The organism is Microbacterium enclense (assembly GCF_004022425.1).
GTDB classification, from domain to species: domain Bacteria; phylum Actinomycetota; class Actinomycetes; order Actinomycetales; family Microbacteriaceae; genus Microbacterium; species Microbacterium enclense_A.
The window spans coordinates 1-43,168 of sequence record NZ_RBZY01000033.1; the positions used below are offsets into that span (position 1 = coordinate 1).

A 43,168-nucleotide genomic window follows, 5' to 3' on the forward strand; every position below is an offset into this window, starting at 1 on the left:
GTGGTCGCCCCCGCCTCGGAGGACGCGTCAGCCCAGGTCGGCCTGCACCAGGTTCATGAAGTCCTGGGGCGAGGTCGCGCCGGTGAGAAGCTGTGCCGCATTCTTCTGGCTCGTCTCGGTGGCCTTCGCGCTGAACAGCGCCTCGAACCACAGCACAGACTCCTGGGTGGAGGAGATCTGGTCCTGCACGAGAGCGGTGAGATCGTCGACCTCGACGTCGCCGTCCACCGTGAATCCCGAGATGGTGTCGGCCTGCGACAGCGACGCGGCACCGTAGTTGTTCGCGATGCACGTCAGCCATGCGCCGGTGTTGTCGTTGTACGCCTTGGCCGACAACGCCATGGGCAGGCCCACGTTGGCGGGCGTCTGGCTGGCGTCGCCCGCGCCGCCGGTCACGTTCGGGAACGGCAGGAACCCGATGTTCTCGGATCCGATCTGGTTCGCCGCCTCATCGGCGAAGTTCGCCAGCGCCCAGCTGCCCATGTAGAAGAAGGCCGCCTTCCCGGTGAGGAAGGTGTTGAACGCGGTGTCGTAGTCGATCGAGCCCACACCCTGACCGAAGTAGCCGGCCGTGCCGAGATCGGCGATGGCCTGAGCCGCGGCGACGTATTCAGGGTCGGTCAGTTCCGCTTCGCCGTCGGCGACCTTCTGCATCGCGTCCGGACCGAGGTCGCGGAAGAGGTAACCGCTGATCAGTCGGGTGATCGGCCAGCCCTGCTCGCCCGAGGCGGAGAACGGCTGGACGCCGGCTCCCTGGAGTGCGGCGGCGGCCGCGGTGAGTTCGTCCCAGGTTTCGGGGACCTGGATGCCGTTGTCGCTGAGGAGCGTCTTGTTGTACCAGATTCCCTCGATGTTGTACTGGTACGGCAGCACGTTGAACCCGCCGTACAGCTGCTCGATGGTGGAGATCGCGGCGGGCTGGATCTTGTCGATGACACCGAGGTCGGTGAGCGTCTGCTCCAGGTCGAGCACTTGACCGCCGTCTGCCAGCTCCTTCGTGAGGGCGGGCGCATTGCCGGCGGCGTACTGGACGGGCAGGGCGTTCTGGCCGGCGAGCAACTGCAGCTTCTGGTCGAGCTGCGTCTGCGGGACCGTCTCGACCTCGAGAGGCTGCGCGTCGTTCTCGGCCTTGCACTGGTCGGTGCTGAGGCTGGTCAGGAGCTCGGGGATCGTGGTGTTCTCCTGGTTGACCAAGAACGAGAACGTCGATGCGCCGGCCGCGTTGCCTCCGCCGCCCGCGCAGGCGGTGAGGGCCAGGAGCGCGGCGGCACCTGTCGCGACGATGGCGACCGTCCGCCGTGACCGCGTGAATGCTGTGGACACTTTTCCTCCTTGAAAACGCGCCTCCGTCATTGAAGCGCTTCAAGAGGATTATGCAAGGGGCTCCACTTGGAGTCAAGAACTTTTTGAAACGCTTCAGTTTTCCGCGAGCGCGGCCCGAAGGCGCCCGACCGTGCTCTCGCGCACCACGAGCTCCGGCCGCAGCACCGTCGTGACATGCGCGTGCTCGGCGCCCTCGTCGATCTCCGCCAGGAGCAGACGGACCGCCTCGCGTCCCATGTCGAGCCCCTGCATCTGCACGGACGTCAGCGGGATCATCCCGCCCCACGCCGCGGAGTTGTGGTCGCAGCCCATCACGGCCACATCGCCGGGCACGTCGATGCTGTGCGCGTTGAACACCTGGATGATCGCCATTCCCAGGAGGTCGGTGACGGCGATGACACCGTCGAGGCGACCGGCGCGCACCTCCCCCGCCAGTTCCTCACCTGCTCGAAGGCCGCCGGGGGGGTCGAGGTTCTCGGTGGGCACTTCCTGCAACGTGACGCGTCCGCCCTCTTCCTCGACGGCGCGACGTACGCCACGACGGCGCAGGGCGACGGGCTGGAGGTAGTCGCGACCGCCGACGAAGGCCAGGCGGGTTCGTCCCAGGTCGATGAGGTGCCGCGCCGCGAGGTATCCGACCTCCTCGTTGTCGATCAGCACCTGGCAGCAGTCGCCCTTGCCCGAGTCGTAGTTGAGCACGACCGTCGGCCGGCCATGGTTGCGGATGCGTGCGACGTCGTCCCCGGCGTCCTGCATCGGAGCCAACAGGATGCCACTGACCCGGGCCTCGTCGAAGAAGTCCAGGTCGGCGCGCTGCTGATCGATCCGGTTGTCGCTGTTGGCCACGAGCACGTTCATTCCCAGCTCGGCGGCGAACCTCTGGGCACCCCGGGCGATGTCCACGAACAGCGAGTTGCTGATGTCGATGACGACGAGGCCGATGCTGCGAGAGCGGCCCGCTGCCAACTGCTGAGCGTTCGAGTTCCGCACGAAGCCCAACTCGGCGATCGCCCCCTGCACCTTTGCGAGCGTGGCCGGCGAGACCTTCGCGGGGTGATTGAGGACGTTCGAGACCGTGCCGAGGGCCACCCCCGCGACGCGCGCGACATCGGCCATGCTCGGCGTTCGCATACCGTTCGACACCTGCGCCCCTCCGTGTCCGCTTCGACCGTCCTCTCGGATGCTAGCCGATCCCAGCCGGGCGTTGATGCGTTTCAATACCGCGCTCCGAGACCCGACTCCCCTGCCCGGACGGATAGCCTGAGAGCGATGTCACGGGACGAGAAGGCGCGCGGAAGACTGTCCCGAAGCACCCCGAACGGCGCGGTGGTCGCGGTGCTGGCACTCGCGGGGTTGTGCTCGTCGTTCATGTTCACCCTCGTGGTGCCCATCCAGTCACAGCTTCCCGAACTGCTGAACGCGTCACGCGACGACACCGCGTGGGTCGTCACGTCCACCCTGCTGGCTGCTGCAGTCATCACTCCGATCGCGGGGCGGTTGGGTGACATGTACGGCAAGCGACGCATCGTGCTCGTGCTCCTGGCGATCATGGTCCTCGGGTCGGTCGTCGCCGCACTGTCGGGCGGGATCATCGGGATGATCGTCGGCCGCGCACTGCAGGGCGCGGTGGTGGGCGTCGTGCCGCTCGGCATCTCGATCCTGCGGGACGTGCTGCACGAGAACCGGGTCGACAGCGCGATCGCCCTCATGAGCGCCACGCTCGGCGTCGGCGGCGCGCTCGGCCTGCCCATCAGCGCACTCGTGTCCGAGAACGCGGACTGGCATTGGCTGTTCTGGATCGCGGCCGGGCTCGGGACGGTCGTGTTCGCGCTGGTGATCTGGATCGTACCGGTGAGCGTTCTCCGCACCGCCGGACGCTTCGACTACGTGGGCGCGATCGGACTCGCCGCCGGACTCATCGGCGTGCTGCTCGCGGTCTCGCGCGGCAACGCGTGGGGATGGACGTCGCCGCTGACCCTCGGCTTGGCGATCGGCGGCATCCTGGTCCTGATCGCGTGGGGCTGGTACGAGCTCCGCATCGACGAACCGCTCCTCGACCTGCGGGTCGCTGCCCGCCGCCCCGTGCTGCTGACGAATCTGGCATCCGTCGCGATGGGCTTCGCACTGTTCACCTCGAACGTGTCGCACCCGCAGATGCTCGAGCTCCCCACCTCCACCGGAGTCGGTCTCGGGCTGTCGCTGCTCGCCGCGAGTCTGGTCGTGATGCCGTCAGGTCTGGTCATGATGGTGCTCTCCCCGCTGTCGGGTGCGCTGGCTCGCACCATCGGGCCGCGTGTGCTGCTGGTGGCGGGGGCCGTGTCGCTCATCGTCGCCTACGGGTTCAGCCTGATCTTCTCGACCGAGGTCTGGCACTTCGTCGTCGCGAACATCCTCATCGGCTTCGGGATCGGCTTCGGCTATGCCGCCATGCCGATGCTCATCATGCGCTCGGTGCCGCAGAGCGAGACCGGCGCGTCGAACGGGTTGAACGCTCTTGCCCGCTCCCTCGGAACGAGCACGTCGGCCGCGGTCGTCGGTGTCATCCTGGCTACCCTGTCGACCGGCGACGGCGAGACGCGCGTCCCCACGACACAGGCGTTCCAGGTCTCGTTCGCCCTCGGCCTCGGTGCGGCGATCGTCGCGCTGGTGCTGGCGCTGCTCATCCCGACGCGGCGCGTGCCGATCGACAAGCACCCGTCGCTGCCGGAGTGAGTCCCCCGACAAGGGTCACGGTCAGTCGAGCAGCAGCGCCGGCTCCTCCAGAACGGATGCCACGTCGGCGATGAAGCGCGAGATGCCGTCGCCGTCGACCACACGGTGATCGAACGAGCCCGAGACCGTGGTCACCCACCGGGGGCGCACCTCGCCGTCGACGACCCACGGCTTCTGGCGGATCGCCCCCAGCGCGATGATGCCCGCCTCGCCGGGGTTGATGATCGGGGTGCCGGCATCCACTCCGAACACGCCGATGTTCGTGATCGTGAACGTGCCGCCCGCCTGATCGGCGGGGCTCGTCTTGCCCTCGCGTGCGGTGAGCGTGAGGTTCTCCAGCGCCTTGGCGAGTTCGCGCGTGTTCATCGCCTGCGCGTCCTTGATGTTCGGCACGAGCAGGCCCCGCGGGGTGGCGGCGGCGATACCGAGGTTGACGTAGTGGCGCACCCGGATCTGCGCACCGTCCTCGGTGTCGACCCACGCGGCGTTGATCATCGGGGTGCGGCGGAGCGCCCACATCACGGCGCGCGCCATGATCAGCAGCGGCGAGATCTTCACGTCGGCGAAGTCGGGCGAGGCCTTCAGGCGCTTGACGAGCTCCATCGTGCGCGACGCGTCGACGTCGACCCACACAGAGACGTGCGGGGCCGAGTAGGCGCTCGAGGTCATCGCGGTGGCCGTGGCCTTGCGGACGCCGCGGACGGGGATCGACTCCTCGCGCGCATCATCGATCGAGGCGGGCGCGGCGGGGGCGGCGACCGGGATGGTCTCCTCGCGCACCGCGCCCCACTCGGGCGTCTCGATGTTGCGGAAGACGCTGGCCTGCTCGGCGTGCTTCACGACGTCCTGTCGCGTGACCTCGCCGGCGGGTCCGCTGGGCGTCACGGCCGCCAGATCGACGCCGAGGTCGCGCGCGAGCTTGCGGATCGGGGGCTTCGCGACGACCCCGACGGATGCCTTGACCGGACGCTCCGCGGGCTTCCGCCGCCGCGACGACACGGCGCCCCCGGTGCCGTAGCCGACCAGCACGGCCCCGCCGGCGTCGTCGGGCTCGGGAACGGTGGTCGGCTGCGCGGGCGCGGGGGGCGCGGCATCCGCCGATCCGATCGTGATGATCGGGGCGCCGACCTCGACCGTGGAGCCCTCGGATGCCAACAGCTCGCCGACCGTGCCCGAGAACGGCGACGGCAACTCGACGAGCGACTTCGCGGTCTCGATCTCGACGATCACGTCGTTGACGGCGACGGTGTCGCCCGGCGCGACGCGCCACTGGACGATCTCGGCCTCGGTGAGTCCTTCACCGACGTCGGGGAGGACGAAGGTCTGCTCGGTCACGGTGATGTCCTTTGCTCGCGAGACAGCATCTCACTGACGAGGCAGCGGCGGAATGCCGCGGTCTCGTCGGTGGAGTGCAGTCTCGCGGTCCACGGGGGCGGGGGGGTCAGTAGGCCAGCGAACGGTCGACGGCCTCGAGGATGCGATCGGCGTCGGGGAGGTACGTCCCCTCGAGCTTTGCGGGCGGGAACGGCACGTCGAAGCCCGACACCCGCAGCACCGGCGCCTCGAGCGCGAAGAACGCCTTCTCCGTGACGGTCGCCGCGATCTCGGAGCCGAGCGAGGTGAAGCCCGGCGCCTCCTGCGCGTAGACCATGCGCCCGGTGCGGCGCACCGAGTCCAGGATGGGGCCGTAGTCGACCGGTGACAGCGAGCGCAGGTCGATGACCTCGCAGCTCGTGCCCTCGCTCTCCGCGAGGGACGCGGCCTGCAGCAGAGTCGTCACCATCGCACCGTGGCCGACGAGCGTGACGTCGGTGCCGCGGCGGACGACCCGGCTCGCGTGGAGCGGCAGCGCGGGGGCGTCGGTGTCGACCTCGCCCTTCTGCCAGTACTTCGCCTTCGGTTCGAGGAAGACGACGGGGTCGGGCGAGTCGATCGCCTGCTGGATCATCCAGTACGCGTCGTTCGCGGTCGAGGGGCTCACGACCCGCAGGCCCGGAGTGTGCGTGAAGTACGCCTCGGGGCTCTCCTGGTGGTGTTCGATCGCGCCGATGTGCCCGCCGTAGGGAATGCGGATGACGACGGGCATCTGCAGCGCACCCTCGTGGCGGTTCGTGATCTTCGCCAGCTGCGAGGTGATCTGGTCGAACGCGGGGAAGACGAACCCGTCGAACTGGATCTCGAGGACGGGACGGAAGCCGCCCATCGCGAGTCCGATCGCGGTGCCGACGATGCCCGACTCCGCGAGCGGGGAGTCGATCACGCGGCGGGGGCCGAAGTCGCTCTGCAGCCCCTCGGTGACGCGGAAGACACCGCCGAGCGGACCGATGTCCTCGCCCATGAGGAGGACGCGGTCGTTCGTCTCGAGCGAGCGACGGAGGCCGGCGTTGAGCGCGCGGCTGATCGGCATGTTCTCGGTCATTGCGCTCCCCCTTCCATCGACGCCTCGTAGTCGTCGAGCCAGCGCTGCTCCTCGGTGATGAGCGCGTGGGCCTCGGAGTAGACGCTGTCGAACATGTGCGACCGCGGCAGCCCGCCCAGCTCGTTGGTGCGTACACGGACGTCATCGGCGAGCGCGCGGCCCTCGGCATCCGCGTCCTCGAAGAACTGCTCCGATGCACCGCGGGCCTCGAGGAAGGTGCGCAGGCGGGCGATGGGGTCGCGCCCCGCCCACGCCTCTTCTTCGGCGGAGGTGCGGTACTTCGTCGGGTCGTCGCTCGTGGTGTGGGCGCCGCGGCGGTAGGTCATCGCCTCGATCGCGCGGGGACCACCACCGGCGCGAGCCTCGTCGAGCGCGGCCTTCGACACGGCGTAGCTGGCGAGCACGTCGTTCCCGTCGACCTGGATGCTCGGCATGCCGTACCCCGCGGCGCGCTTGTACAGCGGCGTGCGCGACTGGGTGGCGACGGGCACCGAGATGGCCCACTGGTTGTTCTGCAGGAAGAACACCTCGGGGGTCTGGAAGCTCGCGGCGAACACCATCGCCTCGTGCACGTCGCCCTGGCTGGAGGCGCCGTCGCCGTAGTAGACGATGACGGCTTCGTCGCGCTCGGGGTCTCCGGTGCCGCACTTGCCGTCGAACACGAGCCCCATACCGAGGCCGGTGGCGTGCAGCGTCTGGGCCCCGAGGACGAGCGTGTAGATGTGGGTGTTGCCGTTCTTCGGGTCGGACGGATCCCACCCGCCGTGCGTGAGTCCGCGCATGAGGCGGATGATGTCGAGCGGGTCGACGCCGCGGATGCGCGTCACGACGTGCTCGCGGTACGACGGGAAGATGTGGTCCTGCGGCCGGGCGGCGCGAGCCGAGCCGACCTGCGCGGCCTCCTGGCCGAAGGACGGCGGCCACAGCGCGAGCTGCCCTTGACGCTGCAGGTTCGTCGCCTGCACGTCGAAGGCGCGGATCGAGACCATGTCGCGGTAGAACGTCTCGAGTTCGGCGTCGGTGAGGGCGTCGATCAGCGGCAGATAGCGCTCGGCCTCAGGAGTGGGCGCGAGCGTGCCGTTGGCCGCCAGAACGCGCACGAGAGCCGGGTCGTCGAGCGGGGTCATGTCCCTACGCTAACGGTCGCGCCATGCCCCGCACCGCATGAGGTGCACAACGGATGCCGCGATCCGGCGTCGGATTCCGACAACGGCCCCGTCTCCGAGGCGCGCACGCGTGCGGGGTGGCGCGCGGGTTCAGGGGAGGTGAACGTACGGTCACGGAGTGCCGGGTGGCGCGGGCCCGGGTCGGAACGACGGCAGACTGGTGTTCACGGCATCCACCCGGGGGGCACGATGATCGACCGATCCACCGTCCGGATCGCGCGCCGAGCGGCCGGCTCCGTCACCGCGCTCGCGGCCGCGCTGGTCCTGACCGCGTGTGCGAGTGCGGCGCCGGGCATGCCCGGCGGGGCGGCTCCGACGAACGGACCCGGTTTCCCCGTCGCGCTGGATCGCGCCCCCTCGGGCGAGATCTGGGGCCTGGGCGGGTCGACGGCGGTCGAGATCGACCCCTCCGGACGCGTCGAAAGACAGATCGAGCTCGGTTTCCTCCCCTCGCCGTGGACGATCACGGCTCTCGCCGCGGGCGGCGACGACCGCCTCTTCCTCAGCGCGGTGTGGAGCGACGGCGAGGCGTTCGGAGACATCGTCGCGTTCGACGCCGCGACCGGTGAGCACACGGTCGTCGCGCATCAGGAGTCCCCGGTGGGAGATCTGGCCGTCGTGGGCGACGACGTCGTCTTCGTCTCGTTCGCGGCGGACGACGAGCGGTCCTTCAACGTGAGACGGGCGAGCCCGACCGGCGAGATCGCCGATCTGGTAGAGCTCGCCGGGGACGGCCGTCGCGCCGCGATCGCCGCGGACGCGACGGGAACGATCGCCGTGACGACCGCGGACGGCGTGGCCCGGCTCTTCCCGAACGACGGCACCTTGACCGAGTGGGCGCTTCCCTCCGAGAGCACGGGTCTCGCGATCAGTCGCGCGGGCCGCGTGGTGGCCACCGCCGACGGCGACCGGGACTGTGAGAGGTGGCTCACGATCGGCGACACCGGATCGTCCCGCATCGACGGACCATGCGTCCCCCGCGGTTTCGTCTGGCTCGACGAGGACACGGTCCTCGTCTCCACCGGCGACGAGAACGGCGCCGATCTCGTGCGCGTGCCGGTTCAGTCCTCGCCGAGCGACAGATAGCGCGCCCTTCTCGTCGCCGGTCCGCTCCACCCCGAGCCGGATCCGCCTGCTTTCAGCAACACCGGTATGCGGTGCCCTCCGTGAACCCGAGGACGCTCCCCTCCCCCGGCTGCTCGGCCAGCCGCTCGATGAGCGCGTCGAGGTCCTCGATGGGCAGATGGTGGCCGTCGCGGACGACGGCGGTGATGGATCCCAGAGCGGCCACGTCCACCGTCGGGTCCGTGGCAAGCAGAAGCAGGTCGGCATCCGCCCCCGGTGCGATGACGCCCATCGTCGCCGTCCGGCCGAGGTATCGAGCAGGCGCGGTGGTGGCCATCCGAAGGACGTCCAGGGGCGGGATGCCGGCTTTGGCCAGCTCCTGGAACTCGAGCTGCAGGCGCTGGCCCGGGGCCTTGCCCTGCCCATCGGTGGCGGCCATCATCGGCACCCCCTCGTCGTGCAGGATCTTCGTCACCCGCAGCACCGCGTCGTAGACCTCGCGGTAACTCTCGCGCACCACGTCCGGGAGGTCGCGAAAGGTCGTCAGGACATCGTCGTAGTCACGGCGGACGTCTTGCGTCATCAAGGTCAGCCACGGGTCGTCCTCGTACTCGGCGTCGTCCATGAGGTACTGGGTGCGCAGGCGCACCAAGGTGGGCGCGTGCCAGGTGTCGTTCTGCACGAAGGTCGCGGCGAGCGCACGAGCTGCGCCCTCATCGAATGCCTGCACCGCTTCCCGTTTGAAAGCGACGGCCTCCGGCGAATCGAAGGCTGCGGGGTTGATCAGGTTCTTCGCCGTGGTGGCCGTGTAGACCTCGCCGACTCCGGGAAGGCCGGCGATCCACGCCGGCACGGGCAGCCCGGTCTCGTCGGCTGCCCACAGGTCTTCACGGCGGGACGAGGTCTCGATCCAGATCCCGTCGGAGGCACCGAAGTGTTCGATGGAATCGAATCCTGCCGCCGAGGCTTCCGACGGGAGAACGGATTCCGGCAGGTGCCCGGCGATACGCAGACCCCTCGCGTGGGCGCGCTCGATCGCCGCGAAGAACACGTCACGATCGGTGAGAACCATCTTGATGAAGTCAGCACCGCCGTCGTACTGGGCATCGATCACCTTCTGCACGGCATCCACGGATCCCGCGTTGAAAGGCGTGAGGATGTCACCCGGCATCGCGAGCAGACGCGGTGCATGCACCGACAGTGGCAGCCGGCTGGCGGCACGGTGGGCGAGCATCTCGGACGTCCCCAGCATCTGCCGCATGCCCGTGACCCCCTCCGCGAGCATGGTGGCCATCATCAGAGCGGGATTCTGCGCTTGAAGAGCGTGCGTGTGCATGTTGTTGTACCCGGGCACGGCGAAGCGCCCAGCGCCATCGACCACCGGGGGGTTCGGATCCGATGCGAGGGATGCCACGTCCCCGACCGCGATGATCCGCCCGTCGCGGATCAGGATGGAAGCGTCGTCCCGCCGGCTCCCGTCGCGCGGGTCGACCACCGTGACGTGGTCGATTCGTAGGGAGCCGGGCGCCGGCGCAACAGTGCGGGGCGGGGGTGGGGTGGACGCCAGGCCGTGGATGACCGGCATTCCCACGCCGACCGCCGCCCCCGCGGTGAGCGCACCGAGGCCGGCGCCCCAGAGGAACTGGCGGCGCGTGCGTCGCGGTCGACCGCCCGCGTGGTCGGCCGTCGCGTCCGACGCGGACTCGTCGGAAGAAGGCGTATTCATCGGGACTCCTGGGGTGACGTCGGGTCGCACGAGAGGTCGGCGAGCGGGCGGGTGGAGGACGAGCCGCCCGCGTCGAGGGGTGCGGTGACCATCAGGTGCGCTTCTCCCGCTGCGAGGCGGACGCCTGTCACGGTGAGCCCACCCATCGAGGGCAGGGGGAATCCGGCGGAGAGCCACTCGGGCGCCCGATCGCCGAGGAGCCTTCCGACCGCTGACGGCGGGAGGGGGAACCCCCCGACGTCGACACTCTCGGCGGTCAGCACCCACTCGCCATCGCGGCTGTCGGCGACGAACGTGGCGCGCGCCGGAACGGACCTGCCGCGGAGGTCGAGGGCGGTCTGCACAGCGATGCCGTCGGCGCTCGTGGCGACCTCGACGTCTTTGCCCGTGCGGCATTCGAGGACGTTCGCCACCGCGGCGTCGTCCAGAGCGACATCCATTTCCACGTTCCCGGTCGCGAGCGACCACAGCGCGAACCCTCCGGCGGATGTGGCGTGCACGCCCGGGACGTGCTCGGAGAGAGCCCCGAGGCGGTCATCGATACGCCCACGGACCGTGATCTCCCCGACGATGGCGACGGTGACGACCACGACGAGGACCGAGCCGAGCGAAATGAGAACAGCGCGACAGGAGCGGGTGAGGGCCATGCCGCGAGTCGAGCACGGCGGGCTTGCGGAAGACGGGCACGGACGCTGGCGAAGTCCTGACGGGTCGCTGACAACAGTCGCCAGCCTGGATGCCGTCAGGAGATCGTCAGGTCGGCACCGCGGCGACCGTCAGGCCCGACCACTCGAATGGGAGGCGATTCCACGTTCGCTCCGGAGGACCCATGTCACTCGCTCTTCATCGCCTCGGCCGCTTCATCGGCCGCCACCGTCTTGCCGTCATCGGCGTCTGGACGGCAGTGCTGCTGCTGATCGGCGGGGTGGGCTTCGGGACGGGAGCGGCGTTCGAAGACGACAACTCCATCCCGGGCACCGAGTCCCAGGAAGGGCAGGACGTCCTGGCGACGCGCTTCGGATCGTCGGCGTCGGGAGCCAGCGCTCAGCTGCTGTTCCGCGCGGACGACGGTGACATCACCGGCGCGGACGACCGCGCGGTCATGCAGGCGCGCCTCGACCGTATCGCCGCCGTGGACGGTGTCGCCGGGGTCAGCTCCGTCGACGGCCTGACGATCGACGACGGGGGCGACGCGGCGCTCGCGAACGTCCAGTTCGATGACCGGAAACCCTCCGAGTCGGTGCTCGACGCCGTCCAGGACGCGGCCGCCGCAGACACCGACGGTGTCACCTCCACCATCGGCGGAAGCGCCTACAACATTCAAGAAGAACAGAGCCACCTCGGCGAGGTGATCGGCCTCGCCATCGCCCTTCTGGTTCTGATCATCGTCTTCGGATCCCTGTTGGCCGCCGGTATGCCGCTCGTGGGTGCGCTTACGAGCGTGGGCACGACGCTCGGCGCACTGTTCCTCGCCTCGCATCTCACCGCGATCTCCCCGTCGACCTCGGCGTTCTCGAGCATGCTCGGGCTCGCCGTGGCCATCGACTACTCCCTCTTCGTCCTCTCCCGCCACCGCCACGAACTCGCGCGGGGGCAGTCGCCCCAGGAGGCGATGGCACGGGCCCTGGGCACCGCCGGAAGCGCCGTGGTCTTCGCGGGTATCACCGTCGTCATCGCGCTCGGTGGACTGTTGGTCGTCGGCATCCCGACGCTGACGACGATGGCGGTGGGCGGGGCGCTCGCGGTGACGATGGGGGTTCTGGTCGCGCTCACCCTGCTGCCCGCCGTCGCGCTGCTCGCGGGCGCACGCCTGCGACCACGGGATCGCGCCAGGTCCACGAAACGAGCATCGAGACCGCCGCTCGCGCAGCGGTGGGTGAGGTTGGTGACCCGTGCGCCGGCCATCACCATCGTGCTGGTCGTGCTCGGGTTGGGAGTCGTCGCGGTACCGACGATGTCGATGCAACTGGGCCTGCGGGATGCGAGCACCCAGCCGGTCGGTACGATCCCCCGCGATCACTACGACGCCATCGCGGCATCCTTCGGCCCCGGATGGAACGCTCCGCTCCTCATCACGGCGGACGTGCTCTCGCCGAGCAACCCGGTGGAGGTGGTGGATCAGCTGCAGGACGACCTCGAGGAGCTCGACGGGGTCGTCGCCGTCCCTCTGGCGACGCCCAACACGGCGGGCGACACCGCGCTGTTCCGGGTCATTCCCGAAGGCGGCCAGAACGACCCTCGCACGGCCGACCTCGTCGCCGAGCTTCGCGCTGAGGCAGCGGCGTGGGAGGAGCAGTACGGCATTTCCGACATCCGCGTCACCGGGACCACCGCCGTGAACATCGATATCTCCGCGCGCATGCAAGCGGCCCTCGTGCCGTTCACCCTCACGGTCGTCGGCCTGTCGCTCGTACTGCTCCTTCTGGTGTTCCGCTCCATCTGGGTGCCGATCAAGGCGACGCTCGGCTTCCTGCTCTCCGTGGGGGCGTCGTTCGGAGCCATCGTCGCGATCTTCCAATGGGGATGGTTCCCCGCACTGCTCGGAGGCGACTCCCCTGGTCCCCTCGTGAGCTTCCTGCCGATCCTCGTCATGGGCGTGCTGTTCGGGCTCGCCATGGACTACGAGATGTTTTTGGTCAGCCGGATGCGCGAGGAGTACAGCCACATCCGCGACCCGCGCGCGGCCGTCACGAGTGGATTCGAACACTCGGCTCCGGTCGTCACGGCAGCCGCGGTGATCATGATCTCGGTGTTCGTCGCGTTCATCCCCGGAGGGACGGACACGATCAAGCCGATCGCGGTCGGTCTCGCCGTGGGGGTCTTCGTCGACGCCTTCCTCGTCAGGATGACGCTGGTCCCGGCGATCATGCTCGCGCTCCATCGTCACGCCTGGTGGTTGCCGCGGTGGCTGGACCGGATCCTGCCCACCGTGGACATCGAGGGAGAGGCGGTGATGCGGCAGGCGGCGGTCGACGACGGCCCAGTGGCGGCACTCGCTCTGAGCGCCGGCGACCTCCGGGTCGATCGGGACGATGTCCCCCTCACGCTCGACGTCCGATTCGGTGAGGCCGTCACCATCGACGACACGCTCGGACACCGCCTCGCCCCCGCGCTCAGCGGCCGCGCGGCCTTCGTCTCGGGCACGTTGGTCGTCGCCGGCAGGGTTCTGCCGGACAGCGGCGCCGCGGTACGTGGTCTCACCGCGGTGGTCTCGCCGGACGACGTCTCGGGGTCCGACACTGCGCGCAGGTTCGCGAGGACGATGATCGCCCTGGCCGGTGGCGGTCGTCGACGCCGGCGTCGACGTCTGGAGACCGTCGAGCACCTCGTGCCCGATCTCGACGTCCGGATCGCTGACCTCGACCTCGCGGGCCGTCAGATGCTGTCGGCGGCGGTGGCCTACGCCTGCGGCGCGCGGGTCATCTTCTTCCCCGTCGGCTCGCGCCCCGATGACATCCACGCGCTCACATCGGCTGGCGCGAGCGTCGTCATCGTCCGTGAAGCAGTCGCTGAAGAATCCTCATCCCCCCTCGAGATCGGAGCCTCCGCGTGACCTTGAAAAGTCGACGCATGATCGCGCTCGCCGGCGCCGTCGCGATAGTCATCCCCCTCCTCGGCGCCGCAGTGGCCTCCGCCAGCCTCGCTGATCGAATGAATCGGTCCGACGACATCCCCATCGCCATCGTCAACAACGACAAGATCGTGACCGGCGATCGCCCCATGGCCGCGGGTCGCGCCCTCACCGACGCGCTCGTCCACCCCGACGACGCCGGTGTCGCGCTCGGCTGGGTCGTGACGGACGAGGCGGATGCCGCCGAAGGGCTCCAGGATGGGGACTACTACGCCGTCCTGACCATCCCGGAGGAGTTCTCCGCCTCGGTGCTCTCGGCCGGGGGCGACGATCCTGTCGCCACCCAAGTGATGCTGGAGACCGACCCCGGCGCCTCCGCCGCGGCATCCGTGGCGTCGCAGGTGGTTGCTCGCACCGCCACCGAGACTCTCGGGCGCGAGGTCACCACGGCGTTCGTCTCGAGCACGATCACGGGCGTCGACCAGCTCTCGACCGCGCTCGCCGATGCCGCCACCGGCGCCGGTCAACTGGCCGACGGCACCGGGCAGGTCCGGGACGGCGCGGCGCAGGTCGCCTCCGGGACCGCCGAGGTGGCGGACGGGCTTCAGCAGCTGAGCACAGGGGCAGACGACCTCGCGGCCGGAAGCCGTCGGGTGGCGGACGGGGCGACGAGTCTTTCGGGTGGAGCGGCGGATCTGCGCGACGGAACCGCGGGAGTCGCGGCGGGGACGGCGCAGGTCGGAGAAGCCACGTCCGCGACCGCCGCCGGGTCCCGGCAGCTGGCGGATGGCCTCGCCACGCTCGCTTCCTCCTGCCCGCCCACGGCGGGCGCGCAGTACTGCGCCGCTGTCGCGGCCACAGCGACCTCTGCCGGCTCTCTCGCATCGTCAGCGGGACAGGTGGCGGCGGGAGCGGCGACGACCGCGAGCGGAGCCCAGACGCTTTCGGCCTCGTCCGGCGCCTTCGTGCAGGGCGCAGCGGATCTTGCGGCCGGTGCTCGAGACGCTGCCTCGGGCGCAGAGCGCCTCGCCGCTGCCGCGGCGTCCGCCGCCACCGGTGCGGACACTCTTTCGACGGGTGCGACCGACCTGGTCGCCGGCGCGACGGACGTGGCATCCGGGGCAGAGGAGTTGGCCACCAAGCTCAGCGACGGCGCCGCCGCGGCGCCGTCCTACACCGACGATCAGATCGCCCAGGTCGCCGACGTGGTCGCGCAGCCCGTGACCGTTGCGACGACCAGCTCCGGCTCGGCAGCCGGGTGGCTCCCCGCGGTGATCACTGCCGCGGTGCTGTGGATCGGCGCCATCGCCACCCTCGCGATCCGCTCGCGAGCGCTCTCGGCGGCGGCGCTCGTCTCGCCGATGTCGAGCGGGCGCCTCACACTGGCCCTGTTCCGCCGCAATCTCGCGATCGGTGCGGCCCAGGGACTCGCCGTCACTGCGATGCTCGCGATTTTCCGGGTCGACCTCGCGTCGGTCCTCGGGTTCGGCGCGCTGGCCGCGCTGGCGGCGGTGACCTTTATCACCCTGGTCTCGGGGCTCCATGTCCTGCTCGGGAGGTGGGCCGTCGTGGCCATCGCGCTTCTCACCCTTCTCGAGGTGTCGACGCTCTCCGGCGTGCTCCCCCTTCAGACCGCGCCGTCGTGGCTGGCGGCCGTCGCGCCCTTCCTCCCCGTCTCCGCCTTCCTGCAGGTCGGTGCGCAGGTCGCCGAGGGGACCATCTCGTCCGACCTGGTCGCCCCCCTGGTCTGTCTCGCCATCTGGTCGTTCATCGGTGCCGGACTGGTGCTCCTCGGCATCCGTCGCTCCCGATCGCTTCCCGCCGCGTCTCCCTCGTTCGGGAGGCGCGCTGAAAGGATGGCGGCATGAACCCGCGCGTGCTGCTGGTCGACGACGACGAAGAGATCCGAGCCATGCTCGAGTCGACGCTGACCTTCAGCGGGTTCGACACGGTCCTCGCGGACGGAGCGCTCGCGGCGATGGAGGCGATCTCCTCCAGTTCTCCGGATGTCGTCGTGCTCGACGTGATGATGCCGGTCATGGACGGGTTCGAGCTCGCTCGTCTCATCCGCGCGCGCGATGCCCGCATCCCGATCATCTTCCTGTCAGCTCGCGACGGCGTCGACGATCGCGTGCGCGGCCTCCGCCTCGGCGGCGACGACTACCTCGTGAAGCCGTTCACCGCGATCGAACTGATCGCGAGGATCGAAGCGATCCTGCGTCGCAGGGACACCGGCGACATGTCGGCCGCTCCCCACGACACCCTGCAGATCGCCGACCTGCGCGTCGACGTCGACCGGCACGTCGTCTCGCGAGGCGGCACGACCATCGAGCTGTCTCCGACGGAGTTCCGCCTGCTGGAACTGCTCATGCGCAACGCCGGGAGGGTGCTCTCCAAGACCGTGATCCTGCAGGAGATCTGGATGTACGACTTCGGGGGCGACGCCAATGTCGTCGAACGCTTCATCTCGAGTCTGCGACGGAAGATCGACGGCGATCAGCCCTCGATGATCGTCACGGTGCGGGGGTTCGGCTACCGCATCGATGCCCCGGGGGCGGCGTAGCTCATGCGTTCGATCCGCGGCCGCCTGACCCTCAGTCTCTCGCTGGTCGTCGTCGTCATCGTGTTGGGCTTCGCCGCGATCGGGGCGGTCGCGGTGCCATCTATTCTGCTGAACCGCGACACCGACCGCCTGACCGCGGCCGGTGATCGCGTGCTTACGAGTCTGCGCCTCAGCGGCGGCGTCACGATCGACCTCGACGTGCTGCAGAACTTCGTCGCGAACGACATCGGCGTCGTCCTCCTCGCCGGAGACGAAGCCGTCGCGACATCGGGGCTTCCCGCGGAGGACGTCGCCGAGATCGTCGCCGAGGCGGGACCCGAAATCAGCCGCGCGTCCAGCCCTTACCTCACGGAACGAATCGACGTCGAGGGCCTGGGCCTCGCCTACGCCGACAACGGCAGGTCCTCGGAGGTCACGGCGGTCGTCCTGGGCATGCGGAGCGCGCCGAGGGACATCACGACCACGCTCGTCGTCACCGCCCTGGTGGTCGTCGCGCTCGCCACGACCTCGGCCCTCATCGCGGTCGCCGCCATCGTCGTCGGCCGCGGACTGCGGCCGCTGGCGGATATGGCCAACCGGGCCGAGCGGATCGCGGGGGGCGACCGCACGCTGCGCTTACCCGTCGACGAGTCGGGCGACCCCGCGATCGCCCGCATGGCGAACACGGTGAACACGGCCTTCGACGCGCAGGAAGACGCGGAGAATCGGGTCCGGGCATTCGTCGCCGACGCCTCGCACGAATTGCGGACCCCGCTGACGGCCGCGCACGGGTGGATCGAGCTCTACCTGCGCGGTGGTCTCCGCGACGAGAAGCAGCGGGATGCCGCCATGCTGAGGGTTGCGCGCCAGCTCCAGCGTCTCGGCGAACTCACCGACGAACTCGCCTTGCTCGCTCGCACCGACGCTGGGCGGCCTCTGTTGAGCGAGCAAGTCGACCTCGGAACAGTCGCCCGCGATGTTGTCGCAGACGCGCGCATCGTTCATCCCGCTCGTTCGATCGACATCGTCGTGACAGGGGAGCCGAAGGTGCTCGGCGACGGGGCACGTCTCGCGCAGGTCGTGCGGAACCTCGTGGGCAACGCCCTGCAGCACACCGACGGTGATGTCGAGGTGGATGTCGTCGCCGGCGATGCGCGCCACACCATCCGGGTCCGTGACTCGGGATCGGGCATCCCCAGCGAGGCGTTGCCTCACATCTTCGAACGATTCTGGCGAGGTGACTCCGCGCGCAGCGCGTCCGGCGGTTCCGGTCTCGGCCTCGCGATCGTTCAGGCCTTGGTCGAGGCCCATGACGGCACGATCCGGGTAACGAGCGTTACCGGCGAGGGAACCACCTTCGAGGTCTCGCTGGCCGCGCACACTCCTCAGCGAGAAGCCTCCGGCGCCTAGCTGCCTGCCGGGCGGTCAGTCCTCGCCGAGCGGCAGATAGCGCGCGCTCACGACCCGCGCCGGGGCCGATCCCCGCGCACTGAGGCCCAGCACGCGGCCGGTGAAGCCGCCCGCGACCTCGGTCGAGAGGTACCGGCCGTCGAGCGCCGCGATCCACCGCTCGCCGTCCGCGTCGATCAGGCCGAACCGGAGGTCGTCGGGGCCGTCGTGGGTGGCATCCACCGCTTCGACGACGAGCGTCACGACGTCGCCGGCCGCAGGACCGGAACCCACGGATGCCTCGAGCGGACCGATGCGCGCCCGCACCTCGGCCGCGCCGGACCCGAGGGAGATCTCGCACCAGTGCCGCTCGTCGAGCCGGACCCGGAGGGACACGGCTGCCGAGGCGTCGACGCGCGCCTCGAAACGCCAGCGCAGGTCGCGGACGCGCACCGCGACCTCGTGCGAACCCAGCGCCAGACCGCCGTCGGGATGCGGGCCGGGGAGCGCCCCCTGGGGCGACACCCACCGCGGGTGCAGCCGCGCGGAGGAGAAGTCGTCGATGAACGCCGTGTCGGCGCGGTCCGGCAGCACGTCGTCGGTGTGCACCACGGGCCAGTCGTCGACCCACGCGATGCGGCCGAGGAACGTCTCGCGGCCCACGACGTGGAACCCGGGCGTGAAGCCGCGCGGCCGGACGCCGAGGTACACCATCGCCCACGAGCCGTCGGAGCGTTCGACGAGGTCGGCGTGCCCGGTGTTCTGCACGGGGAAACCGGTGCTGCGGCGGCTGAAGACCGGGTTCGCGGGTGCGGCTTCGAACGGACCGTCGATCGCGCGCGACCGGGCGACGCACACGGCGTGTCCGCGTTCGGTGCCGCCCTCCGCGGTGAGCAGGTACCACCACGGGCCGCGGCGATACAGGTGCGGCCCCTCGGGATGCGCGAGGCCCGAGCCCCGCCAGACCACGCGCGGGTCCTCCAGACGGATGCCGCGATCGAGGTCCACGCGCGCCTGCGCGATCACGGGCAGCGAACCGCCCTCGGGCCGCAGCGCCTCATCGAGCGCGCAGTACGTCAGGAAGCAGGTGCCGTCGTCGTCCCACGCGAGATCCGGGTCGATACCGCCGAGGCCGGGGAACACGATCGGATCCGACCACGGCCCCGCCGGGTCGGTCGCCGTCACGATGAACTGCTCGCCCCCGCGCTCGACGTTCGTGCCGACGACGAAGAACGTGCCGTCGCGGTGGCGGATCGTGGGCGCGTAGATCCCGCGGCTCGCCGCCGACACCCCGGCCGGGAACTGCGTCTCGCGCGTCAGGACATTGCCGAGCTGCGTCCACGTCAGCAGGTCGCGGCTGTGCCAGATCGGGATGCCGGGGGCGTACTCGAACGACGAGTTGACGAGGTAGTAGTCCTCGCCCACGCGGCACACCGAGGGGTCGGGGAAGAACCCCGGGAGCACGGGGGTCGTGGCGGCATCCCGAACCATGGCTCAGCGCGGAGCGACGGAGGCGGCGACCTCGACGATGCGGTCGAGGGACTCCTCCTCCCCCACCGAGATCCGGATGCCATCGCCCGCGAAGGGGCGCACGATGAGGCCGGCCTCCTCGAACGCCGCCGCGACCTCGAGGGCACGATCCCCCGCGGGGAGCCACACGAAGTTGCCCTGCGCGTCGGGGACGTCCCAGCCGGTCTCGCGCAGGCGGGCCACCAGGGCGTCGCGCCGCGCGGCGAGGACGGCGACGCGGTGCAGCAGCTCGCTCTCGGCATCCAGGCTCGCCAGCGCCGCCTCTTCCGCCGCCGCCGTGACCGCGAGCGGGATCGCGGTGCTGCGGGCGGCGTCGAGCACGCGCGTGTGACCGATGGCGTAGCCGACGCGGAGGCCCGCGAGGCCGTAGGCCTTCGAGAACGTGCGGAGCATCACCACGTTCGGCCGCGCGAGCAGGGCGCGGACACGGTGACCCTCGACGGCGTTCGGATCGGTCACGAACTCGGCGTACGCCTCGTCGAGGACGATGAGGACGTCGGCGGGGACGGCCTCGACGAAGGCCGTGAAGTCGTCGAAGCCGACGGTCGGACCCGTCGGGTTGTTCGGGCTGCACACGATGACGACGCGGGTGCGGTCGGTGACGGCGGCCGCCATCGCGGGGAGGTCGTGGCGGGCATCGGCCGTCAACGGCACCTGCACGCTGGTCGCCCCCGTCACGGCCACGAGAGACGGGTACGCCTCGAACGAGCGCCACGCGTACACGACCTCGTCCCCCGGCCCGGCCGCGGCCAGCAGCAGCTGCGCGAGCAGCGAGACGCTCCCGGCGCCGATATGGATGTCGTCCGCCGACACCCCGTAGCGCGCGCCGAGTCTCTCGCGCAACCGCGCGGCCGTGGCATCCGGGTATCGGTTGACGCCCGTCGACGCGCGAATCGCATCGAGCACACCGGGGAGCGGGTCGAACGGGTTCTCGTTGCTCGACAGCTTGAACGCGTCCGGGCTCGCCTGTCGCCCCTGGCGGTAGGCCGGCAGGGCGGCGATCTCGGGACGGATACGGGGGAGGACCGGCTCTTCGCTCACGGGTCGAGCCTAACGAGCGCGCCCGTGCACGTGTCGGACCCTCGTGCCACGATGGGGGCATGCGCTTCGTCGTCCGCGTGGCCGTCAACGCCTTCGCCATCTGGATCGTCACCCTGCTCCCGGCCCTGCAGGTGACGCTCATCCCCTTCGCGCCCGGCGAAGGACTGCAGGTGGCGCTCACGCTGCTGCTGGTCGGGCTCATCTTCGCCCTGGTCAACACCATCGTCGGCACGATCGTCAAGATCGTCGCCATCCCGCTCTACATCCTGACCCTCGGGCTCATCTCGCTCGTCATCAACGGCTTCCTGCTGTGGCTGACCGCCGTGATCACCGCGAACTGGGACTGGGGGCTGCGCACCGGCGAGTTCTGGCTCACCGTGGTCGCGGCGCTCGTGATCGGCGTCATCAACGCGATCCTCGGCGGCATCCTGCGCCCGCGGAAGGACGAACGCTCACGCCGCTGATGCGCTCAGGGCGCGTCCCCGCCATGATGGAGGGATGACCGCGAGTGCCGACGCGCCCTTCCGCGTCGTCTTCGTCTGCAGCGGCAACATCTGCCGGTCGCCGATGGCCGACGTGGTGTTCCGGCGCATGGCCGACCAGGCGGGCCTCGGCTCGCGCGTCGTGTCGACCTCGGCGGGCACGGGCGACTGGCACGTCGGCGAACGCGCCGACCACCGCACGCTCGCAGCCCTCGAGCGGCTCGGGTACGACGGCGCCGCACATCGCGCGCGACAGTTCACGTTCGCGGACTTCGCGCACAACGACCTCGTCGTCGCCCTCGACCGCAGCCATGAGCGCGTGCTGCGCGGCTGGGCCCGGCACGAAGACGACGCCGACAAGATCGCCCTGTTGCTGTCGTTCGTTCCGGATGCCGAGACCCTCGACGTCCCCGACCCCTACTACGCCGGCCCCCCGATGTTCGACGAGGTGCTCGGTATGATCGAACGCGCCAGCCGCGCCCTGTTCCGGCAGCTCGAGCCCGCCATCCGTTCCGCGGGCTGACCCTTTCGCGCGACCCCCGGGAGACCCGTGTCCGCTCTGCCCCCGCAGCCCCTCAGCCCGCTCGACGGACGCTACTTCGCCACCGTCGCGGAGCTCGGCGACTACCTGTCGGAGGCGGGTCTGAACCGCGCCCGCGTCGAGGTCGAGGTCGAGTGGCTCCTCGCCCTGACCGACCGCTCGCTGTTCGGCACCTCCCCCGTCTCGGACGCCGACCGCGCGCGCCTGCGCGCGCTGTACGAGGAGTTCGGCGCCGACGAGATCGCCTGGCTCAAGGAGAAGGAGGCGGTCACCCGCCACGACGTGAAGGCCGTCGAGTACCTCGTGCGCGACCGTCTCGACAGCCTCGGTCTCACGGCCCTCGCCGAGCTCACGCACTTCGCCTGCACGAGCGAGGACATCAACTCCACGGCCTACGCCCTCACAGTGCAGCGCGCGGTCGAGCGCGTGTGGCTGCCGAAGCTCCGCGCGGTCACCGCCGCGCTCGCCGAGCTGGCGGTCGAGCATCGGGATGCCGCGATGCTCTCCCGCACCCACGGCCAGCCCGCCACTCCCACCACGATGGGCAAGGAGATCGGCGTCTTCGCGTGGCGCCTCGAGCGCGTCATCCGGCAGCTGGATGCCGGTGAGTACCTCGCGAAGTTCTCCGGTGCGACCGGAACCTGGTCGGCGCACGTCGCCGCCGAGCCCGACGTCGACTGGCCCGAGCTCACCCGCGCGTTCATCGAGTCGCTGGGCCTCGGCTTCAACCCGGTCACGACGCAGATCGAGTCGCACGACTGGCAGGTCGAGCTTTACGACCGCGCGCGTCACGCGGGCGGCATCCTCCACAACCTCGCCACGGACATCTGGACGTACATCTCGCTCGGCTACTTCACGCAGATCCCGATCGCGGGTGCCACGGGATCCTCGACGATGCCGCACAAGATCAACCCGATCCGGTTCGAGAACGCCGAGGCGAACCTCGAGATCGCCGGGGGGCTCTTCGCGACCCTGGTATCCACCCTCGTCACGAGCCGCATGCAGCGCGACCTCACCGACTCGACGACGCAGCGCAACATCGGTGTCGCCTTCGGCCACTCGCTGCTCGCGCTCGACAACCTCCAGCGCGGCCTCACCGAGATCTCGCTCGCGGAGGACGTGCTACTGGCGGATCTCGACAGCAACTGGGAGGTGCTCGCGGAGGCGATTCAGACCGTCGTCCGCGCCGAGATCGCCGCGGGCCGTTCGCAGATCACCGACCCGTACGCGCTGCTGAAGGACCTCACGCGCGGACGCCGTGTCGGAGGCCCCGAACTCGCCGAGTTCGTCCGCGGGCTCGACATCGGGGATGCCGCGAAGGAGCGCCTGCTCGCCCTGACCCCGGCCACGTACGCGGGCCTGGCGTCGCGCGTCGTCGACGCGCTCTAACGCAGCCACCGCCCCGCGCGGAGGACGCGGCGCTCGCCGACGTCGGTCCACGCGACGACATCGGCGGGCGCGCCCGGCGTCAGCGGAATCGGGAGCCCGAGCAGGCGCGACGCCGTGATTGAGGACACGGCTGCCAGCTCGTCCGTCGTCGGGGCGAAGAGCGCGGCGAAGCGGTCGACGGCGTCGCCGAGCGTCTCGGTGCTCCCCGCGAGCGCGCCGTCCGCCGCGGACCGGGCGATCCCGTCGGCGACCTCGACCACGGAGCCGGCGACCTCGTACCGCCCATCCACGCACCCGGTCGCCGACATGGCATCCGACACGAAAGCGAGACGACCGGGAGCGAGTCTGCGAACCAGGTCGATGACCTCGTCGGCGACGTGCTGCCCGTCCACGATCAGTTCCAGGGTCACCCGCTCGTCGGTGAGGGCGACCGCGATCGCCCCCGGATCACGGTGATGCAACGGACGCATGCCGTTGAAGGCATGCGTGACGAGGCGCACGCCGGCATCGATCGCCGCGCGCATCTCGTCCGCGCTCGCGTCGGTATGGCCCGCAGCCGCGACCGCACCGGCGTCGACGATGTCGGCGATGACGTCCCTGGCTCCAGGGAGCTCGGGGGCGAGCGTGACGACCCGCACCGCGCCCTCCCCCGCGTCGAGGAGGGCGCGCACCTCACCGCGGTCGGGCAGACGCAGGAGGTCGGGCGCGTGCACGCCGCGACGCCGCGGAGACAGGTACGGTCCCTCGAGATGGATGCCGGCGAGCACGCCCTCCGCCACGAGCCCGCGCAGCCGAACGATCGCGGCGCGCATCTCGTCGAGCGGTGCCGTCGCGACCGAGGCGACGAGACCGGTCACGCCCCGGTCGAGGTGGAACTCCGCTGCACGACGAGCCTCGTCGATGGTGCACGTCCCGAAGTCGAACCCCCGGGCGCCGTGACAGTGGAGGTCGACGAATCCGGGAACCGCTCGGGCCACCCTCACGACCTCGCCCGCCCCGTCGTCGGCGACGACCAGGGCATCTCCAACCGCGATCCGACGGGCATCGGCCGCGTCGATGACGAAACGCTCCATGTCGCCTCCTCGGGTCGGGGCGAGTCTAGGGCGCGGCCCCGCGGCCCGGCCTCGACCCCGGAGAATGGATGCCGTGCGCGCGATGATCATGAACGCCCTGGCCGCTCCCCTCGAGGTGCGGGAGGTGCCCGCGCCGACGGCTCCGGACCGCGGTGTGGTGGTCGAGGTGCACGCGACGGGACTGTGCAAGAGCGACTGGCACGCGTGGATCGGACACGACGACATCGCCCTCCCGCACGTCCCGGGGCATGAGTTCGCCGGCGTGATCGTCGAGGTCGGTCCGGGCGTCGAGAACTGGACCGTCGGCGCACGCGTCACCGTGCCGTTCGTCATGGGCTGCGGCGAATGCGCCTGGTGCCGGAGCGGCAACGCCCAGGTCTGCCCGCGCCAGGAGCAGCCCGGCTTCACGCAGTGGGGTTCGTTCGCGGAGCGCGTCGTCGTGCGGGCGGCCGACACCAACCTCGTCACCATCCCCGACGAGGTCTCGTTCGAGGCGGCGGCGGCCCTCGGTTGCCGCTTCGCCACGGCCTTCCGCACCCTGACCGGCCGCGCGCGCGTGCGTGCCGGCGAGTGGGTCACGGTCGTCGGGGCCGGGGGCGTGGGGTTGAGCGCCGTCATGATCGGTGCCGCCCTGGGCGCCCGCGTGATCGCCGTCGACCGGACACCCGCCGCGCTCGAGGTGGCCCGACGTCTCGGCGCGGAGCACACGATCCTCGCCGACGGCACCGACGTCCCGGCACCCGTCACCGCTGTCACCGACGGCGGAAGCCATGTGTCGATCGACGCCGTGGGCAGCGCGCAGACCGCGCGCGACGCCGTGCTGAGCCTCCGCCGGCGCGGCCGCCACGTGCAGGTGGGGCTGCTGCCCACCGCGGACGGTCAGACGCCGATGCCGATGGCACGCGTGATCGCGTGGGAGCTCGATCTGTTCGGCAGCCACGGCATGGCGGCCGCGGACTACCCCGAGATGCTCGACCTCATCGCGCGCGGGGTGTTGCGCCCGCAGGAGTTGGTGCAGCGCGTCGTGGGGCTCGGTGAGGCCGCGGACCTGCTCCCGCGCATGGACACCGCTGCCCCGGCGGGCATGACGATGATCGACCCGCGCCGGGCCTGAGCCCGCCCGCGGAGATCAGGTCCGAGGGGTCTCGGGGCCGTCCTTCGGGTCGGAGGCCGCGGTCTGCTCGTCCTCCCGGGGCACGAGCAGCGGCCGATCGACCTGCTTCGAGACCTGCGCGGGGTCGACCGCGAGAAGCAGCAGCGCGACGCTGACGAGCACCACGATGAACGTGACCCCGGCCGCGATCGCCCCGATGACGATCGCCCGCTGGATCTCCTCGGCGGGACGGGCCTGGAACGCCCCCATCGACACGAGCGTCACGACCCCCGCGAACAGCGCGGCGATGAAGGCGAGCCCGAGCAGCTGGACGGGCTTCATGAGATCGCGGCGGGTGGGCTTGTGATCGGTCATGATGCGGCCTCCTGGGCGGGTACGGCCGGAACCGGCTCCGGGCGGCGGGGCGAGAAGCCCGCGATCGCCAGGTATACGGCGACGATCGCCGCGTAGCCGCCGAAGATGCCGACGGCGATGATGATCCCGGTGAGCGTGAACGTGCCCGCGCCCTCGATGGCGTAGTCGTACGAGAAATCCATGGGGGTGAAGAGGAACGCCGCCGCGAGGATCAGCGTGAGGACTCCGACGACGAGGCCGTCGCGGGCCTCCGGCCGGCCCGCGCGACGGTCGCGCACGGCGCCCAGGATCTCGATCGCCCCCGAGATCACGGCCCACACGATGATGAGGACGAAGAAGAACGTCGTCGTCCGCCACGTGCCGACGCCGGCGGCCAGACCGGCGATTCCGGTGACGACCGCCAGCAGGATCGGCACCGCCCGCTGCCCGCGCGGGTACACGAGCCAGGCCGAGAGCGCGAAGACGAGGGCGGTCGAGAGCGCGAACCCGCTGAAGACGCTGCCACCGACCGCTGCCGAGTGGTCCGACGAGAACGTGACCATCACGGCGGCCAGGGCGGCGAAGAGCGCGCGCGCCAACTGGACGTGGCGCACATCGAAGGAGCGCACAGAAGAAGGAGTGGTCACGGAGGGTCCCGGTGAGACGGTGTCGATGGCATCCAGTCTATTCCCCGGCGGCTGGGCGCCCTCCGTGTGCGCCGACGTCGAGATATCGGAGCAGCTCAGCTCATCCGGCGAAGATGACGCCCGTACCGACGGGCGCCGCCTGCTGCAACGCCCGGACGGCGGCCTCCGTCTCGTCGCCGAGACCGAGGAGGTACCGCCGTCCGTCGGTCGTGGTGAACCGCACGGTCCGCGTCTCGCCGGCGCTGAGCAGGATTCCGTGCCGACGCTGGCTTCCCTTGATCCCCCAGCCGCCGAAGTCCTCGAAGGGGCGGACCTCCTCGACATCCACGCGCGCGAGGTTCTCCCACCGCAGGCGCCGTCCCCAGAACGGGACGAGAGAGAAGGAGACCCCCCTCTCACCCGCGCGCAGAAGGACCCCGGAGAAGAACGTGATCACGACGAGGAGCACCACGGCGAGGAGCGCGACGATCGCACCCGCCGCTGTGTCGACGTTGAGCACGCCGACGAGGAGGATGATGGCCGGGCCGACGAAGAGGATCGCTCGGAGCGGAGCGGTGAAGGGGCGACGAGCCAGAGTTCGCACGGGAGTCCTTTCACGGGGAGGGGACGGGGCGACGTTCGTCGAACGACGACAGAGCCTCGTCCGCGGGAACGACGATCTCGGCTGCCGTCGGACGCGACGGTCTCACGAGATACAGCAGAAGTGCCGCGAGCATCGTCGTTGAGAACGACCACAGTCCGAAGCACACCGCGATGCCCAGGTGGAAGAGCGCGCCCGCGACGAGCATGACCGCACGATAGCGCGGACCCGCGACGAGGGCGAAAGCCAGAAGGAGCTCGGTCAGAAGCGATCCGTACGCCAGGACGGCGCCGCCGGCGGCCGATCCGACGACTCCGAGCATCAGCGTGCGCAGCGGTTCGGCGGGAGCGAATGTGGGGTCCTGGAACCAGTACCAGAGGACCGTTCCGTTTGCCCACTCCTCCACCGCGAACTTCCCCACGGCGGCGTGGAAGTAGATGACGCAGACCTGGACCGCGCACAGCGCCAGCGCCGTATAGGCGATGACCTTGGCCACCGGTCGACGCGACGGATACCCGCGATCGAGCTGCCAGTGGTGTCGGCGACGATCCATCAACAGAATCGGCACGAGGAGGAGCGTCAGCACCGCAGACACCTGATCGCCCCCGTCGGGGATGGGACTCGACATGTTGAAGCTCCACGCGACCCACCAGTGGGGCACAGCCGTCACCGCCGGCAGGTAGCCGCTGATCACGGCGGCCAGCAGAACCACCGCGACCGCGACGGCCACCCCGGCGGCGTCCCCCCTCCAGACGCAGAAGAGCGAGATCGCGGAGAGCACCCGGTCGCACGTGACCCCGTCGGGGTAGGTCACGCTCCGGAAGAACAGCTGACCGTTCGGGGTGAAGAGGATCGTGAGGAGAGTCGCCAGCGCAAGGAGCGAGCGGGCGGCGCCGAGCACGGGCGTAAACGGGCTCACCTCACGAATATCGCGGTCCGCGCGTCGAAGGGCATCGGGGATCGACCGCCAGGGACCCCGCAGGGCGAGATCGATCGCGCCGCGGGTGCGGGCGGCGTAGGTCGAGATGTTCACGGAATCTCCTCGCAGTCGACGGTGAGACGGAGGGACTGCCCGGCCGTCCGTTCGACGTACTCGCGGTATGCCCACGGCACCGGTTCCCGCCGCACGAGACCGACCTCGCCGCACAGCCGGAGATCGTGCCCGACGGATGCGACGGGGCGAGGAGCTGTGTCCGACAGGCATTCCGCATCGTCATGGCGGCCGGGGCAGTCGCGCCACCAGGACTCGTCGACCTCGGCGAGCGCTGTCTGCATATCGAACTCCGTCAGGCGGGACTCCCGGTTCAGACCGAATGCCCACCGCAGCTGCGCATTCGGTCCGCGATCTGCCGAGACCCACTCGTCACCGTCCCAGCGGTACGCCGTCGGAACAGGGCCGCGGGGCGACTTGGTGAAGAACGCCCATCCCTGCGGCGCAATGGCCTGCGCTGCGCGGACCTGCGACTGAACGGTGGTGGGCAGCAGTTCGCCGACGGGCAGCCACGCGAGGGCGCAGCCCACGAGCAGGACCGACACCAGGGCGGTGACGCCGAGAAGATGGGCCACGCCCGTCCGGTCGGCCTGCTCTCGGCCCTGCGTCGTGTGCGTCATGCGATCCGGTTCCCTCAGTTCGCGGCGACGGCGCGCGTCACATCGACGGCGAACTGCTCGCGCATCAACTGCGACTTCTCCGAGGTCGGTGCGACGCTGTTGCCGCACCAGGCCCATGCTCCGCACCACAGCGCCGCAGCGACAACGACCGCCGCGGCACCCGTCACCACCACGGTGTTGTGGACGGCCGCGGCCGCGTAGGCCCAGCAGACGACCGCGACACCGCACGGCGAAAGCGCCTGCACCTGGTCGGGATCGGCGGCGGCGACATCGGTTGCCGCCACCTGCGCAGCGGCGTACTCGTCGAGGACATCGCCGATCGTGGCGAACGCTTCCTCCGTCAGCGTCGGATCGCCCGCCCGGATCTGATCCAACGCCGTCCCGAGTTCCGGCGAAGTGGCGATGAGCTCACCCGTGACCGCCTGGGCTGATCGCTCGTACTCCGCGGCAGCCTCGGCGGCATCCTGCTCGCCGACCGGCCGGACATCGGCGGTGGTCCCGATGCGATCCGCGAAGTCTCCTACACCGAACACGAGGCCCAGGACGATTTGCTCGTCGGTGAGCTCTTCCGGGGCCGAAGCTGTCGCGGCGGGCGGCGCGATGACCGCCGTCAACACGAGGGCCGCTGTCGCGACCCAGGCCGCGATTCTCTTCTTCTTCATTCCGTCTCCCTGCGTCTTCGTCCAGGCGAGCGGTTCCGCCCGCACGCCGACGCTAGGCCCGGGGTGGCAACCGTCGGCATGCCCGTCCGGCCAGGTCGCCTCGACGTGCGACCAAGGTTCGCCGGACGGTAGGGAGAGTCAGGAGAGGGGGACCCGCGCGCGGACCACCCACTGATCGCCGACCTGTCCGGCATCCAGCTCCCCGCCGACTTCCCGGACGAGACCGGCCATGCGGCCGACTCCCGTCCCGGTCGAGGGCAGGTCCTCGCGACGAACGTCGGGGAGGACGTTGCGCACGATCAACTCCGCACGATCGTCATCGGCGCGAACCGTCAGCGCCACTGTTCCGACCCCCGAGTGCTTCAACACGTTCGTCACGCACTCACGGAGTATTCGCGCGAAGACGACGCCGACGCGGCGAGGTGCACGAGGCAGCAGCGCGGCGTCGACGTCGACGCGGTAGCCGGCGGCGGCAAGGGTCTCGGCAGCCTCACGAACGGCAGCGGCGGGATCGGGCGAGAAGCCGGGCGTGGGCAGTGTGTCGTCCGCGGCGATCTCGATGAGATACCGCAGGTCACCGAGCGCGTTGCGCGCCGTGACGCCGATCGTCGTCTGTGCCGTTCGACGCACGGCGTCGTCCTCGTCGTCGAGGAGCTGCGCGTGCAGGGCGATGACCGTCAGGTCGTGTGCGATCCCGTCGTGCAGATCACCGGCGAGGCGGCGGCGTTCGAGGGCGGCAGCCTCGCGCTCCCGTTCCCGGGAGTGGAGGAGTTGCGCATCGAGGTGCTCACCCCGAGCTTGAGCAAGACGGAGCAGCAGACCGATACCACCCAGCACCACCGCGACGACGACGAATCCGACCACCATCGCCACGCCGGACGAGGCTTCGTTCGCGACCGCGACGGCGGCCACGACAAAGGCGGCGGCGTACCCGACGACCAGCGCCCACCCGCCCAGACGCACGACGCAGAGGGCGGCGATGGCGAACGCGAGAAGGGTCTGTTGAGGCAGTCCCGCCGGAAACGACAGCACGAGCGCTGCGCCGAGCGAGGCGGTACCGGCGACGACCGACCACAGGTACAGGGCGAAGAGAGCTGTCACGACGAGTTCGAACAGGGCCCCGGCCTCGGCGCCGTCGGCGGCAGTGACCATGGAAACGACGCCCAGCGCGAGGCCGGCCAGGAGCAGGACGACGAAGGCGATGCGCTCCACGGGCGTCAGGGCCGAGGCCGCCGGCCACCGCGGACGCGTCCACAGGACGCGTGATTCCCGACCTGTCGTCACTGTCCCATTGTGACGCGCGTGCCCCCGTGGCACCCGAAACCCGGGGGCACGCGTCAGGAACAGAGGCCGAGCAAGCGGCAGAGGGAATCCCAGATCCCGAACGGCATCACCATACGATCGCCTCCTGTTCCTCTTCGTGCCCCACATCGATGCTGCCGACGGTGATGCCCGTGGACAGTGGACGATCGGCCACGTCGTTGGCCGAAAGTCCAGGCCGTTCGCTGGGTAGGCTCCCGGCATGGCCGAGATCCGGGTGCTGCTCGTCGACGACGACCCGCTGGTACGGGCAGCCCTGTCGCACTTCCTCGGTCGCGAGCCGGACACCGTCGTCGTGGCCGAGGCGGAGGACGGGCGAGACGCCCTCGACCAGGTCGGACGTCACAGGCCGGACGTGGTGGTGATGGACGTCCGAATGCCGCGGATGGACGGAATCGATGCGACGGCTCAGATCGCGGAGCGCTGGCCGGACGTGCGCGTCCTCGCCGTGACGACCTTCGACACGGTCGACACCGTCCTCCCGATGCTGCACGCGGGCGCATCGGGGTACCTCCTGAAAGACTCTCCCGCGGGCGAGATCGTCGAGGGAGTACGCCGCGTGCACGAGGGCACGACCTCGCTCTCCCCGCGGATCGCCAGCATGCTGATCGAGCATGTCCGCGAGCGCGACCATCGAGCGCCGCGTGCTGCTCGTTCCCTCGAGCCGCTGACCGATCGGGAGAGCGACGTCCTGCGGTGCCTCGCGCGAGGCATGTCCAACGCCGAGATCGCGGCCGAGCTGCTCGTCTCCGAGGGCTCGGTGAAGGCCTATCTCGGACGCATCATGACCAAGTGGGGGGTGCGAGACCGAGTGCAGATCATCGTCGCGGCAGCTCGGGCGGGTCTCATCGCCTTCCAGTGACGCAGGGCTCCGGGCCGGGAGGTATCTGGGGGCGTCCCCCGGCCCGGAGGTCTTACGAGACCGGCTCGCGCTTTCGGCGCTGAGCGGGCGCCGGCGGGATCTCGGGCTCGGCGGCGGCCTCGGCATCCGTCACCGCGGGGCGACGCGGCCACCAGAACTTGTCCCCTGCGATGAACGCCATCGCCGGCACGATGACCGTACGCACGAGCAGCGTGTCGATCAGCACACCGATGCAGACGATGACGCCGATCTGGGTGAGCGTGATGAGCGGAAGCACGCCCAGGACGGCGAACACCGCCGCGAGCAGGATGCCGGCGCTCGTGATGACCGCGCCGGTGGCGGCGAGCGCGCGGATCATGCCCTTGGTCGTGCCGAGCGTGCGGGTCTCCTCCTGCGCGCGCGTCACGAGGAAGATGCTGTAGTCGACCCCCAGGGCCACCAGGAACAGGAAGCTGAACAGCAGGACGTTCGTGTCGATCGCCGGGAAGCCGAACAGGGGCGTCTGGAACAGCCACCATGCGGCACCCACGGCCGAGAAGAAGCTCGCGACGACCGCGATGAGCAGTAGCACGGGGGCGAGCAGGGCCCGCAGCAAGATCACGAGCACGATGAACACGAGCACGAGGATCAGCGGGATGATCAGGGCCTGATCGCGTTCCTGCGCGCCGGCGACGTCGAGGGCGCGAGCGTCGAGACCGCCGACGAGCGTCTGACCCGAACCGATGTCGTCCACGTCGGCCCGCAGGCGTTCGATCGCGGCGAAGGCCTCGGGGGTCTCGGCGGAGGCGTTCAAGGTCACGTCGATGCGGGTCCAGTCGGTCGTCTCCTCGACGACGCGGGCGGAGTCCACCCCGTCGATGTTCTCGATCGCCTCCGCAACCTCAGCGGCGTCGGCCACGGGCGCCATGACGGTCGCGGGTGACGTCGCCCCCGCGGAGAACGCCTCGGCGAGCACCTCTTGCCCCTTCACCGCGTCGGGCGTCTGCAGGAATCGGTCGTTCTGCGACAGGCCGGTCTGCACGAAGAACATCCCGCTCGCGAGGGCGCCGAGGGCGACGGCACCCGCGATCGCGACGACGACGGGGCGGTGCGAGACGGCACGACCGAGCTTTCCCCACGGGCTGCGAGCGATCGCGTCGGGGGAACCGAACCGCGGGATGTAGGGCCAGAAGAGCCACCGACCGAAGAGCACGAGGGCCGCCGGCAGCACCAGCAGGGCGAAGGCCATGGCGACGACGACACCCACCGCGCACGCGAGTCCGAGTGCCCGGTTGCCCGACAGCTCGCCGAACAGAAGGGTCGCCAGCGCCAGGGCGACGGTCGAGCCGCTGGCGATGATGGCCGGTCCGGCGCCCCGCACCGCGCGCCGCATGGCTTCTCGCCGGTCCTCGGCGAGGCGCAGCTCGTCGCGGTAGCGCGCGATCAGGAGGAGGGCGTAGTTCGTTCCCGCACCGAAGACGAGCACGGACAGGATGCCGGTGACCGAGGCATCCAATTCCACTCCGGCGAGCGCGGCGACGCGACGGGCCACGATGCCGGCGGACGCGTCGGCCGTGCCGATCACGACGAGGGGGACGAGCCACAGCCAGGGACTGCGGTAGGTGATGAGCAGGAGCACGGCGACGACGATGACCGTCGTGAGCAGCAGCGAGAAGTCGGCACCGTCGAAGACGGCCGCGATGTCGACCTCGAATCCCTCGGGCCCGGTGAGGTACGTGCGGACGCCGTCGAGGCCGTCGGCCGCGAGGGTGCGGATCTCCGCGGCGCGCTCGCTCTGGGCCTCGACGTCTTCCTCGGGGGTGAGGGGCAGGACGAGGAGTGCGACGGTGCCGTCCTCCGACACCTGCGGCGGAGGGATGAAGCCGTCGGGGGTCAGGTCGACGAGGTCGCCGAAGGCCTTCTGCTGGATGGCGGCGACGGTGTCGGCGGGCAGCGCCTCGCCGTCGTCGGAGGCGTACACGAGGAGGGCGGAGGTCGTGTCGGCATCCGGGAACGTGTCGAGGATCCGGTCGACCTGCACGGACTCGGCCGAGTCGGGCAGCCCGGAACCGGGAGCCGTTTCGGACGACGCCCCCGACCCGAGGACGAAGAGAGCGGCGACGCCGGCGAACGCGACGACGAGCACGATCCACGATGTGCGGGCCGAGGTGAGGAAGCGCAGGAAGCCGTTCATCGCCGTCTTTCGCTCGAATATGAAGTATCTCGAAAATCGAGATACGAGAAAGGTACTGCAAACCGCACGTAGGATGCCACTCATGGAAGCGACGGATTCTTCCACTCCCCCCGCCGGCCCCGCCGTCCCACCCGTGCGACCGGCGACGGCGCTGGTGCGCGCGCTCTTCGCAGCCGGTGCCGAGTTCGAGAAGTCGCTGCAGCACGAACTCTCCGTGAACCCCACCGGCCTCGATGCCATGGGGCACCTGGTGATGTCGGGACCCCTGTCCCCCGGGGAGCTGTCTCGGCGCCTCGACCTCACGACCGCGGCGACGACCGCCGCCATCGATCGCCTCGTCGCCCTCGGGCATGTCACCCGGGCGCCCCACCCCACCGACCGCCGGAGCCTCCTCGTCGTACCGACCGAGGCGTCCGTGCAGCGCGCGATGAGCCGTCTCGCACCGATGATCGCGGGCGTGGATTCCGTGCTCGATGACTTCGACGACGAGGAGCAGGCCGTGATCACGCGGTACCTCGAGCGGGTGATCGCCTCGTACGGGGTGCCGGAGGACGACGGCACCGCGCGGCCCCGGTAGGCCCACCGCTCCGGCGGAGCCCGCGCCCGGCTCGAGTGTCCACGACACGCGGATCGCGCCGCGCGGCATCCGCGTGTCCTGGACAGCGAACGGTGGGGGGCGGCACGACACGGGCGGGAAACGCACCGGTGCTACCGTGCGGGGGTGATCCCGGATGCCACGACCCCGCGCCTCATCCACGTCTCGGCCGCGGTCATCACCGACGACGACGGGCGGCTCCTGCTCGTCCGCAAGGCCGGGACCACCGCGTTCATGCAGCCCGGCGGCAAACCGGAACCGGGCGAGACCCCGGCCGAGACCCTCGCGCGCGAGCTCGCCGAGGAGGTCGGGCTACGCGTCGACCCCGATGCCCTCGAGCCGCTCGGTTCCTTCACCGCGACCGCGGCCAACGAACCCGGCTTCGCGGTGGTCGCCGACGTGTTCCGCGTCGACATCGGCGACCAGCGGCCGATCCCGGATGCCGAGATCGCCGAGCTCCGCTGGGTCACCGCCGCCACGGCATCCGGTCTGGAGATCGCCCCGCTCGCGCGGGAGTACTTCCTACCGGCGTGACCCGGCGCCCCGCGCCGCGTCAGATCACCACGAGCTCTTGCGGTAGTCCTTCAGGAAGATGCCGAAGAGGTCTTCGCCGGCCTCGCCGCGCACGATCGGGTCGTACACGCGGGCGGCGCCGTCGACGAGGTCGAGCGGGGCGTGGAAGCCCTCCTCGGCGAGGCGCACCTTGGTGAAATGCGGGCGCTCGTCGGTGATCCAGCCGGTGTCGACGGCGGTCATCAGGATGCCGTCGGACTCGAACATCTCGCGGGCGCTCGTGCGCGTGAGCATGTTCAGCGCGGCCTTGGCCATGTTCGTGTGCGGGTGACCGGGACCCTTGTATCCGCGCCCGAAGACGCCCTCCATCGCCGAGACGTTGACGATGTACTTCCGCCGCGCCGTCGACGCCGCCATCGCGGGACGCAGCCGGCTCACGAGCAGGAACGGCGCGGTCATGTTGGCCAGCTGCACCTCGAGCATCTCGAGGGGCTCGACCTGGTCGACGTGCTGCGTCCAGCTGTTGATGCGGTCCTCGTCGGGGATCAGCCCGCCGGCGTCGATCGCGGTCCCCGTCATGAGGCGCTCGAGCGACGACGACCCCGCGGCCATCGCCTCGGCGGTGAGCTCCTCGGCCGTCCGCGCGGCCGACGCCAGGATCGGGTGCGCCGACACCGACTGGGCCAGGGCGAGCGGGTGGGCGTCGTTGGTGTGGCCGAAGGTGACCAGCTCGGGCAGCGGTCCGTCGGGGAGCGGTGCGAGTTCGGCATCCACCAGGGGTTTGTACGCACCCGGCGAGCGCCTCACGGTCTGCGCGGCATTGTTGATCAGAATGTCGAGCGGACCGTCGGATGCCACCGACTCGGCGAGTCCGATGACCTGGGCGGGGTCGCGCAGGTCGATGCCGACGATCTTGAGGCGGTGCAGCCAGTCCGCGCTGTCGGGGAGCGACGAGAACCGCCGCACCGCGTCGCGCGGGAAGCGGGTCGTGATCGTGGTGTGCGCGCCGTCGCGGAGCAGCCGCAGCGCGATGTACATGCCGATCTTCGCGCGGCCGCCGGTGAGCAGCGCGCGCTTGCCGGTGAGGTCGGCGCGCGCGTCGCGCTTGGCGTGGCTCATCGCCGCGCAGTCGGGGCACAGCTGGTGGTAGAACGCGTCGACCAGCGTGTACAGCTCTTTGCAGATGTAGCAGTTGCGGGCCTTGAGCAGCTCGCCGGCGTACGGCGTCTCGACGCGGGTCGCGAGGGGGATGCCGCGCGTCTCGTCGTCGATGCGGTCGGCGGCACCGGTCGCGGTGGCCGCGACCACGGCCTTGTCGGCGTCGGCGATACGCTGCCGCTTCTCTCTGCGGGATTGCCGCTTGACGTCCTTGTACAGCTTCCCGGTCTGGCGGCGGAGCGCGATGTAGGCCGGATCTTCGGGGTCGAGGGCAGACGCGGCGTCGAGCACGCGCAGCGCGATCTCGAGCTCGTGGGGATCGATGGATGCCACGCGGCCGGCCTCGCGATCGGGTGTCGGGAGTGTTTCGGGCACGGAAGAGTGTACCGAGGCGCGGCTGGGAGGCCGCACGGCCCGGGCGCTCGTCAGGAACGCAGGATGGTCGTCGCCGCCTCGAACAGGCGCCGCGCGTGCAGGACCAACCGTTCCGCATCAGAGTGGGTCGGGAGCCGATCTCCGTAGGACTGCGTGGATTTCGCCGCGACGAGGACTTCCAGGTGCTTGGCGACCGCCGACGCGGAAGCCTCCCGGAGTGCCGTCACGGCGTCGCGATGGGAGTCCGCGGCGATCTTGTAGCCGAGGACGTGCCCGCAGATCGCGTCGCTCGCCGCGATCCCCGCGCTGACCGCGACCTCCGCCGCGTGCTTCCACTCGTGCGGGCTGTTTCCGGCGAGTTGCAGCTCCGCCGAGTCGAGACGCGTGTGGGCGTCCTTCATCCGGATGCCGACCGCCGTGGCATCCATCGGGTGTCGGCGCGAGCTCATCCGAGGGCTCATGCCGCTCCCCACGTGTCGGGCTGTGGCCCGAAGAGAGGGACGCCGTCACGGAGCACGTTCGCGAGGAACACGTCGCCGTCGGCCGTCCCCGCGAGGAACTCGCTGCGATCCATGGCGTTGATCTGCGCGGCGTTGCCAGTGAGCTCCTCGATCCGCTCGGCGAGTGCGAGGAGCAGCTCCGCGCGCGCGTCGACGTCGAACCGGTCGGGGAAGACCACGAGCACGTCGACGTCTGACTCGGAGGTCGACGTCCGTCGCGCGACCGAGCCGTAGAGGGTCGCGGTGACGCGCGAGTCGGCCGGGACCTCCTCGGGTATCTCGTCGACGAAGAACAGACGAATCTTGTCGATCGCGTCATTGCGAGCGTTCAGCCCACGCTCGACCGCCGTCCAGAGGACGTGCGCACGATTCGGGCGATAGATGAGCGCCGGGGGCCGCGATTCGACACGCACGAGACCCGTCCGCGCGAGACGCGTGAGGGCCCGGTGCACGCCAGAGGTCGACCCGACTCCCGCGACCGCGTGCACCTGCCGGCCGGACATCCCGGCATCCGTCCGATTGAGAACCCGGAGCACCGCCGCCTCCACCGGAGGCATGATGCCCTCGAGAGGCTCGGACAGGTTCATGTCTCAATTTTGACACGTTTGTCCGCATTTAGGGACGTTTGTCCACGTTTGGGGACAATCGTCGGCGAAGGGGGGCGATCTTCTCCTCCGGGGTCAGACGTCCCGTGAGGGGAATCGTCCCCGCGGATCGCCCCACCGTGGCTGAACGCGGGACGCTTCGGTCAAACGCCGGTGGCGAGCGTCCTCACCGGGCGGGTTTGCCGTTGTCGACCCAGCGCGTGTGCGACTTCAGCGCGTGCGTCACGGCCAGCCGCACCGCGAGGTAGATCGCCCCCATCGCGACCGCGAGGCCCACGGCCCAGACCAGAAGAAGGATGATCGCGTGCAGTCCCCCGATTGCCATCACGCGACTCTAGCCGCGACCCCGCGCACCCACCACCCCTGTTCCCGCGACAGGCGATTCCACCGGCACAGGACGGATCTGCGGCATCGCGAAAAACACGCGCCGCGCTCAGCGCGCCGTCACGCCTCGGCGGTCGGGGTCGAACCGCAGCAGCACGCGCTGCAGGCGGACCTCGACGCCGCGGTGCAGCAGCCACGCGAGCCCGAGCGAGATCGCGAAGGCGAGCGCTGCGAGCGCGAGCGCGCGGGGCCAGTGCAGCTCCGGATGCCCGTCCGGCCACGCCGAGGACACCGAGGCGATGACGAGCAGGTGCACGAGGTAGAACGCGAATGACAGCCGGCCGAGCTCCTGCCACAGGGGCTGGGCGAGGAACGTCGACGAACGGTGCGCGTCCGCCGAGGCGAGCGACGCGACCAGCAGCGCGAAGCCCCCGACCGTGATCGCAAGGCCCGGGTGGATCTCCGTGCCGGGCAGCGTCGGCGCTTCGGACAGCGCGTACCCGAGCACCGCGAGGGGCACGGCGAACCGCAACGGCGCGGGACGCCACGCGGTCTGCTTCATCAGCAGCGCGAGCACGACGCCGAGCACGAACTCGGGCAGGCGAAGGAGAGGGGTGGATGCCGCCGACATCGGCACGGGCGAGGCCGTCGCGATCGCGGGGGCCAGGGCGACGAGCACGAGCGCGGCCGCGGCGACCGCCCAGAGTACGCGCGCCGAGCGGCCGGCGACGAGGCGGATCACGAGGGGGAAGGTCAGGTAGAAGAACGCCTCGCACACAAGCGACCAGCTCGCGGGGTTGCCGGCCTGCCACCAGTCGGGGATCCAGCCATTGAGGAGCAGCAGGTTCGCCGCCACCGGCGCGGCGCCGTCGGAGCGGATCTCGGGCACGAGCGTGGCCGCCGCGACGAGCGCGAGGCCGACACCGGCGACGTGCAGCGGGTAGATGCGCGCGGCGCGATGGAGCCAGAACGATCGGGCGCTCTGCGCGGGCTTGTATCCCCACGCCAGGACGAACCCCGACAGGATGAAGAACAGCGTCACGCCGGTCTTCCCGGCCTCGAACAGGAAGCCCCACACGGTGCCGGCCTGCCCGCCGATGTACTGCACGGCCATGATGTGGTGGCCGAAGATGAGCATCGCCGTCGCCCAGCGGAGCCCCGTGAGCGAGGGCAGGTGGCGGGCCGCCCTCGGGGGCGGGGAGGCCACGGGAGAGGCGTCGATCCGGGGAGCGGTGGTCGTGCTGCTGATGATCATCGCCTCCCGGAACGCTCACGTCGGCGACACGAGCGCCACGCGGACCCGGGAACGTTACCGTTCCGTGATCAAGAGAATCCTGAGAGCGGCCAGGGGTTGACGCGCACCGAGAGGATGTGGCATCGACCCCCCGGTTCAGGCGGCGCTTGTCCTTCCCGACCCCCGCATCGACCGGACGGGCGACCCGAGTCGACGGAGTTCCGCGGGGCTACGATTCGGACATGTCCGATCACGCGGTTCCGAATCTGCCGTCCCGCGACTTCGACGCGACGATCGCCTTCTACGGGGCCTTCGGGTTCGAGGTCGCTCATCACGACGAGGCGTGGCTGATCCTCCGGCGAGGAGAGCTGCAGCTGGAGTTCTTCCCCTTCCCCGAACTCGTCCCCGAGGAGAGCTCCTTCCTGTGCAGTCTCCGCGTCGATGATGTCGATGAGCTGTACGGGCGGATCGCCTCGGCGGGAGTCGTCGAGACGACGTCCGGCCACCCCCGACTCCACCCCGTTCGTCGGCAGCCGTGGGGACAGCGCGCGGGATTCCTCATCGACCCCGATGGGACGCAGCTGAACCTGATCGAGAACGCCGCCCCGGTCTGATCGGGCACGCGGCACGGGCTTCGCCATCCCTGCGCCACCCCACACCCACAAAAAATGGGACACGGATGCCAGCACCTGCCGCAGCGCCGGCTGTGCCGGCGCGGCCCTCAGCTGCCGCGCGGAGGCTGCAGCAGCATCCCGAACGTGCGGAGGGTGTCGCTGAGGCCGACCGACTCGTCGAGCAGCCACTGGATCTGCAGACCGTCGGACGCCGCGATGAGCAGCGCCGCGAGATGATCGGCGGGCACGTCGTCGCGGATGCGCCCCTCGGCCTGCTGCGCGCGGAACGTCTCGCCCAACTCGGCGCGCAGGCGCTCGAAGCGCGACGTGAAGTAGTCCTTGCCGACGCCGCTGTCGGCCTCGAGCGCGGCGGCGACGAGCGTGGAGTAGAGCTGCACGAAGCCGGGGACCTCCACGTTTGCGGTCGCCGCGCCGATCATCCCCTCGACGCCGGGCTCCGCGGGATGGGCGGCCTCGACCTCGGCCTGCTTCGCGGCGGCGTGGTCGTACACCGCCACGAGGAGCTGTTCGCGCGAGTCGAAGTAGTGCAGGAGCGCGGCGTGCGAGACGCCGATCGACTCGGCGATCCGGCGTAAGGACGTGCCGTCCGCACCGCGGCGACGGAACACCTCGATCGCGCGGTCGAGGATCTCCTGCCGCCGTTCGACGCCGCGGCGCCGCTGCCCCGCGCGGCCGATCGTCGCGTCCTCGCTCATCCGCCCACCTTCTCGCATCCGTTGGGGCTAGCGTAACCTCCACATGGAGGTTAGAGTGGCGGCACGGCCGCACGGCCCCTCCGACGACGACGTTCAGAAGGACTCCATGACCACTCCCGCCGCCCTCCCCGAAGCCTCGGTGCAGCTGTACACGCTGGCATCCGAGTTCTCGGCCGATATGTCGGGCTCGCTCGACAAGCTCGCCGCCCTCGGCCTCCGCAACGTCGAGGCGTTCGCGTTCGTCGACCGTCCCGCCGAGATCCGGGCGGCCCTGGATGCCAGTGGCCTGTCCTCCCCCACCGGCCACGCCCCGCTGCTCAGCGATGAGCTGTGGACCCCCGACGGCTCGATCCCCACGCCCGCGCCCGAGGTGGTGTTCGAGGCGGCCGCGACGATCGGCATGCAGACCGTGATCGACCCGTTCGTCTCGCCCGACCGCTGGCTCACGGAAGACGGCGTCGCCGACATCGCCGAGCGTCTGAACCGCGCCGCCGACGTCGCCGCGACCTTCGGCCTGACCGTGGGCTACCACAACCACGCGCAGGAGTTCGTGGCCGACTTCGCCGGTCAGACCGCCTACGACCGGTTCGTGTCGCTCACCGACGAGCGCGTGCAGCTCGAGCTCGACCTGTTCTGGGCGCTCACCGGCGGCCAGGACGTTCCCGCGCTCGTCGCGAAGCTCGGCGACCGCCTCACCGCCGTGCACGTGAAGGACGGCGTCGTTCCGGCCTCCAACCCCTGGGCTCCAGGCGCGGGCGAGATGTCGTCCGCGACCCTCGACCAGCGTCACGCCGGCACCGCCGACGTCCCGCTCGCCGAGGCTCTGCGCGCGGGCAGCGGCATCCGCTACGCCGTGATCGAGTACGACCGCGCCCCCGGCGACGTGTTCGCGGACGTCGCCGCGAGCCTGGCGTTCCTCAAGGACGGCGGGTTCGTCGCATGACCCGGCCGCTCGGAGTCGGCGTCATCGGCGCCGGCGTCATCAGCCAGACGTACCTCGAGAACCTCACGTCATTCCCCGACGTCAACGTCATCGCCGTCGGCGACCTGCTGCCCGACCGCGCCCGCGCGAAGGCCGACGAGCACGGCGTCGCTGTTGCCGGCACGCCCGACGACGTGCTGGCGAACCCCGACGTCGACCTGGTCGTGAACCTCACGATCCCGCAGGTGCACGTCGCGGTGTCGTCGGCCGCCGTGGCCGCGGGTAAGCACGTGTGGACCGAGAAGCCGATCGGTCTCGACCGCGACGCGACGCGCGCCCTCCTCGCGCAGGCGGATGCCGCGGGCGTGCGCATCGGCTCGGCGCCCGACACCCTGCTCGGACCCGCCTTCCAGACGGCCAAGCGCGCGATTCAGGGCGGCGTGATCGGCGAGCCGCTGTTCGTGCAGTCCTCGTTCCAGACGCAGGGCCCCGACCTCTGGCATCCGGATCCCGCGTTCCTCTTCGCCCGCGGCGCCGGACCCCTGCTCGACATGGGGCCGTACTACTTCTCGGCGCTCGTGAGCCTGCTCGGGCCGATCGCGGCCGTGACCGCGCGCGGTTCGCGTCCGCGTCTCGAGCGCACGATCCACACCGGCCCCCGCGCCGGCGAGACGTTCCCGGTCGAGGTGCCCTCGACCGTGCAGGTGCTCACGTCGTTCGCCGCGGGGCAGCACGGCACGCACCTGCTGAGCTTCGACTCCGCGCTCGAACGCCACGGCGTCGTCGAGATCCACGGGTCCGAGGGCACCATCGTGCTGGCCGACCCGAACCGCTTCGAGGGGCGCATCGCCTACGTGAAGCCGCTCGGCGTCTTCCGCGACGGCATGAAGACCGAACAGGAGTGGATCGAGATCCCGAACGAGGGCGTCGTCGTGGGCCGTGGCCTGGGCGTGCTCGACATGGCCCGCTCGATCGCCGCCGACCGCCCGCACATCGCGACGGGCGAGCTCGGCTTCCACGTGCTCGACGTCATGCTGTCGGCCGAGGAATCCGCGGCCTCCGGCGAGACCTTGCGGATCGGCAGCACCGTGGCGCCCGTGCCGCTGCTCGACGAGGGCTTCGACCCCTTCGCCCGGACGCTGTAACCGGTACGCGCTCTCCCGCCCCGTGGTGTCGTGTGGATGCCACGGGGCGGCGGCGTGTTCGGGGCGGGCTGGTGGCGGGCTGGGTGCCGGGGGGTCGTGGGAGGGCTGAGGTACTTGCGAGGGCGGGGCAGACGGGTGGATGCCGCTGCGCCGGGCGGGCGGAGGAGATTCGGCGCGCGGAGGGCCATGAGCCCGGCATCCCCCGAATCCCCTTCCGCCGTTGGTCAGGCCCGTTCTGGCAGAGCCTTGGTTTCGAGCCGGCCGATCGCGACGAGCTTGCCGCAGCGCTGGCGGACACGCAGAAGGTGCGGCTGTTCCAGCGGACCGGGCAGCTGAGCCGCGAGGTCGCGTGGTCGCGCGAACTCGGAGGCCGCACCCGGGCGTGACCGCAACTGTGCACCACAGAAACTTCACCCGCGGCGCCTACGGCTGCGGAAACCGCAGGTAGGTGGCGCTTTGCCTGAGGCTGCAGTCGGCGGCACTCCTCCTCCTCATGGGGCGGTGCGTTGGATCTGTCCCCATTCGGGCGGGTGGGGCGAGTCCGATGTCGGACCCCCTCGCTAGCATGCATACATGACCTTTGATCCGCGTTCGACACCACCCGATGACGGGGCTTCTACCCTGTCGTCGGTGCTGATCGAGGTTCGTGGAGTGGATGCCGAATTGGCCTCCGCCGAAGCGCGGCGGGTGCGGGCGTTGGCTCGCGCGGGACACCTCGCCCTGGACTCTTCCGCCGGTGTGCGGGCGTCGTCACGGGCGGCGGAGATGGCGGTACGGGAGGTGGCGTCCGAGATCGCGGCCGCCTCGCACCTGTCCGATCGGAGCGTGCAGGCGCAAATCGGGCGGGCGATGACCCTCGCCGACGATTTCCCAGTCACGCTCGACGCATGGGAAGCGGGGGTTCTGTCCCGCCTGCACGTGCAGGTGATCATGGATGCCGGCATCTCCCTGCCGCAGGATCGTCGCCACGAATTCGATGTCCTCGCCGTCGCCACCGCCGACGGGCTCAGCCCCGGACGGTTGAAGACCCGTCTTCTGGCGTTGGCGGAGTCGCTGCAGCCCACGACCCTAACCGAGCGGCACCACCGCGGCCGCCAAACTCGGTGCGTGCGGGTGGTGCCGGGGGAGGACGGGATGTCCGACCTGATCGCTACGCTCCCCACGGTGCTGGCGGTGGGGATCTACGACCGGCTCGT

The 43,168-nt window shown here is 70.4% G+C and carries 41 protein-coding genes; 17 read left to right on the forward strand and 24 right to left on the reverse strand.

Annotation, left to right across the window (positions count from 1 at the left end):
• Positions 1 to 27 precede the first annotated feature (27 nt).
• The gene (locus D8Y23_RS10120) at positions 28 to 1,323 is read right to left on the reverse strand and encodes an ABC transporter substrate-binding protein (protein ID WP_240663865.1); all 1,296 of its coding nucleotides are present in this window, start codon (positions 1,321 to 1,323) and stop codon (positions 28 to 30) included.
• Between the two features lie 93 nt (positions 1,324 to 1,416).
• Positions 1,417 to 2,466 carry a LacI family DNA-binding transcriptional regulator gene (locus D8Y23_RS10125; protein ID WP_205797001.1) on the reverse strand — a complete coding sequence of 350 codons (1,050 nt, stop codon included), beginning with the start codon at positions 2,464 to 2,466 and terminating at the stop codon, positions 1,417 to 1,419.
• A gap of 126 nt (positions 2,467 to 2,592) precedes the next feature.
• On the opposite strand from D8Y23_RS10125, the gene D8Y23_RS10130 reads away from it, so the two are divergent.
• Entirely contained in the window at positions 2,593 to 4,035 is a 1,443-nt protein-coding gene (locus tag D8Y23_RS10130) for an MFS transporter (protein ID WP_128218020.1), read from the forward strand.
• A 21-nt stretch (positions 4,036 to 4,056) separates the two neighbouring features.
• Here D8Y23_RS10130 and D8Y23_RS10135 read toward each other — a convergent pair whose 3' ends face one another.
• From D8Y23_RS10135 to D8Y23_RS10145, 3 genes are all read right to left on the reverse strand, one after another.
• A complete protein-coding gene (locus D8Y23_RS10135) occupies positions 4,057 to 5,370 on the reverse strand; it encodes a dihydrolipoamide acetyltransferase family protein (protein WP_128218021.1) in 1,314 nt (437 codons plus the stop codon).
• 106 nt (positions 5,371 to 5,476) lie between these two features.
• On the reverse strand, positions 5,477 to 6,454 hold the full coding sequence (locus tag D8Y23_RS10140) for an alpha-ketoacid dehydrogenase subunit beta (RefSeq protein ID WP_128218022.1): 978 nt from the start codon (positions 6,452 to 6,454) through the stop codon (positions 5,477 to 5,479).
• A complete protein-coding gene (locus D8Y23_RS10145; RefSeq protein WP_128218023.1) occupies positions 6,451 to 7,581 on the reverse strand; it encodes a thiamine pyrophosphate-dependent dehydrogenase E1 component subunit alpha in 1,131 nt (376 codons plus the stop codon). The genes D8Y23_RS10140 and D8Y23_RS10145 overlap by 4 nt, the downstream gene beginning before the upstream one ends.
• Positions 7,582 to 7,809: 228 nt before the next feature.
• On the opposite strand from D8Y23_RS10145, the gene D8Y23_RS10150 reads away from it, so the two are divergent.
• Positions 7,810 to 8,706 carry a hypothetical protein gene (locus D8Y23_RS10150; RefSeq protein ID WP_128218024.1) on the forward strand — a complete coding sequence of 299 codons (897 nt, stop codon included), beginning with the start codon at positions 7,810 to 7,812 and terminating at the stop codon, positions 8,704 to 8,706.
• Between the two features lie 52 nt (positions 8,707 to 8,758).
• Here the strand turns inward: D8Y23_RS10150 and D8Y23_RS10155 are convergent, their stop codons facing one another.
• Together D8Y23_RS10155 and D8Y23_RS10160 are read right to left on the reverse strand one after the other, a co-directional pair.
• The gene (locus D8Y23_RS10155) at positions 8,759 to 10,411 is read right to left on the reverse strand and encodes an amidohydrolase family protein (RefSeq protein ID WP_128218025.1); all 1,653 of its coding nucleotides are present in this window, start codon (positions 10,409 to 10,411) and stop codon (positions 8,759 to 8,761) included.
• Complete coding sequence (locus D8Y23_RS10160) at positions 10,408 to 11,058, reverse strand: LmeA family phospholipid-binding protein (RefSeq protein WP_128218026.1); 651 nt, start codon at positions 11,056 to 11,058, stop codon at positions 10,408 to 10,410. The genes D8Y23_RS10155 and D8Y23_RS10160 overlap by 4 nt, the downstream gene beginning before the upstream one ends.
• A gap of 182 nt (positions 11,059 to 11,240) precedes the next feature.
• Here D8Y23_RS10160 and D8Y23_RS10165 point away from each other — a divergent pair, with 182 nt between their 5' ends.
• From D8Y23_RS10165 to D8Y23_RS10180, 4 genes are read left to right on the forward strand one after another with little or no spacing between them, the layout of a single operon-like run.
• On the forward strand, positions 11,241 to 13,964 hold the full coding sequence (locus tag D8Y23_RS10165; RefSeq protein WP_164878201.1) for an MMPL family transporter: 2,724 nt from the start codon (positions 11,241 to 11,243) through the stop codon (positions 13,962 to 13,964).
• Positions 13,961 to 15,850, forward strand: coding sequence for a YhgE/Pip domain-containing protein (locus D8Y23_RS10170; protein ID WP_275087505.1), 1,890 nt, complete (start codon positions 13,961 to 13,963; stop codon positions 15,848 to 15,850). The genes D8Y23_RS10165 and D8Y23_RS10170 overlap by 4 nt, the downstream gene beginning before the upstream one ends.
• A complete protein-coding gene (locus D8Y23_RS10175) occupies positions 15,847 to 16,545 on the forward strand; it encodes a response regulator transcription factor (RefSeq protein WP_128218029.1) in 699 nt (232 codons plus the stop codon). The genes D8Y23_RS10170 and D8Y23_RS10175 overlap by 4 nt, the downstream gene beginning before the upstream one ends.
• A gap of 3 nt (positions 16,546 to 16,548) precedes the next feature.
• Positions 16,549 to 17,934 (forward strand): sensor histidine kinase, encoded by a 1,386-nt coding sequence (locus D8Y23_RS10180; protein WP_128218030.1) that lies wholly within the window; start codon positions 16,549 to 16,551, stop codon positions 17,932 to 17,934.
• A 15-nt stretch (positions 17,935 to 17,949) separates the two neighbouring features.
• Here the strand turns inward: D8Y23_RS10180 and D8Y23_RS10185 are convergent, their stop codons facing one another.
• Positions 17,950 to 19,404 (reverse strand): glycoside hydrolase family 43 protein, encoded by a 1,455-nt coding sequence (locus D8Y23_RS10185; RefSeq protein ID WP_128218031.1) that lies wholly within the window; start codon positions 19,402 to 19,404, stop codon positions 17,950 to 17,952.
• 3 nt (positions 19,405 to 19,407) lie between these two features.
• A complete protein-coding gene (locus D8Y23_RS10190; RefSeq protein ID WP_128218032.1) occupies positions 19,408 to 20,484 on the reverse strand; it encodes a histidinol-phosphate transaminase in 1,077 nt (358 codons plus the stop codon).
• A 59-nt stretch (positions 20,485 to 20,543) separates the two neighbouring features.
• Here D8Y23_RS10190 and D8Y23_RS10195 point away from each other — a divergent pair, with 59 nt between their 5' ends.
• The 3 genes from D8Y23_RS10195 to purB are packed head-to-tail and all read left to right on the forward strand — an operon-like array spanning position 20,544 to position 22,896.
• Complete coding sequence (locus tag D8Y23_RS10195) at positions 20,544 to 20,948, forward strand: phage holin family protein (RefSeq protein ID WP_128218033.1); 405 nt, start codon at positions 20,544 to 20,546, stop codon at positions 20,946 to 20,948.
• Between the two features lie 34 nt (positions 20,949 to 20,982).
• On the forward strand, positions 20,983 to 21,489 hold the full coding sequence (locus D8Y23_RS10200; RefSeq protein WP_128218034.1) for a low molecular weight protein-tyrosine-phosphatase: 507 nt from the start codon (positions 20,983 to 20,985) through the stop codon (positions 21,487 to 21,489).
• A gap of 27 nt (positions 21,490 to 21,516) precedes the next feature.
• Positions 21,517 to 22,896: an adenylosuccinate lyase gene (purB, locus tag D8Y23_RS10205; RefSeq protein WP_128218035.1), complete on the forward strand. Its 1,380-nt coding sequence runs from the start codon at positions 21,517 to 21,519 to the stop codon at positions 22,894 to 22,896.
• Here purB and D8Y23_RS10210 read toward each other — a convergent pair.
• A complete protein-coding gene (locus tag D8Y23_RS10210) occupies positions 22,893 to 23,969 on the reverse strand; it encodes an N-acetylglucosamine-6-phosphate deacetylase (protein ID WP_164878202.1) in 1,077 nt (358 codons plus the stop codon). The genes purB and D8Y23_RS10210 overlap by 4 nt on opposite strands.
• A 73-nt stretch (positions 23,970 to 24,042) precedes the next feature.
• Between D8Y23_RS10210 and D8Y23_RS10215 the strand changes: the two genes are divergently transcribed.
• Positions 24,043 to 25,083 (forward strand): zinc-dependent alcohol dehydrogenase family protein, encoded by a 1,041-nt coding sequence (locus D8Y23_RS10215; RefSeq protein ID WP_128218037.1) that lies wholly within the window; start codon positions 24,043 to 24,045, stop codon positions 25,081 to 25,083.
• Between the two features lie 15 nt (positions 25,084 to 25,098).
• On the opposite strand, the gene D8Y23_RS10220 is transcribed toward D8Y23_RS10215, so the two are convergent.
• The 7 genes from D8Y23_RS10220 to D8Y23_RS10250 all read right to left on the reverse strand — a co-directional run bounded on the left by D8Y23_RS10220 (position 25,099) and on the right by D8Y23_RS10250 (position 30,200).
• Positions 25,099 to 25,437: an amino acid transporter gene (locus D8Y23_RS10220; protein WP_128218038.1), complete on the reverse strand. Its 339-nt coding sequence runs from the start codon at positions 25,435 to 25,437 to the stop codon at positions 25,099 to 25,101.
• A complete protein-coding gene (locus D8Y23_RS10225; RefSeq protein WP_128218039.1) occupies positions 25,434 to 26,063 on the reverse strand; it encodes an acyl-CoA synthetase in 630 nt (209 codons plus the stop codon). Before D8Y23_RS10225 ends, D8Y23_RS10220 begins: the two co-directional genes overlap by 4 nt.
• A 100-nt stretch (positions 26,064 to 26,163) precedes the next feature.
• Positions 26,164 to 26,646, reverse strand: coding sequence for a hypothetical protein (locus D8Y23_RS10230; protein WP_128218040.1), 483 nt, complete (start codon positions 26,644 to 26,646; stop codon positions 26,164 to 26,166).
• Between the two features lie 10 nt (positions 26,647 to 26,656).
• The gene (locus tag D8Y23_RS10235) at positions 26,657 to 27,676 is read right to left on the reverse strand and encodes a sporulation-delaying protein SdpB family protein (protein WP_164878203.1); all 1,020 of its coding nucleotides are present in this window, start codon (positions 27,674 to 27,676) and stop codon (positions 26,657 to 26,659) included.
• Complete coding sequence (locus tag D8Y23_RS10240) at positions 27,673 to 28,254, reverse strand: SdpA family antimicrobial peptide system protein (protein ID WP_164878204.1); 582 nt, start codon at positions 28,252 to 28,254, stop codon at positions 27,673 to 27,675. The genes D8Y23_RS10235 and D8Y23_RS10240 overlap by 4 nt, the downstream gene beginning before the upstream one ends.
• Before the next feature lie 14 nt (positions 28,255 to 28,268).
• Positions 28,269 to 28,916 (reverse strand): hypothetical protein, encoded by a 648-nt coding sequence (locus tag D8Y23_RS10245; protein WP_128218043.1) that lies wholly within the window; start codon positions 28,914 to 28,916, stop codon positions 28,269 to 28,271.
• A gap of 138 nt (positions 28,917 to 29,054) precedes the next feature.
• Complete coding sequence (locus D8Y23_RS10250) at positions 29,055 to 30,200, reverse strand: sensor histidine kinase (protein ID WP_128218044.1); 1,146 nt, start codon at positions 30,198 to 30,200, stop codon at positions 29,055 to 29,057.
• Positions 30,201 to 30,438: 238 nt separating this feature from the next.
• Between D8Y23_RS10250 and D8Y23_RS10255 the strand changes: the two genes are divergently transcribed.
• Positions 30,439 to 31,098 carry a response regulator transcription factor gene (locus D8Y23_RS10255; protein WP_164878205.1) on the forward strand — a complete coding sequence of 220 codons (660 nt, stop codon included), beginning with the start codon at positions 30,439 to 30,441 and terminating at the stop codon, positions 31,096 to 31,098.
• A gap of 52 nt (positions 31,099 to 31,150) precedes the next feature.
• On the opposite strand, the gene D8Y23_RS10260 is transcribed toward D8Y23_RS10255, so the two are convergent.
• Entirely contained in the window at positions 31,151 to 33,271 is a 2,121-nt protein-coding gene (locus D8Y23_RS10260) for an MMPL family transporter (RefSeq protein ID WP_128218045.1), read from the reverse strand.
• 82 nt (positions 33,272 to 33,353) lie between these two features.
• Between D8Y23_RS10260 and D8Y23_RS10265 the strand changes: the two genes are divergently transcribed.
• Both D8Y23_RS10265 and D8Y23_RS10270 read left to right on the forward strand, forming a co-directional pair.
• On the forward strand, positions 33,354 to 33,848 hold the full coding sequence (locus D8Y23_RS10265) for a MarR family winged helix-turn-helix transcriptional regulator (RefSeq protein WP_128218046.1): 495 nt from the start codon (positions 33,354 to 33,356) through the stop codon (positions 33,846 to 33,848).
• A gap of 144 nt (positions 33,849 to 33,992) precedes the next feature.
• Entirely contained in the window at positions 33,993 to 34,400 is a 408-nt protein-coding gene (locus D8Y23_RS10270) for an NUDIX hydrolase (RefSeq protein WP_128218047.1), read from the forward strand.
• A gap of 24 nt (positions 34,401 to 34,424) precedes the next feature.
• Here the strand turns inward: D8Y23_RS10270 and D8Y23_RS10275 are convergent, their stop codons facing one another.
• From D8Y23_RS10275 to D8Y23_RS10290, 5 genes are all read right to left on the reverse strand, one after another.
• Entirely contained in the window at positions 34,425 to 35,912 is a 1,488-nt protein-coding gene (locus D8Y23_RS10275; protein WP_205797003.1) for an SDR family oxidoreductase, read from the reverse strand.
• Positions 35,913 to 35,962: 50 nt separating this feature from the next.
• Complete coding sequence (locus tag D8Y23_RS10280; protein ID WP_164878206.1) at positions 35,963 to 36,361, reverse strand: hypothetical protein; 399 nt, start codon at positions 36,359 to 36,361, stop codon at positions 35,963 to 35,965.
• Between the two features lie 8 nt (positions 36,362 to 36,369).
• On the reverse strand, positions 36,370 to 36,999 hold the full coding sequence (locus D8Y23_RS10285; protein WP_128218049.1) for a nucleotidyltransferase domain-containing protein: 630 nt from the start codon (positions 36,997 to 36,999) through the stop codon (positions 36,370 to 36,372).
• Between the two features lie 184 nt (positions 37,000 to 37,183).
• Entirely contained in the window at positions 37,184 to 37,342 is a 159-nt protein-coding gene (locus D8Y23_RS16815; RefSeq protein WP_164878207.1) for a hypothetical protein, read from the reverse strand.
• Between the two features lie 108 nt (positions 37,343 to 37,450).
• Entirely contained in the window at positions 37,451 to 38,596 is a 1,146-nt protein-coding gene (locus D8Y23_RS10290; RefSeq protein ID WP_128218050.1) for an acyltransferase family protein, read from the reverse strand.
• Between the two features lie 221 nt (positions 38,597 to 38,817).
• Between D8Y23_RS10290 and D8Y23_RS10295 the strand changes: the two genes are divergently transcribed.
• Entirely contained in the window at positions 38,818 to 39,189 is a 372-nt protein-coding gene (locus D8Y23_RS10295) for a bleomycin resistance protein (protein ID WP_128218051.1), read from the forward strand.
• 107 nt (positions 39,190 to 39,296) lie between these two features.
• Here D8Y23_RS10295 and D8Y23_RS10300 read toward each other — a convergent pair whose 3' ends face one another.
• Positions 39,297 to 39,905, reverse strand: coding sequence for a TetR/AcrR family transcriptional regulator (locus D8Y23_RS10300; protein WP_240663866.1), 609 nt, complete (start codon positions 39,903 to 39,905; stop codon positions 39,297 to 39,299).
• A gap of 106 nt (positions 39,906 to 40,011) precedes the next feature.
• Here D8Y23_RS10300 and D8Y23_RS10305 point away from each other — a divergent pair, with 106 nt between their 5' ends.
• The 3 genes from D8Y23_RS10305 to D8Y23_RS10320 form a co-directional block, all read left to right on the forward strand.
• The gene (locus tag D8Y23_RS10305; protein WP_128218053.1) at positions 40,012 to 40,848 is read left to right on the forward strand and encodes a sugar phosphate isomerase/epimerase family protein; all 837 of its coding nucleotides are present in this window, start codon (positions 40,012 to 40,014) and stop codon (positions 40,846 to 40,848) included.
• Positions 40,845 to 41,972 (forward strand): Gfo/Idh/MocA family protein, encoded by a 1,128-nt coding sequence (locus D8Y23_RS10310; protein ID WP_128218054.1) that lies wholly within the window; start codon positions 40,845 to 40,847, stop codon positions 41,970 to 41,972. Before D8Y23_RS10305 ends, D8Y23_RS10310 begins: the two co-directional genes overlap by 4 nt.
• Before the next feature lie 573 nt (positions 41,973 to 42,545).
• Positions 42,546 to 43,168 (forward strand): DUF222 domain-containing protein (locus tag D8Y23_RS10320; protein WP_128218055.1); only part of this gene is annotated, 623 nt, incomplete at its 3' end.

What these genes read in the sequence shown, in the direction of transcription:
- D8Y23_RS10130 (WP_128218020.1), top strand. Translation starts at nt 2,593, where the DNA reads ATGTCACGGGACGAGAAGGCGCGCGGAAGACTGTCCCGAAGCACCCCG.
- D8Y23_RS10140 (WP_128218022.1), bottom strand. Translation starts at nt 6,454, where the DNA reads ATGACCGAGAACATGCCGATCAGCCGCGCGCTCAACGCCGGCCTCCGT.
- D8Y23_RS10145 (WP_128218023.1), bottom strand. Translation starts at nt 7,581, where the DNA reads ATGACCCCGCTCGACGACCCGGCTCTCGTGCGCGTTCTGGCGGCCAAC.
- D8Y23_RS10150 (WP_128218024.1), top strand. Translation starts at nt 7,810, where the DNA reads ATGATCGACCGATCCACCGTCCGGATCGCGCGCCGAGCGGCCGGCTCC.
- D8Y23_RS10155 (WP_128218025.1), bottom strand. Translation starts at nt 10,411, where the DNA reads ATGAATACGCCTTCTTCCGACGAGTCCGCGTCGGACGCGACGGCCGAC.
- D8Y23_RS10160 (WP_128218026.1), bottom strand. Translation starts at nt 11,058, where the DNA reads ATGGCCCTCACCCGCTCCTGTCGCGCTGTTCTCATTTCGCTCGGCTCG.
- D8Y23_RS10165 (WP_164878201.1), top strand. Translation starts at nt 11,241, where the DNA reads ATGTCACTCGCTCTTCATCGCCTCGGCCGCTTCATCGGCCGCCACCGT.
- D8Y23_RS10175 (WP_128218029.1), top strand. Translation starts at nt 15,847, where the DNA reads ATGAACCCGCGCGTGCTGCTGGTCGACGACGACGAAGAGATCCGAGCC.
- D8Y23_RS10180 (WP_128218030.1), top strand. Translation starts at nt 16,549, where the DNA reads ATGCGTTCGATCCGCGGCCGCCTGACCCTCAGTCTCTCGCTGGTCGTC.
- D8Y23_RS10185 (WP_128218031.1), bottom strand. Translation starts at nt 19,404, where the DNA reads ATGGTTCGGGATGCCGCCACGACCCCCGTGCTCCCGGGGTTCTTCCCC.
- D8Y23_RS10195 (WP_128218033.1), top strand. Translation starts at nt 20,544, where the DNA reads ATGCGCTTCGTCGTCCGCGTGGCCGTCAACGCCTTCGCCATCTGGATC.
- D8Y23_RS10200 (WP_128218034.1), top strand. Translation starts at nt 20,983, where the DNA reads ATGACCGCGAGTGCCGACGCGCCCTTCCGCGTCGTCTTCGTCTGCAGC.
- D8Y23_RS10210 (WP_164878202.1), bottom strand. Translation starts at nt 23,969, where the DNA reads ATGGAGCGTTTCGTCATCGACGCGGCCGATGCCCGTCGGATCGCGGTT.
- D8Y23_RS10220 (WP_128218038.1), bottom strand. Translation starts at nt 25,437, where the DNA reads ATGACCGATCACAAGCCCACCCGCCGCGATCTCATGAAGCCCGTCCAG.
- D8Y23_RS10240 (WP_164878204.1), bottom strand. Translation starts at nt 28,254, where the DNA reads ATGACGCACACGACGCAGGGCCGAGAGCAGGCCGACCGGACGGGCGTG.
- D8Y23_RS10245 (WP_128218043.1), bottom strand. Translation starts at nt 28,916, where the DNA reads ATGAAGAAGAAGAGAATCGCGGCCTGGGTCGCGACAGCGGCCCTCGTG.
- D8Y23_RS10255 (WP_164878205.1), top strand. Translation starts at nt 30,439, where the DNA reads ATGGCCGAGATCCGGGTGCTGCTCGTCGACGACGACCCGCTGGTACGG.
- D8Y23_RS10260 (WP_128218045.1), bottom strand. Translation starts at nt 33,271, where the DNA reads ATGAACGGCTTCCTGCGCTTCCTCACCTCGGCCCGCACATCGTGGATC.
- D8Y23_RS10265 (WP_128218046.1), top strand. Translation starts at nt 33,354, where the DNA reads ATGGAAGCGACGGATTCTTCCACTCCCCCCGCCGGCCCCGCCGTCCCA.
- D8Y23_RS10280 (WP_164878206.1), bottom strand. Translation starts at nt 36,361, where the DNA reads ATGAGCTCGCGCCGACACCCGATGGATGCCACGGCGGTCGGCATCCGG.
- D8Y23_RS10285 (WP_128218049.1), bottom strand. Translation starts at nt 36,999, where the DNA reads ATGAACCTGTCCGAGCCTCTCGAGGGCATCATGCCTCCGGTGGAGGCG.
- D8Y23_RS16815 (WP_164878207.1), bottom strand. Translation starts at nt 37,342, where the DNA reads ATGGCAATCGGGGGACTGCACGCGATCATCCTTCTTCTGGTCTGGGCC.
- D8Y23_RS10290 (WP_128218050.1), bottom strand. Translation starts at nt 38,596, where the DNA reads ATGATCATCAGCAGCACGACCACCGCTCCCCGGATCGACGCCTCTCCC.
- D8Y23_RS10295 (WP_128218051.1), top strand. Translation starts at nt 38,818, where the DNA reads ATGTCCGATCACGCGGTTCCGAATCTGCCGTCCCGCGACTTCGACGCG.
- D8Y23_RS10300 (WP_240663866.1), bottom strand. Translation starts at nt 39,905, where the DNA reads ATGAGCGAGGACGCGACGATCGGCCGCGCGGGGCAGCGGCGCCGCGGC.
- D8Y23_RS10305 (WP_128218053.1), top strand. Translation starts at nt 40,012, where the DNA reads ATGACCACTCCCGCCGCCCTCCCCGAAGCCTCGGTGCAGCTGTACACG.
- D8Y23_RS10310 (WP_128218054.1), top strand. Translation starts at nt 40,845, where the DNA reads ATGACCCGGCCGCTCGGAGTCGGCGTCATCGGCGCCGGCGTCATCAGC.